This is a genomic window from Pseudomonas sp. NPDC008258, from assembly GCF_042956345.1.
Taxonomy (GTDB): domain Bacteria; phylum Pseudomonadota; class Gammaproteobacteria; order Pseudomonadales; family Pseudomonadaceae; genus Aquipseudomonas.
Genome location: NZ_JBIBGE010000024.1, coordinates 1 through 57,258 on the forward strand (window position 1 = coordinate 1; position 57,258 = coordinate 57,258).

Sequence of the window (57,258 nt, forward strand, 5' to 3'; positions counted from 1 at the left end):
AGCCAGCTGAACCTGGGGCATGTGGTGGACGCAAAGCGCGACAGGCGCGGCGAAGGGTTTGAGCTGCGCAGCGATGCGTGGGGGGCGATTCGGGCGGGGAAGGGCATTTTCATCAGTGCCGATGCGCAAGCCAATGCCCAAGGTGCGGTGCTGGAGATGCAGACCGCGACAGGCCGTTTGCAACAGGCGGGCGAGCAGCTTGAACAACTGTCTGCCGATGCGCAGGCCAGCCAGGCAGAACCCGCGGATGTCCAGGCACAGTTGACGCTGTTGCGTGAACAACTCGATGAGCTCAAGGCCTCTGTATTGCTGCTGAGCGCTCCTGATGGCATCGCCTTGACTAGCGGCAAGCATCTTCAAGTGGCAGCGCAGCAAAACTTGATGCTCAACGCCGGTGGCGAGGCAGCTGTAAGCGTCATCAAGCGCCTGTTCATGGGTGTGGGGCAGGGGCTGAGCCTGTTCGTGCGCAAGCTGGGGATCAAGCTGATTGCCAACCAGGGCCCGGTCACACTCCAGGCACAGAACGACACCCTGGAACTGCTGGCGCGCGACGGGCTGAGCATCACCAGCACGGAAGACGAGATCAGTATCACCGCCAAGAAGAAGATCACCCTCAATGCGGGTGGTAGCTACATCACCCTGGATGCCTGTTGCATCGAGGCAGGGACCGAGGGCGATTGCAACGTCAAGTCGGCGTTTTTCGATTACAGCGGCCCGGCGAGCATGAAGGCCGACCATGCGAACTACCCGAAAAGTCAGAGCATTCAGCCGCTACTGCTGCGTGTTCCCCAGGCGGCGAATGGGTTGGCTACCACCGGAGCCGGTATGCCTTACACCCTGTTGGCCGATGGTGCAGTGCTGCAGGAAGGCGTTCTGGATGAGTCAGGTGCCGTTCGGGTCGCGCATCAGGTGGTTACTCGCCAATACGAGATACGGCTAGCCAATGGCGAGGCCTATCAGATACCGGTGGCCGAGCAATATACAAACCCACAACAAGGCGTTTTGGCCAATCGCGGCATGCGCCGTTACCGCTCGGCGAGTGATGCCGAAATTTTCCCGCACATATCGCTGCGCGATCACTACGCCACTGTGCTGAACCACAAAAAGGACCAACAGCCATGAGCCAGCCCGCAATCACCGTTCCGTTGGTATTGCGTGAAACCAACGAGTGCATCCTCACCGCACCCTGGTTCGTTGGGGAGAGCCAATACCACCCGGTGCCCGCCAGCTATGAGCCGCTGGTCAATGGCGAAGAAACGTTCAGGGCGGTCCACCTGGCCATGGCTCAGGCAAAAAAGTCCATCGACATCATTTGCTGGGGCTTCCAGCCTTCGATGTTTTTCATACGCGATGGTAAAGCCCCGAGCGTTGGTGATTTGCTCTTGAGCAAGGCACGTGAAGGTGTGCAGGTCCGCATACTTGGCTGGGAGATGCCGCTCAATGCTGCAGGTATGGCAGGAGAAGCCAACCTGCCAGGGAAGGGCCCTATAAGCCTGAGAGACCGTGCCTTGCAAAGCTCGACCCAGGCGCAATATGAATTTGATCGTGAATGGTTCGCTGCCTGCAAAGTAGCTGACAACCAAGCGGCCAGTCGTGCTGACGGCAAGCTTCCGGTCTTTGTCAGCCGTGGCTTTTCCTGGCGGGAACGGGCTGAAGTCGCTCACCAGGTGAAGTACCACAGCCTGGACGCAGATGTAAGTGCCCGCATGCGTCATACCTTGCGCCTGACGGCAACCCACCATCAGAAGAGCGTGCTGGTGGACTATGAGCTGGGTGAAAGCGCCGTCGGTTTCGTGATGGGGCACAACATGCTCGATGAGTACTGGGATACCGACCAGCACACGGCGCTCAATCGCGGCGGTTACGACAAACCGGCACCGAACCGTGGCCCGCGTGGTGTGCAACCGCGCCAGGACATCTCCAGCAAGGTCAGCGGCCCCATACTCGAACACCTGCACCACAACTTCGCCAGTGCCTGGCGCAAGGAAACCGGTGAAGACCTGCTGGCCGCCCGACAGGCCATGGCAGTGGCCGAAAAGCTGGATTTTCGTACGGGTACCGGCACACCGATGATCTGCCAGCTACTGCGCACCCAGGCGCAGGAAGGGCGGCGAGAGATCGAGAAGCTGCACTTGCAGGCAGTCAACAATGCCACGCAGTTCATCTACATCGAGAACCAGTATTTCCGCTGGCCACCGCTGGCCGAAGCCATCAAGAAAGCCGCGCTGGATCAAACCACTGCCGGACGCGACCCGGGCGTGCACGGAGCCCTGCACCTCTTCGTCATCACCAACGCCACGGACGACGGCATGGGTGCGGGGACGGTGAACACCCAGCGCATGCTGGCCAGCCTGGGGCGTGCAGACACCATCCCCGGGGTGACCAAGTTACAGCGTATCAATCAGGTGAAAAAAGATGCGCCGCCGCGACCGCAAATCGATGGGCCGAACGACCACCGGGGCCGGCGCGCTGCCGGGGAGTGGCAGGCTGAGCTTGATGAGCAAATAAAGGAAATAGAAGAAAGTACGATCAGGCCTGAGGAGATACCAGGGCTGAAAGTTCATGTGTGTTCGTTAGTTGCACCGGACTCCCCGGCAGGGCAGCCGTGGACACCCGTATATATCCACTCGAAGTTGATGATCGTTAATGATGTGTTTACCACGCATGGGTCGGCGAATATCAACACGCGGAGCATGCAGGTGGACAGTGAGCTGAATATTGCCTACGAGTGGGGAAGTGTGACGCAGGCGTTGCGGCGGCGGTTGTGGGGGCTGCATACGGGCGGGAGTGGAGCTCAGGACAATGCTGCGCAGGCGTTTGCGGCATGGAGACAAATTTTGATAAGAAACTCCAGACTTTCAAGAGAATATAAGGCGCCAGAGTGCAGTCTTGTTGAGTTTTTGTATGAGGGTTGGACATTAAGGAACTTAGATTGAAAAGTTTCTCTTATTTGCTTTTGTCGTTTTCTATGATCGGTTGCGCTTCAGGTGAAGACTCGGTCCGCATAGGGGGAAGTAAAATGCAAGAGCTAGAGGGCGGATCTATTGATTTGAATTTTGAATGTGCTTATGAGAAGTTTCCAGTAATAACCGGAGACGCTGACAGCGTTTTCTTATACGCCCGATGGCTTCAGAAAAATAATCAGCTCAAGAGGGATGCTGAGGTCAATGCACAGATCGAGCGACTCTATCGCATTGCTGCTGAACAAGGCCATTACAAAGCTAATATCAACCTCCAAAATGGTGCGATGCAGGGTCATTTCAAACTGCGAGGAGCTGAGCATTTACGACTGAGTGAGCAATTGATCGATGAGGGGATTGCCACAGGTTATTTGTTTGTTGCCTATTTTCTGCAGCAGGGATCAGCGGGGCTGAAAAATGATCCTGAGATGGCACTACGGTATTTTCGCAAAGCGGCCGACGAGGGAAGTGCGCAAGCGCAGTATCATGTGGCTGGCATCTTGGAGCCGGTAGGCATGGCGCCGACAGTTGCACGGCAGATGTATCGATGTGCTGCTGAGCAATTTCACGGTAGGGCCGCAGCGGTGCTGAGTGTCATTTATCAATTGGCTGGAGATTACTCAGAGGCGCTCAAGGTTCTGCAAATGGGCGTTGCTGCAGGAGACGAAAATGCCCCATTTAGCTTAAGCAATGCATTTCGAGCTCAATCTACAGATCGACTGTATTATTTAGGGCAAGCAGAGGATAAAGAGCGCTCTGATCGCTATGAGAAAATATGGAATGTCCTGGCCAGATATTCTTATGCTGATCCAAAGGTGCCGGAAATCAATGAAATCGTCCCATTGCCACCCGCCGACCTTCCGCCTTGGGATGGCAAACTGCAATGGCTAGAGGAACGTCAAGCCAATGTACCACCGGAAAAACCCAGCGAAGCGCTGATCCATAAGCTGGCCCAGGAAAAACTCCTGGACCCTGCCACAGGCAAACCAATGCCTGGCTCACCCGCGTTCAGCGAGGCCAACTACCCGGTCATGGTCTGCGAGAGCGACCAACCTTGCCCACAAAGCGGTTATTGGAAAGTCATGGTCGACAGTTTGAAAGAAACAGTCCGCCATTTTGATCAAGGCGAAATCATGCCCCGCTACAAAATGATTTGGACAGAGCCGCGCATTTGGCCGTTGCAAGACAAAGTCGTGCAGCGTGAGGAACGTGTTGAATGGGGTTTGCTTGGCTAGGCATACATGCCTGAAGCCAAGCAATCCATAAATGGGGATAGTGGTTATGTGCCAGCCAGACATCGTCTCGCCTTTTGTGCTGCAGCAAGCCCGCAACGTCCGCGAGGTAGGTGTGCATGGTGCCCTGCACCTGTTCAGCATCACCAACGCCACGGACGACGGCATGGGTGCGGGTACGGTGAATACCCAGCGCATGCTGGCCAGCCTGGGGCGTGCAGACACCATCCCCAGGGTGACCAAGTTACAGCGTATCAATCAGGTGAAAAAAGATGCGCCGCCGCGACCGCAAATCGATGGGCCGAACGACCACCGGGGCCGGCGCGCTGCCGGGAAGTGGCAGGCTGAGCTTGATGAGCAAATAAAGGAAATAGAAGAAAGTACGATCATGCCTGAGGAGATACCAGGGCTGAAAGTTCATGTGTGTTCGTTAGTTGCACCGGACTCCCCGGCAGGGCAGCCGTGGACACCCGTATATATCCACTCGAAGTTGATGATCGTTAATGATGTGTTTACCACGCATGGGTCGGCGAATATCAACACGCGGAGCATGCAGGTGGACAGTGAGCTTAATATTGCATACGAGTGGGGAAGTGTGACGCAGGCGTTGCGGCGGCGGTTGTGGGGGTTGCATACGGGCGGGAGTGGGGCTCAGGATAATCCTGAGTTGGCTTTCAAGGCGTGGAAAAAGCTCATGAATCGCAATAAGGAGTTAGAGTTTGCCAAGGAAAAGCCGACGGCGTCACTGGTAGGGTTTTTGTATGGGAAGTCAGTAGCTAAGGATTTAGATTGAATGCGATGCTTACGTCTGTTTTTATCGCTTATGCTAACTGTCTTTAGTTGTGATGGCGCATTTGGCAGTAAAAGGAAGCTCTCTATGGTGGTGAGTGGTGTTCAGGAGAATTTGACGTTTATCTGCAGGCATGAACATTTGCCCCATGCATCGCATGAGTCGGATGTTCTGTTTCGTTATGCGCGATGGCTGCAAAAAAATAATACTTTAAATCGAAGTCCTGAAGTTGATGCAGATGTCGAGCGCTTGTACAGAATAAGTGCGGAGCATGCTAACTACAAAGCAAATATTAATCTTCAGAATGGGGCGGCAAGTGGGCGCTTTAAATTGAACGCTGATGAGCGCTTGCGCCTAAGTGAGGATTTAATTGCGGCGAAAGTTGCAACGGGTTATCTATTTATTGCCATTTTTTTGGAGCAGGGTGCGGCGGGCTTGCAAGCTGATCCAGTGATGGCACTTCGCTATTTTCGCAAGGCTGCCGACAGTGGCAGTGCACAAGCGCAGTATGTTGTGGCAGAAAAACTTGCGCCAGTAGACATGGCACCGAGCGTTGCCCGACAAATGAGGCGTTGTGCGGCCGAACAAGGGCATGGAGACGCTGCAGTTGCTCTGGGCGTACATCTTCAAAACAAAGGAGAATATAGCGAGGCTCTTGAAGTTCTTCAAATGGGGGTTGCGGGGGGGAGCGAACATGCTGCAGGATATTTGGATGACGGGTTTCGAGGGCCAGATTCAAAAAACACCCTTGATTATCTTGGGCAGCAGGAAGATCTAGAGCGCGCTAAACGCTATAACATAATTTGGCGTATTCTAACTCGATATTCCTACGCTGATCCGGTAGTCCCGGAAATAAATGAAATCCTTCCCCTTCCGCCCGCGAAGCTGCCACCTTGGGACGGTAAGTTGCAATGGCTGGAGGAACGTTTAGCCAATGTACCACCGGAAAAACCCAGCGAAGCGCTGATCCATAAGCTGGCCCAGGAAAAACTCCTGGACCCTGCCACAGGCAAACCAATGCCTGGCTCACCCGCGTTCAGCGCGGCCAACTTCCCGGTTATGGTCTGCGAGAGCGACCAACCTTGCCCGCGAACCGGTTACTGGAAAGTGATGGTCGACAGTTTGAAAGAAACAGTTCGCCATTTTGAGCAAGGCGAAATCATGCCCCGCTACAAAATGACTTGGACAGAACCGCGCATTTGGCCGTTGCAAGACAAAGTCGTGCAGCGTGAGGAACGTGTTGAATGGGGTTTGCTTGGCTAGGCATACATGCCTGAAGCCAAGCAATCCATAAATGGGGATAGTGGTCATGTGCCAGCCAGACATCGTCTCGCCTTTTGTGCTGCAGCAAGCCCGCAAGGTCTGCGAGGTAGGTGTGCATGGTGCCCTGCACCTGTTCAGCATCACCAACGCCACGGACGACGGCATGGGTGCGGGGACGGTGAACACCCAGCGCATGCTGGCCAGCCTGGGGCGTGCAGACACCATCCCCGGGGTGACCAAGTTACAGCGTATCAATCAGGTGAAAAAAGATGCGCCGCCGCGCCCGCAAATCGATGGGCCGAACGACCACCGGGGCCGGCGCGCTGCCGGGGAGTGGCAGGCTGAGCTTGATGAGCAAATCAAGGAAATAGAAGAAAGTACGATCATGCCTGAGGAGATACCAGGGCTGAAAGTTCATGTGTGTTCGTTAGTTGCACCGGACTCCCCGGCAGGGCAGCCGTGGACACCCGTATATATCCACTCGAAGTTGATGATCGTTAATGATGTGTTTACCACGCATGGGTCGGCGAATATCAACACGCGGAGCATGCAGGTGGACAGTGAGCTGAATATTGCCTACGAGTGGGGAAGTGTGACGCAGGCGTTGCGGCAGCGGTTGTGGGGGTTGCATGCGGGCGGGAGTGGAGCTCAGGACAATGCTGGCCTGGCCTTTGAAGCTTGGTCTCAGATTGTAGTTGACAATAATTGGCGCCAGAGGACTAACGAGGCGCCAGCTTGTTCGCTTGTCGAGTTCTTTTATGATAAGGCGATCTTGAGGAATCTAGACTGATGCGTGGGTTGTTGTTTGTAGTGCTTATTTTTATTTCGGGCTGTGGTGGCAAAAAGAAGGAGTTCCTCATGGGTGATTTGGAGTCAAGAGATTCTTCGAGTTATGATTTTGACTGTGCTCGCGAGAATATTGTTACGCCACCAGGCGAAGTTGATTCGCTGTTTCTGTACGCGCGTTGGCTTCAAAAAAATAACCAGCTCAAGAGGGAGGGCGGAATAAGTTTAGAGGTCGAGCGATTATACCGGATAGCCGCAGAGCACAGTCACCCGAAAGCGAATATAAACTTGCAAAACGGTAGCATGCTCGGCCAATTGAAACTTCGCGGGGAGGAGCATCTTCGCTTGAGTGAGGAGTTGATCAATGGCGGATACGCAACTGGATATTTGTTTGTGGCTTATTTTCTGCAGCAAGGGTCGGCTGGGCTGAAAAAAGATGAGTCGATGGCGCTCCGATATTTTCGTAAGGCTGCTGATGAAGGTAATCCTGAGGCTCAATACTATGTCGCAAATAAATTTCTTGGCAGCCAGGTTTCACATCACGCATCGATTAAAATGCTTCAGTGTGCTGCTAGGCAAGGACATGGAAAATCTGCCTTGGAACTAGGCACTGGTTATAAAATAATGCAGCAATATCGGCATGCTCTTGAAATGTTTCATTTGGGCGTTGCGGCAGGGGATAGTACTTCGACGTTTGCGCTGATCCAAGGCTTCAGCGGGCCAGCACCCACGAATAAACTAGACTACCTTGAGCTCGCTGAAGATCCAGAGCGTGCCGACCGCTACACAAAAATCTGGAAAGTTTTATCTGGATATTCCTATGCTGACCCCAAAGTACCGGAAATCAATGAAATCGTCCCATTACCACCCGCGAAGCTGCCGCCGTGGGACGGAAAACTGCAATGGCTAGAGGAACGTCTAGCCAATGTACCACCGGAAAAACCCAGCGAAGCGCTGATCCATAAGCTGGCCCAGGAAAAACTCCTGGACCCTGCCACAGGCAAACCAATGCCTGGCTCACCCGCGTTCAGCGAGGCCAACTTCCCGGTCATGGTCTGCGAGAGCGACCAACCTTGTCCGCGAACCGGTTACTGGAAAGTGATGGTCGACAGTTTGAAAGAAACAGTCCGCCATTTTGAGCGAGACGAAATCATGCCCCGCTACAAAATGACTTGGACAGAGCCGCGCATTTGGCCGTTGCACGACAAAGTCGTGCAGCGTGAGGAACGTGTTGAATGGGGCCTGCTCGGTTGAACTTCATCAAGTATCGTAATTAATTATAAAACGAGGTGACAGATGCGTGGAATTATCCGGGTCGGTGACAAGACCAGCGGAGGCGGCACTGTATTGTCCGGCTCCAGCACAATGAGTTTCGGCGGTATCGGTGTGGCGCGGCAGGGGGACCCGGTACTTTGCCCCATTCCTGGACACGGCCGCACAGTGATTAGCGAAGGTCATGCAAGGTTTCGCGATAACGGCTTGCCGGTGGCGTTCAATGGCCACTTGTGTGGCTGTGGTTGCGCATTGATCAGCTCTCTCACGCAAGCAGGCGCGCGCTGATCATGCCCGTTGATCTCGACAAGCTGCCACCACTGGCATCGCGTCCCGCCGCACCCCGACGCGGGTGGTGGTTGGGCTTGCTGATTCTTCTCTGCTTGTTGGGCGCAGCCGGGATGATGATGTTCGCCAGTCAGCCGCTGAGCCAGCAAGCGTTGAATAGCTGGGGGCTGACCGCTGCCGGTGCAGTGGTGAGTTGGTGCGTGCTGCTGGCAGGGCGCACAGTGCACTACCTCGCAATGCAACATGCCGCAGATGGTTGGGACCAGGCCCGGGAGCATGAGCGTACGTGCAAGATGAGTCGGGGGCGGCGGCATGTGCAGGTCCTGGGGACTAGCTTGTACACCGGGCTGCGGGCTGGGGGGCAAACGATGACCGCACAACTGGAGGCACTGCTACGCCAGGAGCAAGCCATCAGAACTCAGCCTTGTTGGTTGGGGGGCCTTGCTCGGCACAGTCGCCTGCCGGTTGAGGAGGGCGACACCTCGGCGAACACGTTGACCCACGCCTTGACGCGTGTGTTGGCAGACCTGTCCGAAACGCTATCGCTGCTTCCTGATGAGCTGCCGTTGGCCGTGCTGCTGGAGGTCGACAGCAGCCTGCCGAAAAGTGATATCGACACGACCTGGCAGCAGGTATGGCATCGATCGGGTATCAGGCAGGCGGCTACAGCGGTAGAGGGCAGCGGGCTCGGGGTGATTGACCACTGGCTCGACCTACGTAGCGCGGATCGATCATTGCTGCTGGTGATTGCCTGCCAAATTGCACCGGACCCGCCTGCTGGCACGGCCGAAGTTGCCGTTGGCCTGTTGCTAGGTAACCCGTGCGGGGTATTCCCCCGTCCTGCTATGGCTTGTGTGCACCGACCGCAGCAAGCGTGTCAGGCAACAGGCGAAAGCTGGGGTGATGCGGTTGCTTTGTCTTTGGTGTGGGCGAACCAACCCCGCGAGGCAGTTGAGCATGCGTGGCGCGCAGGCATCGCTGCGCCGCATGAAACGGCCATGACTACGGTGCTCATGGGGCTACCTGCCGGGCTGAAGCGCAATACCCATAACGTCGACGCCATGCTGGGGCACGCGGGAGCGGCTGCTCCCTGGTCAGCCATGGCTGCGGCTGCCCTGGGCATCACGCAGGGCGCTGGCGTGCATGTCATTTTCAGCGGTGAGCGGGCTACGGACTCGGTGTTCTGGAGCACCGTGCTTTCACCTGCCGTGCCAGAAATCTAGGAGTTAGAGGTGCAATCAAAACAGACGGTAACAGGGTGGGTGGTGTTCAGTATTTTGTTGGTGCTGTCAGCGCTGCTGGTGTTCTGGGGATGGCAGCAACCAGAAGTCTCGGGTGAAGCCGTTGGACAGGCTCGCGGGATCGACACGTGGCTGGTGGTCGCTGGCTCGGCTGCCGGCGTCCTGGCATTGGCAATCATCTATTTGCTTTGTGCTCGCCAGCTCGCTCGGCGGGCATATGCTCACCGCAGTGGCGGTGAACGCCTGCATTCAACTGCGGCCATTCCGATTGATGGCGCTGTCCAACAGGATTCGCTGCTGCAGGACATAGCCAGCTGCATGCGTGAGCATCATGGCTTGCTGTGGCGACGCAAGGTTCAGGTACTGATACTGCTGGGTGATGCGGCGCTAGTCGATGTTCTTGCTCCAGGCCTTAGCAACAAGCGCTGGCTGGTTGGCCAGCGAGAGCTTGTGCTTTGGGGAGGTAGCGCACAAATGGCAATTGGCCGTGAGCTGGTGAACCGCTGGAGCAAGCTGTTCCGCTGGCGCGCCCCTGATGCCGTTGTGTGGGTGATGAACAAGGCGCAACGTGATGATGCCGTGGTCATGAACCAGGGGGCGCGACGCCTTCGCGACCTGGCCATGGAGCTGCGCTGGCAACTGCCACTGCACGTATGGCAGGTGTGCAGCAGCGCGTGGCCGCAGGACTCACGCGAGGTGCAGCCGGTGGGTTGCCTGTTACCGCCCAAGGTAAATGCAGCGCAACTGGAGGCGCGGTTACAGGAACTGGTGCAGCCCTTACGTGAAGCGGGCCTGGCGCAGATGATGGGTGATCGAGGCCATGATTTCCTGTTGCGCCTGTCGCGTGAGCTTGAGCTTGACCGTGAAGGTGTATCGGCGCTGGCAGCTGTGTGGAGCGCGCGTACCGTCTCGTTGCGAGGCTTATGGTTCAGCTTGCCCACGCCGCTAATGGACAGGCCAGGGCTGGACCATCATTGGCTAGCAACCCCTGTGTGGGATGGCGTATTGGGTATGAAACCCGGCAACCCAAACCGCCTTGGCTGGAGCCTGCCACGGCTGACCCACGCCGCATTACTGGGCTTCGCTGCCCTGTGGTGCGCCGGCCTGCTGTTGTCCTTCATCACCAACCGTGCCGAAACCCAGCGCATCGACCAGGCGCTGGCAGCGCTGCAACAACCACACGAAGGCACCGACCCCCTGGCCACCCTGCGTGACCTCAGCCTCGATATCTCCCGCCTGGACTACCGCGCCGAACACGGCGCCCCGTGGTACTACCGGTTCGGCCTGGACCGCACCCGCGCCTTGCGCGATGCCGCCTGGCCGCACTACGTGCAAGCCGTGCAGCAGCAGGTGCGCGACCCGGCCGCCGCCAGCCTGCAAGCGCAGCTCAGCGCGTTGGTGAAGCTGCCACCGGGCAGCGCCGAACGCGCCCAGCGTACCCAGCAAGCCTACACCCAGCTCAAGGCCTACCTGATGCTGGCCCGCCCCGAAAAAAGCGATGCGGATTTCCTGGTCCAGACCCTGGGCAAGAATGAGCCCGGCCTGTGGTCGTTCTACGCCGAACGCCTGCCCGCCAACCCTGGCTGGGCGATCGCGGCCGATGCCAGGCTGATCGCCCAGGTGCGGCAGATCCTGCTCACCCAACTCGGCCAGCGCAACGCTGAAACCAGCCTGTACCAGCAAGCGCTGGACACCGCCGCCAACCATTACCCGGCCCTGGCCCTGCAGCAGATGGTCGGCGATACCGATGCAAGCCCGCTGTTCGCCACCACCGCCAGCGTCCCCGGTGCGTTCACCCGCCAAGCCTGGGAGGGCCAGGTACGTGAGGCCATCGAAACGGCCGCCAAAGCCCGCCGCGAAGAGATCGACTGGGTGCTCAGCGACAACCCCAGTGACATCACCCGCGCGCTCAGCCCCGAGCAACTGCGCGAGCGGCTCACGGCGCGTTACTTCAACGACTACGGCAAGGCCTGGCTGGCGTTTCTCAACAGCCTGCGCTGGCGCAAGGGCGCCACGCTGGATGAGGCGATCAGCCAGTTGACGCTGATGAGCGACAACCGCCAGTCCCCACTGATTGCGCTGATGAACACCCTGGCTTACCAGGGGCAGGCGGGTATCCGTGGCCAGGCCCTGGCAGACACGCTGATCCAGTCTGCGCAGAACCTGATCGGCCAGGATCGGACGGCGGTGAGCGGTCAACCCCTGGCAACCGAATTTGGCCCGCTGGACGGCACCTTCGGCCCGTTGCTGGGCTTGCTGGGCAAGCGCGCAAACGGCCAGCCAGGCGACAGTAGCCTCAGCTTGCAGGCCTTTCTTACCCAGGTCACCAGCGTGCGCCTGAAGCTGCAACAGATTGCCGATGCACCTGACCCGCAAGCCATGACCCAGGCCCTGGCGCAGAGCGTATTCCAGGGCAAACGCGTCGACCTGGTCGAGACCCGGTCCTACGGCAGCCTGATCGCCGCCAGCCTGGGTGCCGAGTGGGGCAGGGCGGCGCAGACGCTGTTCGTGCAGCCGCTGGACCAGGCCTGGCAACGCGTGCTGCAGCCATCCGCGGCTGGCCTTAACCGCGACTGGCAGCGGGCGATCGTCGACGACTGGGACAACGCCTTCGCCGGGCGTTACCCGTTCGCCGTGACCAGCAGCGATGCCTCGCTGCCCATGCTCGGCAAGCTGATCCGCGCCGATACCGGGCGCATCGAACGTTTTCTGCACCAGCAACTCAATGGCCTGCTGCGCAAGGAGGGCCGGCGCTGGGTCGCCGACCCGCGCAACAGCCAGGGCCTGCGCTTCAACCCGGCGTTCCTCAGCGCGGTCAACCAGCTGGGTGAACTGGCGGATGTGCTGTTCACCGAGGGCGACATGGCGGTGAATTTCGAGCTGCGCGGCAAGCCGGTGCGTGATGTGGTGCAGACCACCTTCATACTCAATGGTGAGAAACACCACTACTACAACCAGCGCGAACGCTGGCAACGCTTCACCTGGCCGGGCCAGAGCAACGGGCCTGGCGTGAGCCTGACCTGGACCAGCGTGTTCGACGGCGAGCGGTTGTTCGCCTACAACCAGGGCACCTGGGGGCTGATCCGCCTGCTGGAGCAGGCGCAGCTGACGCCGATGGATGCGGCCGACAGCCAGTACAAGCTGCAGCTCAAGGCCCCCGATGGCCTCAACCTGACCTGGGACCTGCGCACCGAGTTCGGCGCAGGGCCGCTGGCATTGCTCAAGCTTCGGGACTTCACCCTGCCGCAGCAAATTTTCATCGTGGGTTCAGATTGATCGTCACGCAACTCAACCACTCTCCCGGGCAATCAGCTCACACGCCAACAGGTTCAGCCGCTGTACCTCACCTTCACACTCCACCACCCCCAGGTGCTGGAGCACCCGCAGCGCCGCCACTTCGCCAATTTCCCGCGAGGGTGGGCGCAGGGTGGTCAGGCTGGGCAACAGCATGTCGGCAAAGGGGTAATCGCCAAAGCCGACGATGGCCATGTCTTCAGGCAGGCGCAAACCGGCGCGTTGGCCGGCCAGCAGGGCGCCAGCGGCCAGGTTGTCATTGGCGAAGATGATTGCTTCGGGCCGTGGGGCACGGCGGATCAACGCTTCCATGGCCTGCTTGCCCGCCTCGAACGGCGCGCAGTCGGCCGAAGGCACGAATACCCAGGGCTCGAGCCCGGCTTCCTGCAATGCCTCGACGTAGCCATCACGCCGCTCCAGCGCGCTAAGGTCACCGGCTGCACTGTTCTGCACGAATGCGATGCGCCGGTGGCCCTTGCCCAGCAGGTAACGGCAAGCCTGCACACCCACCTGATGATGAAGAAAACCTACCTGCAACGGCGCCCGTTCCGGGCGGTAATCCCAGATTTCCACCACGGGCACGTCTGCGTCGGCCAGCATCTTTTCCGTGGCCGGGCTATGGAAATGGCTGGTCACCACCAAGGCCGCCGGCGACCAGCCAAGAAAGGCCCGCACCGCGCTTTCTTCCTGCGCTTCGCTGAAATAACTGGACGCCAGCAGCAGCTGATAGCCATGCCTGCCGAGGGTATCGCTGAAGGCCTGGATCGTCTGGGCGAAGATCGGCCCGGAGATGTTCGGGATCACCATGCCGACAATGCGCCCGCGCGCCGAGGCAAGCCCCCCGGCGACCAGGTTGGGCACATAGCCCAGCGCCTGCACGGCGGCTTCGATACGCTCGCGCAAAGGCGGCGAAACCTGGTCTGGCTGGTTGAAATAGCGCGACACGCTGATGGCCGAAACCTCAGCAGCCCGTGCTACCTCCGCGAGGGTGACGCGGCCTGCGCCGCGGCGCTTGCGGGGTGGATCCTTGGCCTGGCTCACCGGGCTGCCTCCTGGGGAAATGGCGCGATGTTAGCGCTAACGGGAAGGCGCTTGGCAAATAGCTTAATTGCATATAAGCCTGACTTTTAAGTATTTGACGTGCTAAGCGGGCCCCTCTGATACTTGCTCATGTTAGCGCTAACAAGCGCTGCTGTTGGCAAGCGCCTGCCACTCGCACGAGCGAGACCAGACAACCACAGCAATTCCGTGTCGGCCCCGCCAGAGGGGGCCTGGTCTGGTTTCCCGAGGCAGTGAGCATCATGCATAAAAGCCGTACACCGTTCCCCGCTACGCAACGTCGGCCATTGGCCGCAGCCATCCTTCTGGCCGCTTTCGGCCAAGGCGCCCAGGCAGCCGAACCGGCTGAAGCGGGCGCTCCGCAGGCCACCGCATTGGGCGCTGTGACCGTTACCGCCACGCGTCGCGAAGCCACCTTGCAGGAAGTGCCAGTGGCGGTGTCGGTGATCGATGGCGAGCAGCTGGAGCGCGACAACCGCAACAACGTTGCCAGCATCGTCCAGCAAGTGCCTACGCTCAACTATCGCGCCGGCGCTTCCAACAAGGACACTTCGCTGTTCATCCGTGGCGTGGGTACCATTTCCACCTCGCCGGGCGTCGAGCCAACGGTGGCTACGGTGGTTGACGGCGTGGTGTTCGGCCGGCCGGGCCAGTCGACCCTGGACCTGCTGGACCTGGAGCGCATCGAAGTACTGCGCGGGCCACAGGGTACGCTGTTTGGCAAGAACGCCTCGGCCGGTGTGCTCAACGTGGTCAGCAAGGCCATCTCCGAGCAGACCCAGGGCTATCTGGACTACTCGCATTTTGGTGGTGGCGATGAGAACCGCCTGCGCTTTGGCATAGGCGGGCGCCTGAACGAGCAGTTGAAGGGCTCGTTGAGCACCTTGTGGGGCGACTACGATGGCAATGTCGAGAACGTCGCCAATGGCCACGATGTCAATGGCTATGAACGCAAAGGCGCCCGCGGCAAGCTGGAGTTCGAGCCCAATGAAGACCTGCGCCTGACCCTGATCGCCGACTACATGAAGGGTGAGGACACCTTGCCCAGCGGCGTGATCACCAGCGCCAGCGCTGCATTTGCCAGCCAGTTGCGCCCGGTGACGCCCAGCGCACACAACCGCGACATCAACAGCGACTTCAAGACCCACGTCGAGGACGAGAACCAGGGGCTGTCGGCGCAGCTGGACTGGCAGTTGGGCGACTACACCCTGACCTCGATCAGCGCCTGGCGAGGCTGGGACAACACCCAGTACCAGGACGGTGACCGCCGTGCCTTGCTGCCGGTGACCGCATCCCACGACAAGGGCACGGTGGACTATGACCAGTACAGCCAGGAGTTTCGCCTGACCTCGCCCAAAGGCCAGTTCAACGAGTACGTGCTTGGCGCCTTCTACATGCACGGCACTTCAAACGAGACCTACCAGCGCCTGTCGGTCAACGGTGGCGTCGCCAACAGTGGCCGCGCCGACTATTCCACCACCAACGACAGTGTTGCGCTGTTTGGCGAGAACACCTTCAATTTCACCGACGACTTGCGGGCCATATTCGGCCTGCGCTGGACCCACGACGACCTTGAGTACGACCACCGTCGTGTCTCCACCTCGGCCACTGCCGTGACCGGCATCCAGCCCTCGACCGCAAGTTCCGGCTCGGTGGACGAGGACGGCTGGAGCGGCCGGACCGGCCTGCAATACGACTTCAACGACAACCTGACCGGCTACGTTACCTACTCGCGCGGCTACAAGGGCCCGGCTTACAACGTGTTCTTCAACATGCAGCCGCGTGACACCGAGGCGCTCAAGCCCGAGACCTCCGATGCCTACGAAATCGGCCTGAAAAGCACCGCGCTGGACAACCGCCTGACCGCCAACCTGGCGGTGTTCCACACCGATTACGACAACTACCAGGCCAACTTCTTCGACACCGTGGCCAACCAGGTGGTCACCCGGCTGGTCAACGCCGGCAAGGTCAAGACCCAGGGTGTGGAGCTGGATGCCAGCTTCCAGGCCACCTCGCGCCTGAAGCTGTCGACCGCAGTAGCTTACACCAAGGCTCGCGTCGACCACTTCAACTGCCCTGCGGGTGCGGCAGCCAACTGCAACATCGACGGTGGCCGCCTGCCGTTCACGCCGGACTGGAAGACCTACCTGCGCGCCGATTACGTAATCCCGCTGGACAACGGCCTGGATGTGGAACTGAGCAGCGACTACAGCTGGCAGGACGCCGTGCAGTTCAGCCTTGACCAGAACCCGGACACCGTGCAGGGCGCCTATGGCATCTGGAACGCCAGCATTGCCTTGGCCGATTACAACGATGGCTGGCGCGTGGCGCTGCTGGGCAAGAACCTGGGCGACAAGTCGTATGCGCAGATGCTGGCCAGTGGCGGCGACTACATCTACCGCTCGGTACCGCGCGATGACGGGCGCTACTTCGGCGTGCAACTGCGCAAGGATTTCTGAGTAGCGATACCGGTGACCTGCCCCGGCCTCATCGCCGGCAAGCCAGCTCCCACAGGTACGGCGCACACCTCAAGAATAGCGCGGTCCATGTGGGAGCCGGCTTGCCGGCGATGGGCCGCAAAGCGGCCCTAATCAAGGTTCCAAGGAGAACAACATGCCCCGCCAAATGAGCCTGGGTGCTTTCCTCATGGCCACCGGTCACCACGTGGCCGCCTGGCGCCACCCGGACGTACCGGCCGACCCGTTGGATTTCGCCACCTACAAGCGCACCGCACAAATCGCCGAAGCCGCCTGCTTCGATGCCTTGTTCGTGGCTGACAGCGTAGCCGCACCCAGCGACCCGCTGGCCAGCCACAGCGCCCGCTCGGTGTATTTCGAACCCTTGACCCTGCTGTCGGCGCTCAGTGCGCTCACCGAACGCATCGGCCTGATCGCCACCGCCACAACCAGCTACAACGAGCCGTACCATGTGGCGCGCAAGTTTGCCTCGCTCGATCACCTGTCCGCAGGCCGGGCCGGTTGGAACCTGGTCACCTCCGACGCGGCCGCCGAAGCCGGCAACTTCGGCCGCCAGGCGCACATTGCGCATGCCGAGCGCTATGCCCGCGCCCGAGAATTCCAGCAGGTGGTGCAGGGCCTGTGGGACAGCTGGGCCGATGACGCCTTTGTGCGTGACAAGGCCAGTGGCCGGTTCCACGACCCGCAAGGCGTGCGTGCCCTTGACCATGTCGGCGAGCACTTTCGCGTCAAAGGCCCGCTCAACGTCGCCCGCTCGCCGCAGGGGCGGCCGGTGCTGGTGCAGGCCGGCTCGTCCGAGACCGGGCGTGAACTGGCTGCCCAAAGCGCCGAAGTGGTGTTTACCGCCCAGCCCAGCCTGGCCCGCGCACAGGCCTTCTATGCCGACCTGAAGGGGCGCCTGGCCCGTCATGGGCGAGATGAGCAATCACTGAAAATCATGCCCGGCGTGTTCGTGGTCGTGGGGCAAAGCCAGGCGCAGGCCGAGGACAAGTACGACGCGTTCCAGAGGCTGGTCGACCCCCGTGTCGGGGTTGGCCTGCTTGGGCGCATGCTGGGCAATTTCGACCTGTCCGGTTACCCGCTGGACGGCCCGCTGCCGGAGCTGCCGCCCACCGAGGACGGCCAACGCAGCCGCCAGCAGTTACTGACCGAACTGGCCGGCAATGAGCAACTGACCCTGGCCCAGTTGGGCCGGCGCATTGCCGGGGGGCGAGGGCACTACAGCCTGGTCGGCACGCCGGTGCAGATCGCCGATGAACTGCAAGCCTGGTTCGAAGGCGGCGCTGCCGATGGCTTCAACGTACTGGTGCCGCACCTGCCCCTGGGCCTGGAAGACGTCGCCCTGCATGTGGTGCCCGAGTTGCAGCGGCGTGGCCTGTTCCGCCGTCAGTATCAAGGCCACACCCTGCGCGAACACCTGGGCTTGCAGCGCCCAGCCAACCCTTACTTTGCCAAACGAGGTCAACCATGAGCTACTCCGCTAACCCCGAGCGCTATGCGCGCATGCCTTATCGCCGCGTGGGCCGCAGCGGGCTGGTGCTGCCGGCCTTGTCCCTGGGCCTGTGGCACAATTTTGGCGATGCTACGCCTGTCACCACTCAACGCGCCTTGCTGCACACGGCGTTCGATGCCGGCATCAACCATTTCGACCTGGCCAACAACTACGGCCCGCCTTATGGCAGTGCCGAGACCAACTTCGGCCGGCTGCTGCGTGAAGACCTGCGCAGCTACCGCGACGAGCTGATCATTTCCAGCAAGGCCGGCTGGGATATGTGGCCGGGGCCGTACGGGCAGGGTGGCAGTTCGCGCAAATACCTGATTTCCAGCCTGGACCAGAGCCTGGCGCGGCTGGGCCTGGATTACGTCGATATCTTCTATTCGCATCGCTTCGATGCCGACACGCCACTTGAAGAAACGGCCATTGCGCTGGCCGACATCGTGCGCCAGGGCAAGGCCCTGTACATTGGTATTTCTTCTTATTCTGCGGGGAAAACCGCCGAAATTGCGGCGTTGCTGCAGGCATTGAAGGTGCCGCTACTGATTCACCAGCCGTCGTACAACCTGTTCAACCGCTGGATCGAGCGCGACCTGCTCGATACCACCGACACAGTGGGCGCCGGGGTGATCGTGTTCACGGCGCTGGCCCAGGGGCTGCTGAGCGACAAATACCTGAATGGCATCCCTGCCGATGCTCGGGTCAACCGCGCTGGCGGTGGTTCACTGCTGCCCCAGCATTTGTCAGAAGCCAACATCGCCCGTGCCCGCGCCCTGAACGACATCGCCCGCCAGCGCGGCCAGAGCCTGGCCCAACTGGCGCTGGCCTGGACGCTGCGCGACCCTCGCGTAACGTCTGCCTTGATCGGTGCCAGCCGGCCCGAGCAGATCACCGAGAACGTTGCTGCGCTCGACAACCTGGCGTTCAGTGCCGAAGAGTTGGCCGCCATCGACGAGTACGCCGTGGAAGGTGGGATCAACTTGTGGGAAAAACCCTCGACCGACTGGAAGGAGTGACCGATGCACATGCTACGCCTTGCCATGCTGCTGTTGCTGACCTTTGCCGCAGCCGCCCAGGCCGCAGATCCGGCAACCTTGCGCATTGGTTATCAGAAAGGCTCGATCAGCCTGGTGCTGGCCAAGCAGCATCGTTTGCTGGAGCAACGCTTTGCCGATACCCGCGTGGAATGGATCGAGTTCCCGGCCGGGCCGCAGATGCTCGAAGCGTTGAACATTGGCAGCCTTGATATCGGCTCGACCGGTGATATACCGCCGATCTTCGCCCAGGCTGCCGGCGCCGACCTGTTGTACATCGGCGCCGAACCGCCCAAGCCCCAGGCCGAGGTTATTCTGGTGCCCAAAGACAGCCCGGTCCGCGCAGTGGGTGATCTCAAGGGCAAGCGCATCGCCTTGCAGAAGGGCTCCAGCGCGCACAACCTGCTGTTGCGTGCCTTGGCCAAGGCCGGGCTGAGCATGCGCGATGTGCAGCCGGTGTACCTGGCACCCGCCGATGCCCGAGCGGCGTTCGAGCGGGGTAGTGTGGATGCCTGGGCGATTTGGGACCCGTTCTATTCGGCTATCGACCTGGAGGGTAAGGCTCGTTTGCTGGCTGACGGCCAGGGGCTGGGTTTGATCGGGCCATTCATGCTTGGCGCGCGCCAGTATGTGGAGGCTAATGGTGCATTCGTAGGGCAGTTGCTGGACGAAATCAGCCGGGCCGAGGCGCTTACCCGTAGTGACGAAGCCGGTAGCATCCGGCTGCTGGCGCAGTTCATGGGCTTGCCGGAGGCGGTGGTGCGGCGCAGTTTCAGCCATCGGCCGGCGTCACCGGTACTGCCGGTAACGGATGCGATCGTGGCGGCGCAGCAGCACACCGCCGAGTTGTTCTTCGACAACAAGATACTACCCAAGCGGGTCGACATCGCCGGGGCGGTGTGGCGCCGGGGTTGATTTTACCTGCCCGGCCCCTATCGCCGGCAAGCCAGCTCCCACAGGATTACCACTGACCTCAAGGGTTATACAGTACCTGTGGGAGGACACCCCCAAAATTTGGATTGGTGTCCAACTTCTTGGGGCAGTCCAGGATTACCACTGACCTCAAGGGTTATACAGTACCTGTGGGAGGACACCCCCAAAATTTGGATTGGTGTCCAACTTCTTGGGGGCAGTCCAGGATTACCACTGACCTCAAGGGTTATACAGTACCTGTGGGAGCTGGCTTGCCGGCGATAGGGCCGGACCTGCAAGCCTGTTACCCGCGGGCGAATGCCGCCAGCTTCTCGCCATCCAGCCGGTAGCGCACCCACTCGTCCTGCGCCTCGGCCCCCAGCTTCTGATAGAAGCCGATTGCCGGCTCGTTCCAGTCCAGCACGCTCCATTCCAGGCGCCCGCAATTGTTCGCCACCGCCTCGCGGGCAATGTGCTGAAGCAGTCGTCGCCCGGCGCCATCGCCGCGCTGCTCGGGCGTCACGTACAAGTCTTCCAGGTAGATGCCGTTGCGCCCCAGCCACGTCGAGTAGCTGTAGAAATAAACGGCAAACCCAATCGCCCGACCCTCGCGCTCACAGATCAGGCTGTGCACCGTGCTGCCCTCGTCGAACAGGCTCTTCTCGATATCGGCCAATGTGGCGACCACCTCGTGACGGGCGCGCTCGTAGTCGGCCAACTCGGTAATGAAGGCCAGGATCTGCTCGGCGTCGGTGCGAACGGCAGGGCGAATGGTGAGGCTCATGGTGACGGCTTCCTTGGTCCGGGTTGGCAGTACAGTAATGTGTAACCACATAATTTAATATAACTGTACCGGTCGCAGGAGAGGGCGACTCCGTTAGTGTGACAGCACCTATAACGAAAGTGGAATGCCCGCCATGCTTGCCTCTGCTGACCTGCTGACCGCCTTCGTGCTGTTTGCTTTTGTGTCTTCCATCACCCCTGGGCCCAACAACACCATGTTGCTGGCCTCGGGGGTGAACTTCGGCGTGCGCCGCTCTATCCCTCATGCCTTGGGTATCAGCGTCGGTTTCATGGTGATGGTGCTGGCTGTCGGGCTGGGCCTGGGTGAGGTGTTCAAGGCGTGGCCGGCGCTGTACACGGTGCTGCGTTACACCGGCGCTGCCTACCTGTTGTACCTGGCGTGGAAGATCGCCACGTCCGGGCCGGTCGGCTCGGCTTCGTCCAGCGCCCGCAAACCGCTGGGCTTCTGGGGTGCAGCGGCGTTTCAGTGGGTCAACCCCAAGGCCTGGGTGATGGCGGTGGGGGCGATCACTACCTACACGCCGGCGCAAGGCTACGTGACCAACGTGATCGTCATCGCCGCCTTGTTCGCCTTGGTCAACCTGCCCAGCGTCGGTGTCTGGGTGATGTTTGGCAGCGCCCTGCGCAACCTGCTGCAGAACCCGCGCTGGCTGATGCTGTTCAATGTCCTGATGGCCTTGTTGCTGGTGATTTCACTCTACCCGCTGCTGTTTGTAGAATCGTCGTTTTCCTAGCCCCGCGAGTACCGCAAGCCGATGCAGTTGAATCCCTGGTCACACGAATGCGCCGAAGGTTTCACCCTGCGTGGCTGGCAAACCCCGGCCAGTGGCAAGCCGTTGCTGCATTTTTTGCACGGCAACGGCTTCTGCTGCCTGGCCTACCAGCCGTTGCTGATGCGCCTGGGCGAGCAGTTCGACCTGTGGCTTTGCGATGTCCAGGGGCATGGCGACAGTGACCATGGCGGCGTGTTTCGGGGCTGGAACCGCACTGCCGAGCTGGCAGTGCAAGCCTTCGAGGCCGGGCGTGGCGAGTACGGCGACGTACCCCGGTTTGCGGCAGGGCACAGCTTCGGCGGCGTGCTCACCGGCCTGATGCTGGCCAGTGAGCCGCAACTGTTTGCACGTGCGGTGCTGCTTGACCCGGTACTGTTCAGCCGACGCATGATCGGCGTGATGGGGGCGGCAGCACTGGTTGGCCTGCACCAGCGTCATGCGTTGGCACGCAAGGCCGCCAGCCGGCGCAGCCACTGGCCCGACCGTGAGGCGGCGCTGGCTTCACTGAAAGGGCGGGGCATTTTCAAGGGCTGGACCGATGCGGCGTTGCAAGCCTATGTCGAACATGCCATCGGCGACTGTGGTGACGCCGTAGTGCTCAAGTGCCGGCCCAGCCGGGAAGTGGAAATCTTCAGTACCTTCCCCAAACGCATGTGGGCGAGCCTTGCTGCCATCAGTACCCCAACGCGGGTCTTGTATGGCGAGCAGACCTATCCTTTCGTGCCACATTCGGTGCACCGGCTGACGGCGCTCAACCCGCATGTAAGCGCGCAACAGGTCGCGGGTGGGCATTGTTTCATGCAGGAGGACCCGGCCATGGCTGCGGAACAGGTGATCGGTTTCTTGCAGGGCTGACTGTTCCATCTGTGGAACGATGCATGCCATATCGGCTAGCTACCGCCTGATTGGCAACATTGATAAGGTTATCTCAGCCAAGAGAGGAGCCTTCTCATGAAAAAGATTCTGGGTATCCACCGCAGCCCACATGCCCATTGGGTAGGTGACGGCTTCCCGGTGCGCAGCCTGTTCACCTACGACAACCTGGCCAGCCAGATCAGCCCGTTCCTGTTGCTGGACTACGCCGGCCCCCATGACTTCACCCCGACCACTGCCCGGCGTGGTGTTGGTCAGCACCCGCACCGTGGCTTCGAGACCGTGACCATCGTGTACCAGGGCGAACTGGAGCACCGTGACTCCACAGGCGCTGGCGGCTTGATCGGCCCTGGCGATGTGCAGTGGATGACCGCGGCCAATGGCATCATCCATGAAGAGTTCCACTCCCCGGGCTTTGCCCGCAGTGGCGGTGCGCTGGAAATGGTGCAGCTGTGGGTCAACCTGCCGGCGCGTGACAAACGTGCAGCAGCCGGTTACCAGACATTGCTGGCGCAGGACATTCCGGTGATTGCGCTGGATGGCGAGGGCGGCAGCTTGCGGGTGATTGCCGGTAGCTACCGTGGGCACGCCGGCCCGGCGCGCACGTTTACCGCCATGGATGTGTGGGACCTGCGGCTGAATGCCGGTGCGGCCCTGCAACTGCCAGTGGCCGACGGGCGCAACGCAGCGCTGGTGGTGTTGCGCGGTAACGTGCGGATCAACGGCGAGCGCGACGCCGGGCCATCCAGCCTGGTGCTGCTTGACCGGGGTGGCGAGGACATGGCCATTGAAGCACTGGAAGGTGCCAGTGTGCTGCTGCTCAGTGGCGAGCCTATCGACGAGCCGATTGTCGGGTATGGCCCGTTCGTGATGAACAGCCAGGCAGAGATTGCCGAGTCGTTCGACGACTTCCATGCCGGGCGGTTTGGGCAGATGCAAGATGAGCGGGAAGGTGCGGCGCACTGATCCTGCTTGATCGGTTGTCCTGTGCTGGCGATAGGGGCAGCACAGGCGAAGCATTTGCTGGCATGATGCACCCATGCCCAAGCTCTCCCGACTACACGCCGTGCGCAGGTCATTGCCCACCCCCGGGCACCACACCCTGTGGTTGCGCTACCGCGTGCCTTATCACTGGCCTTCTACCTTGGCCTTTCTCGCCGCACGATGCATCCCCGGTATCGAAGCATACGAAGGCGATACGTATCGTCGCACCCTGATAATCGCCGGCCAGCACGCCGTGTTGCACGCCACGCCATCGCGCAACCTGCTGCGCGTGCGCCTTGAATGCGTTCCGTCAACTGCGCTGCCTGGCCTGATTGCGAGGTTGCGGCGCTTCTTCGACCTCGACGCCGAGCCCGCGCGCATCGAGGCCGAGTTATCCCGCGACCCCTTGATGGCCCGCTTGCTCCATGAACGTCCAGGCCTGCGCGTGCCACAAGGCTGGGACGCCTGTGAGCAAGCCATGCGTACCGTGCTGGGCCAGCAAATCAGCGTGGCCGGCGCCATGACCCTGGCCGGTCGCCTGGTGCAGCGTTACGGCGCGCCGCTACGCATTTGCTCGCCGGGCCTGAGCCATCTGTTTCCGGGGTTGCCGGCGTTGGCGGTAGCGCAGTTCGAGAGCATGGGCATGCCAAGGGCTCGCGCCGCTACCTTGGGCACCTTGGCCAATGCACTGCTTGCCAACCCGGGGCTGCTGCGCACCGGTCAGTTACTGGACGACCTGCTGCGCAACCTGTGCCAACTCAAAGGCATCGGGCCCTGGAGCGCCCAGTACCTGGCCTTGCGCCAGGCCGGCGCGGCAGATGCCCTGCCATTGGGTGACGTGGCGTTGGTCAAGGCGTTGCGCTTGCTGGAGGGCGAGGGCGCGCAACTGGGTGAACGCGCCTTGGCCTGGCGACCGTGGCGCGCCTACGCAGCCCAGCACCTGTGGGCATCGCTGAGCACGAGCAAGACCACTCGTCGTTAAGTGTGCGATTGCGTTCGAACACACGGCCGCTGCTGGCAATCTTCCACTAAGGTGCTAAGGGATTCCCCGCATGATCATTGCCCCGGCGCATGGACGCCTGCCCGGGCATGCGCAATATCAATTGGCGCCCCGCCCGACAAAGGCGTAATCACACACAACAGGCCATCGCACAGAGAGGGTCGTACCATGTCGTTGATAGGAGTTTCGATGCTAGAGATGCGGCAGATGATCGAGCAAGCCTGCTTGCCTGATCGCTGTGAAGTCAGCTGCCTGGATGGCACCAACCTGACCATCCGCCTGGGTCAGGGTCAGCGTCTCGACGAGGGCGTGACCCTGAGCGGGGTCCCGCTGCAAAGCCTTAACAGCTGCCGTGACCTGGTCCACCTGGTCGGTCAACTGCACGCGCTGCGTGACAGCCACCCGGGGGCACTCAGGGCCAGCGCCTGAATGCGCCAACGTACCCCGGCCAGCAGCGCCTGGCCGGGCGTGCGTACTTTGCGTAAGCCGCCCCATCCTGCTATTGAAGTTCCAGCACCAGGTTCAAGCCCCCATCCCCGCATTTGACGTGGTCCCGCACCACACCATGGTAGTTGCGCCCATCCCAGACGAACGCCACGCTGTGCGCCCGGTCAACCTTGTCCGGGAGCGGCGGGCAGATGTGCAGGCGCAGCGCCGGGCGGCCTTGCAGGCTGAGGTCGGCGAGTTGGCATTGGCACTCCACGCTTTGTGCGACAGGGCCGAACAGGGTGTCACGCACGTAATCCAGCTGCAGCGAAGCATTAGGGGCGCGGCCGGGCATTTTCATGGGCGCGCGGCTCCTGCGAAGGGACGCATAGGGCGAGAGGTGCAGGGCATGGCAGGCTCCGGGTGATGGAAGCGGCTTATCATTTGAAGCTTGCCTGACCAAGATGTTCAACGTGTTTCATGCACGTTCATCTTGTTTTCCAACCGTTCGACTGGCTCAGCCACCTGCCTTGCGCAAGGTGAGGTTGATGCGCCGCTCGCCCATGCGCGCATGCACGCCGGGCTTGATCGGCAATACACCATGAAAGCGCAGGCGGTCTTCACCGCCCCAGACCAGCACGTCGCCATGGCTCAATGGTATGCGCTGGGTCTTGTCGCTTCGTTGCAACCCCCCAAGCAGGAACACTGCCGGCAACCCCAGCGACACCGACACGATCGGCTGGCCGAAATCCTGCTCGTCACGGTCCTGGTGCAGGCTCAGGCGGGTGCCGGGCAGATAGTGGTTGGCCAGGCAGGCGTCCGGTACGAAGTCTTCGAACCCGGCCATGGCGGCGGCGCGGGCGGCCAAGGCGAGCAAGACCGGGGGTAGGGCCGGCCAGGGCTTTGCGCTGAGCGGGTCGTGGGGGCTGTAGCGGTAACCGCGCTCATCGCTGACCCAACCCAGTGCGCCGCAGTTGGTCAGGGCAACTGCCATGCGCAGGCCACCCGGCGTGTGCATGTGCCGGAACGGCGCGGCACGCAGCACCGGGCGCAGGGCGTCGAGCAGGGGTTCGATTTCGCCCAGGGCGAACCCGGGCAGCAGCACGGTGTGGCTGGCCAGGCGTTGCGGCTGGGGGCCGAACAGGTCGAGGTCGGACTGGATCATGGGGGTGGAAGTCGGGTTGGGTGCTGAGCATTGTAATGCGCTTGGCAGGTCTGGCCTATTCGCGGGTGAACCCGCTCCCACAGGGACCGCGCAGATGTCAGTCCTGCGGTATGCCTGTGGGAGCGGGCTTGCCCGCGAATGGGCCGGAAAAACAAACGGAAATGGTGCAGGAAAAAAAGGAACCGCGGCACCAGGGAGAGGAGCACCGCGGTTCAAGGGGGAAGGGTTTACTTCTGGGTCACAGTGGCCATGTTTGCGCTGCCCATCTGTGTGATGGTGGCGGTTTGGGCGATACCGCTCTGGTCGACGAACGCCTTGTTACCCTGGCCTCCCTGGGTTACGTAGGCGACGTTGATACTGTCAGTCTGTTTGATGGTGGCTTCGTTGCCGCTACCGTACAGCTGGTTGGTGTAGCTCTGGTTGCCGTAGCCGGACTGGTCCAGCGTGATGGAGTTGCCGGTGCCTTGGCTGTTGCCGTAGGCATAGTTGTCGGTACCGCGCTGGTCGGCGATCAGGATGTTGTCGGTACCGTTCTGCTCGAAATACAGCTCGTTGTTGCTGTCGGCCTGCTTGGTCTGCATCTGGTTGCCGTTGCCCTTCTGGGTCAGCGTGGCCCGCTGGTTGTCACCGTTCTGGGTCAGGTTGACGCCGTTGCCGTTACCGGTCTGGTTGATGGTGGCGTTCTGGTTGGTGCCGAACTGGCCACCCAGCTTGGCGCCTTTCCAGTTGCTGGCGGTGATGGTGTTGCCATTGCCCTTGGTGTTGATGGTGAGGTTGAGGTTTTCACCATTCTGGTAGGTGTAATGCAGGTTGTTGTTGCCGTTCTGGGTAATGGTGGTGGTGGCGTTGTTGGTCTCGAACTGGTCGGACCAGCTGGCGTTGGCGCGGCCCTGTTGCGACAGGCTGACCTTGTTGTCGGCACCGAAGCTCTGGTCGATGTAGCCCTCGTTCAGCTGACCTGTCTGGGTCACCGAGGCCTGGCTGCCGACCTGGGTGTCCTGCCACACTTCCACCGAGTTGCCGCTGCCATACTGGCCGATGCCGATGGTGCCGCCGGTGCCGTCTCGCTGGTCGCCATAGGCCCAGTTGCCTTGGCCATCCTGGTAGACCTGGATATCACCATCGAGGTGGTTCAGGTGCTCGGCGGCGGCGTAGTTGTCCTGGCCGGCCTGGTTGACCGTGCTGCGGTTGTTGCTGCCGCCGAAGGTCTGCTCGATGAAGGCCTCGTTGCGCTGGCCGGATTGCCAGGTGGTAGCCTTGCTGCCTTCCTGGGTGTCCTGCCACACCGTTGATGCGTTGGCGCTGCCTTGCTGGGTTTGCAAGGCTTCGTTGCCCTGGCCCACCGACTGGCTGGCGAAGGCGTCGTTGAGGCTACCACTGGCGTGCTGGGTGATCTGGCTGCCATTCTCGAACAGCTGCTCGGCGTAGCCGGCGTTGTACTGCCCTGTGGCGCTTTGCTTGATATCGCTGGTGCTCTCGGTTTGCACGGCCAGGTGGTTGTGGCCTTTGCCGGTCTGGTTCTGGGTAGCAGAAGCGAAGGACGCCTGGGTCTGGGTGACCTCGGCGATGTTCTCTTTACCGTCCTGGGTCTGGGACGAGGTGCTGTCAGCAGCCATGGCCTGGCCTGCAAGGGCCAGGACGATAGCGGCACTGAGGGGAGCGAGCTTGTACATGGTGGTGCCTCCAGGTCTATCGGTATTGGGTGATCTGAACATGCTGGCCATTGCCGGTCTGGGACACGGAGCTGTTGAGGCCCGAACCGGACTGCACGATGCTGGCGCTGTTGTCGTTGCCGATCTGCTCGATGGCTGCACGGTTGCTGCTGCCGCTTTGGCGGATCGACGCGCTGTTGCCATTTCCCTGTTGGCTGATGCTGGCCATCAGGTCACTACCTTCTTGCAGGATGTACGCTTCCTGCGCGCCACCGGCCTGGATGATGCGGCCCAGCAGGGCCTGGCCATTCTGGTCGAGGGCGGCGCGGTTGCCCGACCCTTGCTGCTCGATCACCGCAGCCTGGCCGGCGCCGACCGGTAACAGGCGGATGATCACCGGGTCACCGAGGTCGTTGCCGGGCGCAAGGTCGGCATTGTCCATCAGGTCGTCGGCCCAACTGGCCTGGCCCGCCAGGGCCAGGCTGAGCAGCAGTGGATACAGGCATTTCATGGCGTTACCCCGCCTTTACTGCACAACCACGTTGACGGTGCGGGTGGTACCCGGGCTGGTGGTGATGGTGGCCGTCGGCGCGGCAGTCGGGATAACCGTGGTGCTGTTGCTCACCGACAGGCGCCAGCGGCCATTCACCGGAACCGTGGCGGTACCCAGTGTTTGCACCCCGGTGGTGGTGGTGACCCGGACGGTGACAACGTTGCCCGTGGTTACCGATGAGGTGCCGCTGAAGTCCCAGTTGTATCGGTTGTTGGAGCGCGCCGTGACGGTGGCTGCCGTGATTGCGAAGGTTTCGGCGGCAGGCCGAGGCGACACGTTGACGGTTACCGTACCTGGGGTGGACAGCGCCCCCAGCGAGTCACGCGCCTGGTAGGTGAAGGTGGTGGTGAAGGCGGCGGTCACCGTGGCCGGTGGCGTGTAGGTCACGGTGGTGCCATCGGTACTGACTGTGCCGCGGCCAGCAGCGGGTTGAGTGACGGCGGCAACGGCCAGCGGCAGGTTGCCTTCCGGGTCGGTGTCGTTGGCCAGCACGTTGATGGTCAATGGCACGCCCAGGGTGGCGACGGTTTCCGGGTTGGCGGTTGGCGCCTGGTTAGGCGCGACGTTGACGGTGACCGTGGCCGGTGTCGACTTCAGGCCCTTGGCGTCCACCGCCCGGTAGCTGAAGGTGGCCACCAGCGGTTGCGTGGCCCCGGCTGGCGGGGTGTAGGTCACCGAGGTGGTCCCGTTGAGCACCACGCCACCCAGGCCAGTGCCGGGCTGGGTGAGGTCACTGATGCTGAGCGGCACATTGCCGTCGGGGTCGCTGTCGTTTTGCAGCAGGTTGAGGGTAATCGGCACACCGACACTGGTGCTGCCGACGTCGGCCTGTGCCAGTGGTGGCTGGTTGGCCGCTTCGGCCGGGGCATTGCCAACCACCAGCACCGGTTCCACGTCGCTGCCGCCGTGGGCAGACTTGACCGTAACGGTGGCTGGCGGTTGCGGCACGTCGTTGACCGTGATGCTTTGCAGGGTGCCGGATTTGGACATGCGGCCGTAACCCTGGGCGAGCATGTCCGGCACGACGACCTCGTCACTGGACCTGGCCTCGATCAGCAGGCGTTTGTTGGCCCAGTCATAGCGTGCGGTGCTGACTTTCACCACGTCGGTCAGCTTGCTGGACAGTGCAGTCGGTTGGGTACCGCCGGCACTGTTGCTGGCCGTGACCACCACCACTGCTGGCGGAACGGCCTGGCTGAGCTGCTGGCTGAAGAACAGGCCGTTGTTGTCTGCCGTGAGGTTGAACTGGCAAGGCGAGGGCGGTGTGCCGATCAGGGCCAGACCATTGCGCATGCACAAGCTGGCCTCTTTCGGCGCCTTGGCGAACACTTCCACGCGGGTGCCGCTGCCGTTGCGTGAATAGGTGGCGCGCTCCAGGGTGACCGGGGTTTGCGCACGCTGGTCCAGCACCTTCCCCGATACCGTGAACAACGCGGTCTCGATGCGCCCGGGCGGGCCGTCGATGCGGATGAAGTTGGTGTTGAACGGGCTGCCGACCACGGCTTCCGGGCGGTTCGGGTCACCAATGAAGGTTTCGGTGGAGCCGGTGTCCGGGTTGACCTCGGTGTAAGGCCCGCCCACCCCGCGCAGCCATGGCCCGAGTGCACCGTTGAGCGCCCCCGTGAAGTTGCCCGGTGCGCCGATGCCGATGTCGCGGGTGATGTTGATCGCCCGCCGCCCTGGCGTGGCGACGTTGACCGTCTCTACACCGTAGGGGTGGGTGATGGTGTAGGTACCGGCGCGCGGCACCGAAACGCGGATGCGGATACGGGCGAAGCTCTGCTGGTCGCCGTCTACCGGGTTTTCGGCCGCAAAGGCCGCTTCCAGCCCTGCAACGTAGGCGTCCAGTTCATAGCCACTGTTGCCTACGGCAGGGATGGTGGCTTCGGCCAGGAACCAGAACATTTCTGGCGGCCAGTTGTCGGGGAACACCAGCGGCAGCGCGTCATCGTAGATGCCGGGCTCTGGCAGCAGGGTGCACATGTACGACGGGGCAGCCGGGGTACCCGGTACCCGGGTGCTGGTGGCACGTGACTGGCACAGTTCCAGGGACTGGTTGAGGCTGTCCTTGTACCACATGGGGTAGCCGCCCGTGGCAAAGGTATAGGGCCCCGGGTCGACTTCAGACAGCGCGGCAAAGGCAGCGCTGGTAACGGTGAGGGAAAAACCGGCGGCGAACAGCGCACGGCGCGACCAAGTGTTCATGCGGCCTCCTTGAAGGCTGAGCCTTTGTCTGTTCATGGCACCAGCACCACGTCTTCGGTGTCGCTACCACCATTGGCACTGGTGACCTGCACCTTGGCCGGCGGGATCGGCGAGAGGGTCATGCTCAACGTTTTCACGGCGCCGGTACCGCCCAGGTTGCCGATCAACGTGCCGTTGCCGGTATGTGCGGTGAGCACTGGCGGGGTGGTTTCGTCGCTGGTGCTTGCCACCAGGGTCAGCTCGCCCGTGGAGAGGCGGTATTGCGCCTGGGTGATGGTGACCAGATCGGTCAGTGGCACGTTGCGCGTGGTCAGGCTGCTGGTCGGGATCGCCACGCTGTTGTCGGCGCTCAGCGTCAGGATTGTGCCAGCTGCCGGGTTGAGGGCCGACTGGGCATACCAGGCGCCGGTGCCGTTGGCCTCGGTGAGGTTCAGGCTGGGCGCCTGGCTGGTCAGGGTGACGGTGGCCGGTGGTGGTGGGGCCATCACGAAGATGTCCTGCTGCGCGCGCAGGTTGCCGTTCTCGGTGTGCCGCGAATACGTACTGCGCTGAGGCATCAGCGGGGTAGGCAGGGCGACGGTCGAGAGCTTGCCGGAAATCGCGAACAGTTCAGTACGCAGGTCGATGCCCCCGGGGCCTTCGATACGTACGAAGTTGGTGTTGAACGGGCTGCCGGTTACCCGTTCTTCCAGGTTCGGGTCACCGATGAAGCGCTCGTTACCTTCGGTGTATGGGCCGTTGACACTGCGCAGGAACGGCCCGACATCGCCCTTGAGCGCGCCGGTGAAGTCGCCTGCGCCGGCAATGCCGATGTCGCGGGTCATGTTGATCGCCCGGCGCCCGGCGGCAGGCACATCGAACACTTCGACGCCGTAGGGGTGGGTGACCACGTAGGTGCCGGCGGTGGGTACATCGACCCGGATACGCACCCGGGCGAAGCTGACCTGGTCACCCTCGACCGGTTCTTCGGCGGCGAAAGCCGCCTCGATCGCGGTACCGTAGCTGAGGTCGATGCCACGTGCGGCGTCGACGATGGCGGCGTCGGCGGTGAACCAGAACGCTTCGTCAGGGAAGTTGGTGGGGAAGACGATGGGTTGGGTATCGTCGAACACACCGGGTGTGGGCAGCAGCGTGCACATGTACGACGGTGCGCCGGGTGCGCCGGCAACCCTGGAGCTGACCGCCTTGGTCAGGCACAGGTCGAGGGTACGACCGTGACTGTCCTGGTACCAGGCTGGGAAGCCGCCGTTGGCGGGGACGTAGGCGCCTGGATCGACAGCGTTCAGGGCAGCCTGCGCCGGGAGCTGGAGCATGCCGGCGAAAATCGCCACAGCCAGCGGGTGGGGTATCGGTCGGTGCATGAGTCTATTCCTCCTGCAAACGGGCCCATGGACTTGGGGCGTCTGGCAGGAGATCGGCAAGAGCTGTGCCATAACTTGAAAATTGCGTTGCAGGCCTTGTGGCACGTGGGATCCAGCTTTCAGTCACGGCGTTTTACACGTTGTTGTGGGTGGGCACCGTTCCCCCAGAGTTGGGGATTGGGGCAGGCCCTCGCGACCCAACAGTTGTGCCAGGCATCAGATACTCCTAATATTGATAACAATTCTTATTTGATGCATGCGTCATGCTTGTCCGCAATGGAGTGCCGTGCCCCGATGCCCCCATCACCCCCACCTTCAGACGTCGGCAGCCTCTACCACCTGCACCACGGCTGGGTCCGCAACCTGTTCCGTCACAAGCTAGGCAATGCCCACGATGCCGCTGAGCTGGCGCATGACGTTTTCCTGCGCTTGCTCAGCAAACCCCGCACCTTTGCCAGTGACGCTGACGCCAAGGCCTTTCTGGGTGCGATGTCACGAAACATGTGCGTAGACTTCTGGCGCCGCCGTCGGGTGGAGCAGGCGTGGCTGGAAGTAATGGCTGAGCGCCCCAAAGCCTTCCAGCCCAGTGAGGAGCACCGGGCTTTGATGCTGGAAACCCTGTTACAGGTGCAGGCCATGCTCGAACAACTGCCCGCGGCCGTGGCCGAGGCGTTCGTCCTGGCCCAGGTGCATGGCCTGGGTTACCGCGCCATCGCCGAACAATTGGGGGTAAGCGAGCGGACCGTGACCAGTTACATGGCGAAGGCCATGCTCCACTGTGCAGTACTTGAGGCTGAACTGGCCGGGTTGAAGGTGCTGTGAGCCCCCAAGCCTTGGACCACCGCGTGTTGCAGCAGGCCGCCGACTGGTATGCGGATCTGGCCGGGCACCCAGGCGACCTGGCGCTGCGAATGGCTTTGGAACAGTGGCTGGTGACGGATGAGGCACATCGTCAGGCCTGGGCTTTCGTCGAGCAGGTCAGCGAGCGCTTTGCACCGTTGCAGCCAGAAGCTGAAAGCGCCAGTACCGTACTGAAGCAGATACGCCATGGTGGTCAATCGCGGCGGGCCATGCTGCGCGGCGCATTGACCGTAAGCGGTATCGGTGTACTTGGATGGTTAGGCTGGCAGGGTGGCCTGCGCCAATCCTGGCTGGCCTGGCAGGCCGACCTGCACACTGCCATCGGCCAGGTCGAGGAGCGCCTGCTTTCCGATGGGACGCGCCTGTGGCTGAACAGTGGAAGCGCCGTCGATGTGCGTTTCGATGCCCGGCACCGCGCGCTTTACCTGTACCGTGGCGAAGTGCTGATCGTTACCGCTGCCGATGCGCGGCCGTTGCAGGTGTATACCCGCCAAGGCAGCCTGCAGCCCTTGGGCACGCGCTTCAGTGTGCTGCAGGATGACGGCCGCACGCAGCTGTCGGTATTTGCCGGCGAAGTTCTGGCACGCTGCGCCGAATCCGGCTTACAGCAGCGCGTTCCGGCGGGCCGGGCGGTCAGCTTCGACAGCCAGCGCTTTACCGAGCAGCACGAGGCCGCGTCGATGCGCGAAAGCTGGCGGGAAGGTGTACTGCTGGCGCGTGATACCGACCTGCGCAGCCTGGTGGCCGAGCTGGCACGTTACCGCCCCGGCTACATGGGCGTCGCACCCGAGGTGGCTGATTTGCGCATCATGGGGTCCTACCCGCTGCACGACACCGACCAAGCCCTGGAAATGCTGGCGCACACGCTCCCGGTACGCATCGAGCGGCGTCTGCCGTGGTGGGTGAGCGTGGAGCCTGTCGACTGAGCCCTGAAAAAGTTTTCCAGGCAGCTTCCGGATTTTCAGCGTCATCCGATTACTCCCGGACCCCACTGCCCAGTGATCCTTCAAGGACTTCTCGATGCTGCCTGTTCACCGTATTCAACCCCTCGCCCTTGCCCTGGCGCTCAGCACGCCGTTCGTTGTCACGTTTACCCGTGTTGCCCAGGCCAGCCAGACCGACCAAGCGCAAGCCTTCAACCTGACCGCCGGCCCACTGGACATGCGCCTGACCGAATTTGCCGCGCAGTCCGGGCTTTACCTGAGTGCCGAGCCGCATCTGCTCAGCGGCAAGCGCAGCCAGGCGTTGCAAGGCCGCTATTCTGCCGAGCAGGCCTTGCAGGTGTTGCTGGCCGGCAGTGGGCTGAACGCTGCGGCCATGGGCAATGGCCGCTACCTGGTACAGCCTGCGGCGGCGCCGGGCACGCTTGAACTGGGCGCTACTACCATTGGTGCCAGCCTGAATGAGCCGGCTACCGAAGGCAGTGGCTCGTACACCACGCCTGTTGCCACCATTGGCAAAGGTGTCAAGCGTATCAAGGACATCCCGCAAGCGGTCAGTGTGCTTACCCGCCAGCGCATGGACGAGCAGAACATCACCAGCGTGGCCGATGCTCTGGCCAACTCGCCGGGCATTACCGTGGTGCCTTCTTTTACCGGCAGCCAGTTCTATTCCCGAGGATTTTTCATCAACAGCTTCCAGTACGACGGTGTGCCACTGGAGCGCCAGCTTTATGCCCGAGGTTCCAGTTTTACCGGGCAAACCGCGATCCTCGATCGTGTGGAGATACTGCGTGGCCCGCAAGGCCTTCTGGAAGGTGGCGGCGACCCATCAGGTGCAGTGAACCTGGTGCGCAAGCGTCCGACGACCGAGGCGCAAACGCACCTCAGTGCTAAAGCCGGCTCGTGGGATCACTACGCCATGCAGGTCGACACCAGCGCGCCGCTGGATGCGCAAGGGCGCCTGCGTGGGCGGTTGGTGATGGACTACGACACCACCCAGTCGTTCGTCGATTATGTGCAGAGCGACAACCAGACCCTGTATGCCGCCCTGGACTACGACCTTACAGACACTACGCTGCTGGGACTGGGCTACAGTCACGAGCGGGTCGATGCCACGCCGTACATGATGGGTATCCCCAACTACAGCAACGGCAGCATGCCCCATGTAGGCCGTTCCACCTATTTGGGCACGCGCTGGGACAACTGGGACAAGACGCAGGACACCTACTACCTCGACCTTACCCAGCGCCTGCCCGGTGACTGGACCCTCAAGGGCAGCCTGGTGACCATTCGCGAGTTCAACGACTTCAAGTACCTGCAGCGGCGGGGGCGCATGGGGCCTGGTTATACCCTGGCGGGCGACGCCTATGCCTTCGACTATTTCTCTGAACACTGGGGCGGTGACCTGAATGCCAGTGGTGATGTAACACTGTTCGGTCGACGCCTTGGGCTCACTGTTGGTGGCAATTACTCGCGACTCAAGAGCAATGACATCTGGGGTGCCCGCTACAACTACGTCACGCCAATCAATATCTTTGACTACACCCCGAGCGCAGTCGAGCCCAGCGACGATTCGATCTATGCCGCCAACCAGTGGCTCGACGGCTACACCTCCACGCAGAAGGGGTTGTATGGCGTTGCCGACTACCAGCTGACCGACCGTTTGCAGTTGATTGTAGGCGGGCGGGTATCCACCTTCCGCACCGTTTTCGATTCCGACGGGCCATGGGGTGTCACCCGAAGCACAGCACAAAAGCATGGCAAGGTCACACCCTATGCCGGGTTGGTGTATGCGCTGGATGAGCAGTGGAATGCCTACGCCAGCTACACCGAAATTTTCAAGCCGCAGACGCAACGCACTGCCCAGGGCAACCTGCTGGATGCCCGCACTGGGCATAGCTACGAAATCGGCCTGAAAGGCGAACTGGCCGATGGCCGTGTCAACACCACGCTGGCGCTGTACCGCATGGAGCAGGACAACATCCCGCTGCCAGATGCCAGTGTCGACTCGAACATTGCCGCACGCTGCGGTGGCACCTGCTACAGGCCGGCGGGCACCGTGCGTAGCCAGGGCCTTGAGGCCGAGATCAGCGGCGAGGTACTGACTGGCCTGCAACTGTCTGCCGCCTACACGCTCAATCTGCTCAAGTACCTGGATGAAGAGCCTGCCGTAGCCGGCAACATCACGGGCAACACCGAAACGCCTAAACACATCTTCCGGGCCTGGGCCAACTACCGGCTGCCTGCCGCTTGGCGACAGGTCACGGTGGGTACTGGGGTGAATGCCCAGAGCCACGCGGCAGGATACGGTTATTACGGGCGCGAGCAGGGCGGTTATGCGGTATGGGACGCCCGCTTGGGATACGACGTGGATGAGCATTTGAGCGTGGCGGTCAACTTCAATAACCTGTTTGATCGGCGCTACTACCGGGCGATCGACTACGACCACAACTTCTTTGGTGACCCGCGCAATGTGTTGCTGAGTGTTGATTACCGGTTGTAAAAGCGGTTCATTGAGGCATTTGGGGTTGCCTGGCAGCCCTGAATGCCTGACTAACAGGCATTATTGCTCAAGCCATTCCACCCCCAAGCCGAGCCAAGTGATGCAGCCCCTCGACCACCTTTCGTTGAACTTGTTCATCGTCGTTTGCGAAGAGGGCACCATCGCCCGCGCCGGCGAGCGCGCGTTCATGGCGCCTTCGGCCGTCAGCAAACGCATTTCGGACATCGAAGCGCGCTTTGGTACCGCCTTGCTCAAACGCAGCAAACGCGGCGTAGAGCCCACCCCGGCGGGGCTGGCCCTGCTGCGACATGCGCGGGAAATGACCCGCGCCATGGAGCGCCTGGACAGCGAACTTAGCGAATACGCCGAAGGTGCACGCGGCCATGTGCGGGTACTGGCGAACGTGTCGTCGATCATGGAGTTCCTGCCTGAAGAACTCTCGGCGTTCATGCTGGAGAACCCGCTGATCCAGGCCGATATCGAAGAACGCTTCAGCCCGGACGTGGTGCGCGGTGTGGCGGAGGGCAATGCGGACCTGGGGATTTGCCGCAAGTCCATGGCGGTGGGCGACCTGGAGTTCGTGCCCTATCGCCAGGACCACCTGGCCGTGGTGGTGGGCGCCGAACATCCCTTGGCCGGGCGCAGCCAGGTTGCCTTTGAAGACACGCTGGACTACGAACACCTGGGCCTGTCGGCGTTCGCCACCTTGAACAGCTTCATGCGCAACAGTGCCGAACAGGCGGGCAGGGAGCTGCGTTTTCGCTCGTATGTGTCGTCGTTTGACGCGGCGTACCGCCTGGTGCAATTCGGCCTGGGCCTGGCGGTGTTCCCGCAGGAGGCCGTGGCCCGCTATGCAGCGCTGTTCGACCTGCGGGTGATTCCGCTGACCGACGACTGGGCGCTGGGCGAATTCGTCATCTGCATGCGCGACAGGCACACGCTGTCGCTGTCTGCGCGGCGCCTGCTCGACCACCTGTTACTGCGCGCACCGGCCTGGCAGGTGGCAGGCTGATCCATCGTGGCTGACGATGGATCAGCCCGTGAAACACGTCTTTTCTGCTTGTCATGCAGCTCTTAGTCTGGCGCAACGCATCAGACAGAGAGACCGTGATGACAACAATAACAATCAACGAAGTCGGCATGCGCGATGGCTTGCAGAGCCTGCAGACGATCATGCCGACGGCGGCCAAGCGCCGCTGGATCGACGCCGCCTACGCCGCTGGCGTGCGCCACATGGAAGTCGCCTCGTTCGTGCCGGCGCGCTTGCTGCCGCAAATGGCCGATGCCCGCGAAGTGGTAGCCCATGCGCTGACATACCCGGACCTGCACGTCACTGTACTGGCGCCGAACCTGCGCGGGGCCCGGGATGCACTGGAGTCCGGCGCCCATCGTATTGTCGCCCCGGTGTCGGTCAGCATGGCGCACAGCCTGGCCAACGTGCGCCGCACGCCGATGGAGATGGTCGAAGAGCTGGGGCGCATGTGCCAGCTGCGTAGCGAAATGGGTCTGCAAGCGGTGCAGGTGATTGCCGGCATGTCAGTGGCCTTTGGCTGCACGCGCCAGGGCGAGGTGCCGCTGGCCGACCTGTGTGCACTGACGCGCCAGGTGATTGAAGCCGGTTGCGACCTTGTCTCGCTGGGCGACACCACTGGCTACGCCAACCCGGGCCAGGTGGCGACGGTGCTGCAGGCCGTGCGGGCGATTGCCGGTGACCGCCTGAGGGCCGCGCACTTTCATGACACCCGTGGCCTGGCCCTGGCCAACAGCCTGGTCGCGGTGCAGCAGGGCATCCGCGAACTGGATGCCTCGCTGGCGGGCCTGGGTGGCTGCCCGTTCGCCCCTGGCGCCTCTGGCAACACCGTCACCGAAGACTTGGTGTTCATGCTGGCAAGCATGGGCTACCACACCGGTATCGACCTGCCTGCGCTGATCGAGTCGCGCCATGTGCTGAGCGAGGCGTTGCCGGGCGAGCCCCTGTACGGCTGCATCGCCCGCGCCGGATTACCGCTGAATTTCGCTACCGCCTGACCCGCCCGAACGAGGAATGAAAAGATGTCCAGACTTCCCTTGGACGGCATCCGTGTCGTCGAGATTTCGCACATGGTCATGGGCCCGACCTGCGGCATGATCCTTGGTGACCTTGGCGCCGAAGTGATCAAGATCGAACCCGTGCGTGGCGACGGCACGCGCCGCCTGCTGGGGGCGGGGGCGGGTTTCTTTCGCACCTTCAACCGCAACAAGCAATGCATCGCCGTCGATGTCGAAACGCCGGAAGGCCGTGAGGCCGTGCTGCAACTGATCGACACCGCCGACGTGTTCATCGAGAACTTCAAACCCGGGCGCATGCACAAGCTGGGCCTGGACTACGCCGCGCTGCGTCAACGCAACCCACGGTTGATCTACGCCTCGCACAAGGGCTTCCTCAGTGGGCCCTATGACAACCGCCTGGCGCTGGACGAAGTGGTGCAGATGATGGCTGGCCTGGCCTACATGACAGGGCCGGTGGGCCGCCCGCTGCGCGCAGGCAGTTCGGTAAACGACATCATGGGTGGCATGTTCGGTGCCATTGGCGTGCTGGCTGCGCTCAACGAGCGCCATACCACCGGCACTGGCCGCGAGGTGCAAAGCGCCCTGTACGAGAACTGCGTGCTACTGGCCGCCCAGCACATGCAGCAATACGTGGTCACCGGCCAGGCCGCAGCACCGATGCCCAACCGCATCAGTGCCTGGGCCATTTATGACGTGTTCACCTTTGCCGGTGGCGAGCAGATGTTCGTTGCCGCAACCGGTGAGGGGCAGTGGCACGCGCTGTGCCAGGTACTGGGGCAGACCGCCTTGCTCGATGACCCGACGCTGGCCAGCAACAACGACCGCGTGTTGCAACGCCCGCGGCTGCTGGCGCACCTGGCCGAGGTGTTCGCCCCCCTGGACGCCGGGCAGCTGGCGTTGCAACTGGAAGCCAACGGCATACCCTTTGCGCCGATCCGCCGCCCGGAAGAACTGTTCGACGACCCGCACCTGCAGCAGAGCGGCGGCATGGCCGACCTGCAACTGGAGGACGGCAGCCACACACCGATGCCGTTGCTGCCCCTGTCGCTGGACGGCCAGCGCCTGCAGCCACGCCGGGCGATTGCGCGGGTTGGCGAGCACACCCGCCAGGTGATGCGCGAGCTGGGTTACAGCGATGAGCACATCGCCCAACTCTGCGCAGCCGGTGTACTGAAAACCGACGATGCGGCTTGAGGAGAGTTGAAATGGCGATTTACCAATACGACACCCTCGTGCCCAGCCTGCACCCGGAAACCTTCGTTGCCGAGGATGCCAGCGTAATTGGCGACGTTACCCTGGAACAAGGCGTCAGTGTATGGCCGCAGGCCGTGCTGCGGGGTGACAACGAACCCATCCGTATCGGCCAGCACAGCAACGTGCAGGAAGGTGCGGTGCTGCACGCCGACCCCGGCTTTGCGCTGACCGTGGGGCGGGGTGTCACCATCGGCCACCAGGCAATGCTGCATGGCTGCACCATCAGTGATGGTGCGTTGATCGGCATCCAGGCGGTGATCCTCAATGGCGCGGTCATTGGCAACAACTGCCTGGTCGGTGCCGGTGCCATCGTTACCGAGGGCAAGGTGTTCCCAGACAATTCGCTGATCCTGGGGGCGCCGGCCAAGGTGGTGCGGGAATTGACGCCGCAAGCCATCGCCGCCATGCAGCGCAACGCCGCGGAGTACGTCGACAAAGGCCAGGCCTTCAAGGAAAAACTGATCCGCATTCGCTGAAAAATCTGCAAGCGGCGCCCACCGAGGCGCTGCTGCTCTCCAATAATTACAACAATGGAGATCCACCATGGTTGCCATGACAGGCGAACTGGCGCGTGAGCGCACCGACAGTCACATCGATGAACTGCTGCTGTACCGCCGCGTGGCCTGGCGCATCATGCCGCTGGCCATCATCTGCTTCCTGTTCTCGTACTTCGACCGCATCAACATCAGTTTTGCCAAAGCCCAGATGCAGCAGGAACTGGGCCTGAGCGATGCCGCCTACGGCCTGGCCGCAAGCATGTTCTTCGTGGGCTACGTGCTGTTCGAGGTGCCCAGCAGCCTGGGCCTGAAGCGCTACGGCGCACCGGCCTGGATCTGCCGGATCATGGTGTCGTGGGGCCTGGCCACGGCCGCGCTGGTGTTTGCCTATACCCAGTACACCCTGTACTTCCTGCGTTTTCTGATCGGCGTGATGGAGGCCGGCTTCGGCCCGGCGATCCTGTTCTACCTGGCCTGCTGGTTCCCCCGCAAGCACCTGGCGAAGATGAATGGTTTGTGGTTCCTGGCGGTGCCGCTGGCCGGCGCGGTGGGTGGCCCGGCAGCTGGCTTCCTGCTGGGGACCATGGACGGTGTGCTGGGCCTTGCCGGCTGGCACTGGTTGTTCCTGATGTCCGGCCTGCCTTGCGTGGTGCTGGGGCTGTTGGTGCTGTGGAAGCTGGACCGTGACATCGACGCAGCCAGATGGTTGAACCGTGAAGAGAAAGACCTGCTGAAGGAAAACCTGGCCCAGGACAAACGCACCGAAAAGCCCATTCTCGGTTCGATCTGGCGGGTACTGCTGACCCGCGAAGTGGCGATCATGGCGTTCATCTACTACGTGGTCAAAACCGCGTCCTATGGCCTCAACTTCTGGATGCCGCACCTGATCAAGTCATCGGGTGTGCAGGACATGCTCTGGGTCGGCGTTCTGTCTGCGTTGCCTTACGCAGTGGCCTGCATCGGCATGGTGTTGCTGACCCGCCGCTCCGACCGTACCGGCGAACGCAAGCGCTACCTGGTGTATTGCCTGCTTGCAGCGGCTGTCGGCTACCTGCTGGCGTGCCTGTTTTCCGACTCGTCGGTGGCAATGATGGCGGCGTTGGTGCTGGCCACCGCAGGCACCTTCATTGCCATCCCGATCTTCTGGACCATCCCGCAATCGACCTTCTCGGGCCTGGCGATTGCTACCGGTACTGCGGCGATCAACTCGGTCGGGCAGCTGAGCGGCATCGTTGCGCCGGTGATGGTGGGCAAAATCAATGACCTTACCGGCAGCACCTCCATGGGCATGCTGTCCATTGCCCCGCTGATCCTGATCGCCTGCCTGGTGGTCATGCGCTACGTGCGCAACCCCAAAAACTGATTGGCGCCGAGCCTTCGCGAACAACAACAAGAACAAGGCACCCCCATGATCAATACATTCCGGCGAGCATCGCTGATGCTCGCGGCGCTTTGCTGCGCCTGGCAAACCGCCCAGGCCGCCTTTGTCGATGACGGCAGTGGCAGCCTGGAACTGCGCAATTTCTATTTCGACCGCGACTTCCACGGTGACAGCGCCACGCAATCCCGGCGTGGGGAATGGGCCCAGGGCTTGATGCTACGCTTGCAGTCTGGCTACACCGGCGGCGTGGTCGGCTTTGGCCTGGACGTGGCAGGCATGCTGGGGGTGAAGCTGGATTCTTCGCCCGACCGCAGCGGCACCGGCCTGCTGCCACGTGGCAGTGACAAAAGCGCCGTGGATAACTACGCCAAGGCCGTCGCTACGTTCAAGGCCAGGCTGGCGCAGAGCGAATTGAAAGTCGGTGGCCTGAGCCCGCAGCTACCGCTGCTGGCGTCCAACAACAGCCGGCTGTTCCCGCAGTGGTTCAACGGCGCGCAGCTGGTCAGCAAGGACCTGGACCGGTTTACCTTTACCCTGCTGCAAGTCGATGCCACCAAGTTGCGAGACTCCACCGACTACGAGCACCTGACGGCCATGGCGCAGCAAGGGGCCTATTCGGCAACGGTCACCAGCGACCGGTTGTACTACGCCGGTGCTGACTATCAAGCCCTGAACAACCTCACCCTCAGCCTACACACCAGTACGCTGCAGGACCTGTTCCGCCGTGATTTTGCCGGGTTCAAGTTCAAGACCCGCCTTGGCCCGGGGGATGTCTTCACCGAGTGGCGCTGGTTCAGCGCACGGGAGCAGGGCCGTGCAATGCTGGGCAAAGTCGACAACCAGGCGCTCAGCACCAACTTCGGGTATAGCGTTCAAGGCCATACGTTCAGCGGTGGTTATCAGAAAGTGCGTGGTGATACGGCGTACGCCTACGTGGGGGGCACCGATACCTGGCTGTTCAGCGAACAGCAGGTCAGCACGTTTGCCCTGGCGAACGAGCGGGCCTGGATGCTGCGGTATGACTACAACTTTGCTGCCTTGGGTATCCCGGGGCTTACCTTCAATGTGCGCTATGTGAAGGGCGATCAGGTGGACCCGCAGCGCATTGCCAGCACCAAAGGCCGGGCGTTGGCAGCGGGTGATGGCGAAGGGCGGGAATGGGAGCGGACCACGGATATCACCTACGTGGTGCAGTCGGGGCCGCTGCGCAATGTATCGCTGCGTTGGCGTAATGCGAGCATGCGTTCGAACTTTGCCGATGCGGCGGATGAGAACCGGGTGATTGTGGGGTATACGGTCGAGTTTTGAGCATTATCCGGTTGGCGTGTGGCAGCCTCCCAGCAAGAAAGCTGCCCAGCATATTGCCATAACCCTTTAATCAAGATCCGCCGCAGCGTGCCGCTCCGGCACCTGGCTGTCTTCATCCCCCCAGGTGCGGTTCACCCGGGTACCGCGTTGCACCGCAGGGCGCAGGGCAATCTCCTCGGCCCAGCGCTGCACATGGGGGTATTCATCCACCGCCAGGAACTCCGCTGCGCCATACAGGTTGCCGCGCACCAACTGGCCATACCACGGCCACACGGCGATATCGGCAATGCTGTACTCGTCGCCGCCCAAATAGCGGCTTTCAGCCAGGCGGCGTTCAAGTACATCCAGCTGGCGCTTGGCTTCCATGGTGAAGCGGTTGATGGCGTATTCGAACTTTTCCGGCGCATAGACATAGAAATGCCCAAAGCCACCGCCCAGGTAAGGTGCCGCGCCCATTTGCCAGAACAACCAGTTCAGGCTTTCGGTACGCGCAGCCGGTGATGCGGGCAACAGTGCTGCGAACTTGTCTGCCAGGTACAGCAGGATCGACCCCGATTCGAACACCCGCACCGGTGGCTCGACACTGCGGTCGAGCAGGGCAGGGATCTTCGAGTTGGGGTTTACCTGCACGAAGCCACTGGAAAACTGGTCGCCCTCGCCAATGCGGATCAGCCAGGCATCGTATTCGGCACCGGTATGGCCCAGGTCGAGCAGCTCTTCAAGGGCAATCGTGACCTTGACGCCATTGGGCGTGGCCAGGGAATACAACTGCAGCGGGTGCTTGCCCAGCGGCAGCTCCTTGTCGTGCGTGGGGCCGGCAACCGGGCGGTTGATGCTGGCGAACTGGCCGCCGGACGCTGCGTCGTTGCGCCAGACCTTGGGTGGCACGTAGGCGGGCTTGCTCATGCATGAATCTCCTTCAATGGCGCAATACAGTCACGTACTAGGGTTTGTACGAAAAGTCGCCGAGCGGCGATCAGGCAAGGCGAAAACAGGCGAGGAACGGCCGGGGTCGCGCCCGACTTTGCTGGTTGCAAATGAGCATTCCGAGCCTGTTTTCAACGCAGCATGATCGTCGCGCAGGCACTTTTCGTACAAAGCCTAACGTGGACCTGCATCTATGCCACGGGTTCGACACCATGCGCAAATGCATAGCGCGCACGCGCACCCTGCATGACGAGGGTTTCATCCAGTTTTCATCCGGTGTGTGCCACGCCGGTTCTATGCTGGGCCATCACTTCGCCCTGCAAGGAACCGCCGGCCGATGACCATTCCACGCTGCGTGTTGGCGCTGGCCCTGCTCGGCGGCCTGCTGGCCCATGCCGAGGCTGCGCCTTGGGTCGCCGGCATGCACCACATGACATTGACCGACCCGGTCGATAGCCGGCCAATGCAAGCGCTGGCGTTTTACCCCGCTACCGGCAAAACCCGCAGCAGCCGCATAGACGGCTACCCCATCGAGGTGGCGGAAGAGGCACCCGTTGCCATGGGGGAGTTCCCGTTGCTGGTGCTGTCCCATGGCAATACCGGCAGCCCGCTGGCCCTGCATTACCTGGCCACCTCGTTGGCGCGCCAGGGCTTCGTGGTGGTGGCGGTCGTGCACCCCGGGGACAACGCCCGCGACCACAGTCGCCTGGGCACCCTGAGTAACCTTTATGGTCGGCCGCTTCAGGTCAGCGCTGCAATAAGCGCCGCCCGTGACGACGGATTGCTCGGGCCTTACCTGAATGATGGCAAGGTGGGCGTGATCGGCTATTCAGCTGGCGGTGAAACGGCGTTGATCCTGTCTGGTGCGCGCCCCGACCTGGACCGCCTGCGTCAGTATTGCCTGGAGCGCCCAAACGACGCCGATGCCTGCAAAACCCACGGTATTCTGATCGCCGACCGCAGCGAGCTGGCGCCACAGGCAGACCCGCGCGTAGGGGCCGTGATGCTGATGGCTCCGCTGAGCCTGTTGTTTGGCCGCCATGCCTTGGCCGGTGTGCAGGTGCCTGCGCTGATCTACAGCGGTGACAGCGATCAGCTGGTGGCCGTGGACCGCAACGCCGAGGCGCTGGCCCACAAGCTGCCGGTCACACCGGATTACCGCCTGTTGGCCGGCGCTGGCCATTTTGTGTTCATGGCCCACTGCGACACCGAGCAATACGCGCGCATGCCGGCGTTGTGCAAAGATGCCGAGGGTGTGGATCGCCGCCATATCCATCATTCGCTGGAACGGGAAACGGCGGCGTTTTTCAGCCAGGCACTGGGCCCGGCGCAACTGGGCGAGCGATCAGCCGAGGCGGGCGCGACGCGACAGCAACAGCGTTAGGCTTACCCCGGCCAGGGCGAGCAGGGCTGCCACGCAGAAGATCGACGCATAGCCCAGGTGCACGGCCACTGCCCCCATCACCGGCCCGGCGATGGCGAGGGCCATGTCGAAGAACACTGCATAGGCGCCCAACCCCGCGCCACGGCTGCTGCTGGGTACCTGCTTGATGGCCTCGACGCCCAGCGCTGGATAAACCAGCGAAAGCCCGAAACCCGTAAGGCCGGCGCCCACCAGCGCCCAGGCCGGCGAAGGCGCCAGCCACAGCAGGCTCAGGCCGAGCACCTCGGTGCCCATGCAGGCGACTGCAACGTTGTAGCCACCAAAGCGGTTGACCGCGTTGACGAACAGCAGCCGCGAAATGATGAAGCACACACCAAATGCACTCAGGCACCAGGCGGCGCCGGCCCAGCCGCGCTCCAGGTAGTACAGGGTGACGAAGGTGGTCAGGGTGCCATAGCCGATCGAGGCCAGGGTGAGGCCCAGGCCGCATGGGGCGACACGACCAAAAGCGGACCAGAATGGCAGGCGCTCGCCGCGCGCCACTACCACGTCAGGCCGTTTGCGCAACACCAGCAGGGCAACAACCGCCAGTACCAGCAACGCCGGCCCGAGCACGCTGAAGTCCAGCCCGTCCACGGCCAGCACGCCCAATGGGGCGCCAATCGCGATGGCACCATAGGAGGCGATACCGTTCCACGAGATCACCCTGGCGGTGTGCTCGGGGCCGACCTGGCTGATGCCCCAACTCAAGGTGGCCACGCCGATCAGCCCCTGGGCGATGCCCAGCAGCAACCGGCCAGTAAGCAACAGCGCCAGGCTGAGCAGCGGCAGCGTCAGGGACCAGGCGGACAGCAAGGTCAATACACCGCAACCGGCAATCCCAAGCAGGCCGAAGCGGATGGCCTGTTTGCCGCCGAGGGTATCTGCGACGCGCCCGGCGAACGGGCGGCTAAGCAGGGTGGCCAGGTATTGCAGGCCAATGGTCACGCCGGCGATCACCGCGCCGAAGCCCAACTGGTCGTGCACATAGCCTGGCAGCACCGCAATCGGCAGGCCGATGCAGAGGAAGGCAATGAAGGTATAGAAAACGATCGACAGAATCTGCAGGGTGATGTGCAGGGTATTGCTGGTGGGGGCGGGTTGTTGCGCGGTCATGGGCTCTTTCGCGGGTGGGCGGTTGGGCGTGGTTCCATGATGGCTGTTACATCAGGGAAATGAAAGCAGGCTAACGAATTATTCGTCGGGCAGTGCTTGTAGTCCCGTAATCATGAAAACAGCAGGGCACCGAAACAGGGCCTGGGCGCGCCCCCGCTTTGTGCGCCAGCCGGCGGTATGCCCGATGCCAGAGCGGCTGCGCTAAAAGTTTCATCTGCCTTCACCTGCGGAGTTGGCCCGCAACCTGCTATATCCAGCCTGCGAATTTGATCGAGTGGTCAGGCCGTGAGCGCAAGCAGCGCCCTGCGCCGGACCCTCTAAACGGCCGATAGGCCACGGATTTCAGGGGCCGCAGGATGTCGCTCGCGGAGCAGATCGAACTACAACAAGACGATGCAGGCTGGAGCGCCCACCTGCAGTTGCGCTTTGTCAGGCGTGACGATGTGACCCGCCTTGGTGCGTGGCGGCATTTCGGACCTCTTTTGGTGCAGCGGCCTTTCTATCCTGAAGGTGCACCGTGCCACGTTTACGTGCTGCACCCGCCGGGCGGCGTTGTCGCCGGCGACCGTCTGGAGCTGGATATCCAGCTGGAACCCGGCAGCCACGCACTGCTGACCATGCCCGGTGCCAGCAAGTTCTACCGCAGCATCGGCCCGACCGCACGGTTGACCCAGCGCTTTCGGCTGGGCGCTGGCAGCACCCTGGAATGGCTGCCGCAAGACAGCATCTTCTTTTCGGGCGCCCGCGCCAGCCTCGACAGCCGTTTTACCCTGGAACCCGGGGCGCGCCTGTTGGCCTGGGAGACCCTGTGCATGGGGCGCCCGGTGATGAACGAGCGTTTCGAGCAGGGCGCGCTGGACAGCCGTTTGCACATCGAACTGCCCGACGAAGTCGGCCTGCATGAACGCCTGCGCATAGAAGGCGGGCGCCTGGACAAGCTCGGCGGCCACCCGTTGCTCGCTACGTTCTGCGCGGCACCGGCCGACCAGGCGGTACTGGAACAGGTTCGCCCATTGCTCGATGAACTGGCCAACCCGGCTGGCGCGACCCTGCTGGGGTCGCTGCTGGTCATCCGTGTACTCGACCATGACAACCAACACTTGCAACGCACCCTGCAACACCTGTGGCACGTGCTGCGTCCGGCCGTCCTCGGCCTGCCTGCGTGCCCTCCACGAATTTGGGCCACTTGAGAGAGCGCCATGGAGCTGACCCCGAGAGAGAAAGACAAACTGCTGCTGTTCACCGCCGCCTTGCTGGCAGAACGGCGCCTGGCGCGTGGCCTGAAGCTCAATTACCCGGAAGCCGTGGCGCTGATCAGTGCCGCTGTGCTGGAAGGCGCCCGCGATGGTCGCACCGTGGCCGAACTGATGAGCCTGGGCCGCGAAGTGCTGACCCGCGAGCAGGTGATGCCCGGCATTGCCGAAATGCTCCACGACGTGCAGGTCGAAGCGACCTTCCCGGATGGCACCAAGCTGGTGACCGTGCATGACCCCATCGTCTGAACCCGCCCAGGAACCCCACATGATCCCAGGTGAAATCCAGGTCGCCGCTGGCGACATCGAACTGAACACTGGCCGTGAAACGGTCAGCGTCAGCGTGGCCAACCACGGCGACCGGCCGGTACAGGTCGGCTCGCACTACCACTTCTACGAAGTCAACGACGCGCTGGTGTTCGACCGCGCGCCTACCTTGGGCTTTCGCCTGGATATTCCGGCTGGCACCGCGGTGCGTTTCGAGCCGGGCCAGGCACGTACCGTGCAATTGGTGGCCTACGCCGGCAAGCGTGAGGTGTATGGCTTCCAGGGCAAGGTGATGGGCGCGCTGGAGGGCAGGGTATGAGCCGTATTTCTCGCCGGGCCTATGCCGACATGTTTGGTCCCACGGTGGGCGACCGCGTGCGGCTGGCCGACACGGCGCTGTGGGTAGAGGTGGAGAAAGACTTCACGATCTATGGCGAAGAGGTGAAGTTCGGCGGCGGCAAGGTGATCCGCGACGGCATGGGGCAAGGCCAGATGCTGGCCGCCGAGGCCATGGACCTGGTGCTGACCAACGCCTTGATCATCGACCACTGGGGTATCGTCAAGGCCGACATCGGCATCAAGCACGGGCGTATTGCGGTGATCGGCAAGGCCGGCAACCCCGATGTGCAACCCGGCGTCAATGTACCGGTGGGCCCGGGCACCGAAGTGATCGCGGCCGAAGGCAAGATCGTTACCGCGGGTGGCGTCGATTCGCATATCCACTTCATTTGCCCGCAGCAGGTAGACGAAGCGCTGAACAGCGGTGTCACCACCTTCATCGGCGGTGGCACCGGGCCGGCCACCGGCACCAATGCCACCACCTGCACCCCCGGGCCCTGGTACCTGGCGCGCATGCTGCAGGCCGCCGACAGCCTGCCGATCAACATTGGTTTGCTGGGCAAGGGTAATGCCTCGCGGCCAGAAGCGTTGCGTGAGCAGATCGCGGCCGGTGCGGTGGGCCTCAAGCTGCATGAGGATTGGGGTTCGACACCGGCAGCCATCGACTGCTGCCTGGGCGTGGCCGAGGAAATGGACATCCAGGTGGCTATCCACACCGACACCCTCAATGAGTCCGGGTGCATTGAAGACACCTTGGCGGCCATCGGTGACCGCACCATCCATACCTTCCACACCGAAGGCGCCGGTGGTGGTCATGCGCCAGACATCATCCGCGCGGCGGGGCAGGCCAACGTGCTGCCGTCTTCGACCAACCCGACCCTGCCGTACACGGTCAACACCGTGGACGAGCACCTGGACATGCTCATGGTCTGCCACCATCTGGACCCGAGCATCGCCGAAGACGTGGCCTTTGCCGAGTCGCGCATCCGTCGCGAAACCATCGCGGCAGAGGACATCCTGCATGACATGGGTGCCTTTGCCATGACGTCCTCCGACTCACAGGCCATGGGCCGCGTGGGTGAAGTGGTGCTGCGCACCTGGCAGGTCGCCCACCAGATGAAACTGCGACGCGGGCCTTTGCCACCTGACACGCAGTACAGCGACAACTTCCGGGTCAAGCGCTACATCGCCAAGTACACCATCAACCCGGCGCTGACGCATGGCATCGGCCACGAAGTCGGCTCGGTGGAGGCGGGCAAGCTGGCGGACCTGGTGCTGTGGTCGCCGGCGTTCTTCGCGGTCAAACCGGCGCTGGTGATCAAGGGCGGAATGATCGTCACCGCGCCGATGGGCGATATCAACGGCTCCATCCCCACGCCGCAGCCGGTGCATTACCGGCCGATGTTCGGTGCCCTCGGCGCGGCGCGGCATGCCACACGCATGACCTTTCTGCCCCAGGCGGCCATGGACCGTGGCCTGGCCGAAGGCCTGAACCTGCGCAGCCTGATTGGCGTGGTCAACGGCTGCCGCCGCGTGCGCAAGCCGGACATGGTCCACAACACCTTGCAACCGCTGATCGAGGTAGATGCGCAGACCTACCAGGTACGCGCAGATGGCGAACTGTTGGTCTGCGAGCCGGCCAGCGAATTGCCGCTGGCCCAGCGTTACTTCCTGTTTTGAAGGAGCACCAATGATTGTCCTGACCCGCCGTATCACCGAGCCTGGCACGCTCACTGAAACCGGCACTGTCACCCTGGATGTGGACAGCCGCATCAAGAGCCGCTTGCGCGTCACCCTGGACGATGGCCGCGAAGCTGGCTTGATGCTTGAGCGCGGCCACCTGCTGCGCGGGGGAGAACTGCTTGCCGATGCCGAGGGCAACCAGCTGATTCGGGTGCTGGCAGCGCCCGAAACAGTCTCCACGGTGCGTTGCGCCGATCCGCACCTGTTGGCACGCGCGGCCTATCACCTGGGTAACCGCCATGTACCCCTGCAGATCGAGCCTGGCCTGCTGCGTTTTCAGCATGACCATGTGCTGGACGACATGCTGCGTGGCCTGGGCCTGACGGTAGAAACCGAGCAGGCACCGTTTGAACCCGAAGCGGGTGCGTACCAGAGTGCGCCGCATGGCCATAGCCATGGCCATGATCACCCGTTCGTACGCCTGCCTGCCCATTCCTGAACTGCCTTGGAGCACCCCATGAAAAAGACGCTTGCCCTGTTTCTGCTGATGCTGGCCGTACCCGCTTTCGCCCACCCGGGTCATGACAGCAACCCACTGCATGACGGCCTGCTGCACCCGCTGACCGGCCTGGACCACCTGTTGATGCTGCTCGGTACCGGGGTGCTCGCGGCCTTGACCCGGCGCAACCTGACGCTGCCTCTGGCCACCTTGTCGGCAATGTTTGGCGGGGCGGTGTGTGGCCACCTGTTCGGTGACGTGCTGGGCATGGAGACCCTGATCGCCCTGTCGGTGCTGGTGGCTGCCGGGGCCGTGTTGCTGCCGAGCCGGCAGTTGCTGCTGGCCATGGCCATGCCCGTGTTTGCCCTGTTCCATGGCTGGGCCCACGGCGTGGAGGCCACGCCTAGCGCGTTCTGGCAGTTCAGCGCCGGCTTTGTCACGGTCAGCGGCCTGCTGCTGGCGGCAGGTTTTGCGGTCGGCTGCCTGTTGCGCCGTCACAGCGGCCTGCAAAAGGCCTTTGGCGGTGGCCTGCTGGCCGGCGCCGCGCTGGTGCTGGCCGGTTGATGAGCAGCGACCTGGCGTTACTGCGCCTGCTGCAGCTGGCCAGCCCCGGCTTGCCGGTGGGTGGTTTCACTTACTCGCAAGGCCTGGAGTGGGCGGTGGAGGCTGGCTGGGTGAAGGGTGTGGACGGCTTCGCTGCCTGGCAGCGCGAGCAGGTCGACGACACCCTGGCTTGCCTCGACTGGCCGGTGTTGGCGCGCCTGTATCACGCGTGTCAGGCCGAGGATGCCGAGGCGTTTGCCCAGTGGAGCCGCTTCTTGCTGGCCAACCGCGAAACCGCCGAGCTACGTCTGGAAGAACAGCAGCGCGGCGCGGCGTTTGCGCGGTTGCTCGACGGCTGGCAACTGGGCCAGTCGCCGGCCTGGCGCGCCAGCCTTGAATTGACCCAATTGGGCGGCATGGCCTGGTTGGCTGCGCACTGGGCCATCCCGCTGCGCCAGCTGGCCCTGGGCCATGGTTTTGCCTGGCTGGAGGGCGCGGTCATGGCTGGGGTCAAGCTGGTGCCGTTCGGCCAGCAGGCCGCCCAGACCTTGCTGCGCGACCTGGGCGCAGGTTTGCCTGCCGCCCTCGATCAGGCACTGGCACTGGGCGATGACCAGCTTGGTGGCGGCCTGCCGTTGCTGGCCATTGCCTCATCGCGTCACGAAACCCAATACACCCGTTTGTTCCGTTCCTGAGGACTGCCTTCATGCAAAGCTATCAACAACCCCTGCGCGTCGGCGTCGGCGGCCCGGTCGGCTCCGGCAAGACTGCACTGCTGGAAGCGCTGTGCAAGGCCATGCGCGATCACTACCAGATTGCCGTGGTCACCAACGACATTTACACCAAGGAAGACCAGCGCATCCTCACCGAGGCTGGCGCACTTGAGCCGGAGCGTATCGTCGGTGTAGAAACCGGTGGCTGTCCGCACACGGCCATTCGTGAAGATGCTTCGATGAACCTGGCTGCCGTTGAGGCGCTGGCACGCAAGTTTGGCAACCTGGAGGTCATCTTCGTCGAAAGCGGCGGTGACAACCTGAGCGCTACGTTCAGCCCGGAGCTGGCCGACCTGACCATCTACGTGATCGACGTGGCCGAGGGCGAGAAGATCCCGCGCAAGGGCGGCCCGGGCATTACCAAGTCGGACTTTCTGGTAATCAACAAAACCGACCTGGCGCCTTATGTGGGGGCTTCGCTGGAAGTGATGGAGCGCGATACCCAGCGCATGCGCCCGCAGCGTCCCTGGACTTTCAGTAACCTGAAGAAGGGCGAAGGGTTGCAGGCGGTGATCGACTTCATTGTCGAGCGCGGCATGCTGGGTGTGCGTGGCTGAAGGAATATCAGGATTGCGCAGGCCCTGGTGGGAACCGCTTCCGCCTTACGCTACTGCTGATTGGCGAACTTCTCGCCGACTGTTCACGCAGAGGTTGGTAGGGCGGAAAGCGGACATCACTGGACAGTCTGTTTCCCACATTCGCAAACGCTGATGGGCGACAGAAATCAGGCCTGCGATCCGATCAGATGACGGTTCCCTTTCAGGAAACCTCACTGCCATGCACTTGAACTACTCGCAAAACCTCCACGGCATCCTGAGCAGGTCGACCCTGCTCGACGAGACCTCCAGCCAGGACTGCAGAATGGTTCTGCACAACGATGTCTTGTACTGCGTCTATCTCAACGGCGACGAGATCAGGATGCTCAGCAGGCGCCCGTCCTCCACCTGGGCTTCGGTCACAGCGATTGCCGGAAAGACCAGCGTCAGCCTGCCCGGTCTGGTGTCCTTCAAGGATGACTTGGTCATGGTCTACGCAGATGCCACGAACATGACTGTTGTGTGCCGTTACAACGAAGCCTCCAGAACCTTTATCACCATGGCGCACATACAAGCACAGCTGTCGCAGACACCGGCGTTCGCGGCGCTCAATGGTATCTTGCACATGTTTTATAAAGTGCAAAATAGTTCCAATATCATGTATGCCACGACATCCGATCTTATTAACTGGAGCCAGATGCCCGTCGTCAAGAACAACGGCAATCAATCCGTCTTGACCTACATGAGCCCGGTTGCCGCAACGTACCAGAACCTGATTCATCTGATCTATCAGGACAAGACAGATAAACGTAACTACATGCTCAAATGCGATGGGGAAAACTGGACAAGCAGCATCAGCCTTATAGACAAGCGATATCCCCATTCTCCCGGCCTTTGCGTACATAACGGACTGCTCAAACTGCTGTTCACTGGCGATGGCAGCAAGCTGGATCAGTACTGCTATGACGGGAACGCGGTGAGCCCGCTGGTGAGCAGCATCAAACTCGATTGCGGCGAAGGAAGCCCTGCATTGGCCGTCCAGCAAGGTGCGCTGGTCGCGGTCTATGCAGGTGCGCATGTCAACCCTGATACTCAATCCTGATCGGGAGCCCAGCCCATGTCGGTTGATAGAGCCATTTACGACTACACGCGCGCCCACCTGCCGCCGTCCACAGACTCAGTCCATTTTGAAATTCAGTTCGAAATCATCGTGACGGATATCGTGGCGCTGCTGCGTCATGCGCCCGATAACGCGCGGCACACTGCGGTCTGGCTTGTCTATTTCGTGTCGACTCACTACATGCACCGCTCGAACGAGGCTTCTCAGCAGCAATACGCACAGATTCTAGAGTCAGTCTTTCGTCGCCTATATAACGACCGTCGCTTCATCGATCACATCAATGCAGTGCATCCTCGGCACAGTTATCCGGTGCTGTTATGTTTTTATCACCTGCACCACGCCTTGATCATGAACGGCTTGCGGGCACCGAGTGGCCCTCTGATCCTCGACCACGGGGACGCTCTCAGAATGCTGCAGTTCGTCGTCGGTGCGGCGCACGGCCCTTGGCACTCCCGCATCTGCCTGCGAGGCGGCATCAGGGACTATTACCACGCCTCTGTTCGCGATGACGGTCAGGACGCGCTGATCGAACTGGGCAGGCTCCCTCTGACTGGCAGGCATCCTGTGAGTGTCGCGACCTGGAACATGCAAGGTTCTTCGGAAACGGCCGAGACGAAATGGCGAAGTTTCGTGCTGCAACTGGCGCGCAGCAATGCGGTGGTAGCCCTGCAGGAAGCAGGCGTAATGCCGTCTTCTTCGTTGCTCGCCGCCCAAACCTGGGTTCCAGACCAGTTCGGTACGACTTTGCGGGTCGATCACTACTTGTGGAACGCCGGAACCGTGTCGCGTCCGGAGCAATACCATATCTTCTATCTGGACGTTCAACGCTTGCGGGTCAATTTGGCACTGGTCGTTTCCGAAGCCAGCGGGCTGGATATCGTACAAGCGGTGGTGATTTCCGATGGCTTGCCAGATGATCAGAATGCTCCGGTATATCGTCCTGCACTAGGTTTGCAGCTACGCCGCCATACGACATCGCAAGAAAACATGACGGTATACTGTTTTCACGCCATTTCCTCAGGTGGGCCCAACGCCCCGCGCATGCTGCGCGAAATAAGTTGGCACACACCCTCGCGCTTTATCGTGTTGGGCGACTTCAACCGTGATCCACGCAACGTTTCGGCCCAGACGCCCAGCGGCCAAGGCAACTGGATCTCACCACCCGACATCGCCCAGCTGGCTTTGCCAGCCGCCGAAACCCATCCCAGCACCGCGCCGCAAACCATGCTGGACTACGCAATCGTCGATGGCACCCCAGCCGAGCCTGGACAGGTCAGTGCCGCAGGCCCGTCGGATCATCGGGCGGTGAGTTTTCAGGTCAGTTTTCCGGATTGAAGCTGGTTTGGCATTCAGTTATGGCAGCAATGAGGCTTGCCGGGCTGCTGTTCATAGCGGTCATGGTGCCGCACCCAGTCCATGGTCCCGCCTTCGTTGCGCCCCAATGGCGCAATGTCCAGGAAGTTGTAGGTATTGACCAGAATGTCCAGCCCGCGGGCATAGGTCGAATAGGTGTGGTAAACGCTGCCGTCCGCGTCGCGATAGAACGCACTCAAGCCCGGCAGCTCGGTTTCACTGCCATCATACGGCTCATAGTTGTACTGCCGCTGGCCTTCGCTGCCGAGACTGACGCCAAAGTCTTCGTTGAAACCGCTGCCGTGTGACGAGTACCAGGGGAACTGCCAGCCCATGCGCCGACGGAACGCCTGGAACTCGGCATACGGCGCCCGCGATACCGCAACAAGTGACACATCGTGGTGAGCCAGGTGCAGGTTGGCACCGTCAAAATGGTCGGCCAGGAACGAGCAACCGGGGCAGCCTTCGCTCCAGCCTTCGGCAAACATGAAGTGGTAGACCAACAGCTGGCTACGGTCCGCGAACAGCTCGGCCAGGCTCAGCTCGCCGTCCGGCCCGTGGAAGCTGTAGTCCTGCTCGACCTTGACCCAAGGCAGTGCACGACGTGCTGCGGACAGCGCATCGCGGTGGTGGGTGAAGGCTTTTTCGTGCAGCCACAGTTGCCGGCGGGCCGCCAGCCACTGGCTACGGGAAACCACCGGGTGCCTGCTTTCGCTTGTGCTCATGGTGCTGTCTCCACGCTAGGGGATTCACACAGTAGTCGAGCACGTTCAGGGCGAATCGACAGGCACCGGTGGCCGGGCGATGAGTGGTAGGCCGCTCAGCCCGAATGGGCGATATGCCCCTCGCTCAGTTCATCTGCGGCCTCTTCCTCGCCGGGCAGCGCGGTGATCACGCTGAAGTCACTGACTTCCACCTTGCCGCCGCCGTAGCCCAGCAAATGGAAGGAGAACGCTTTGCGCTCGGTCGGGTTGTCGAAGCTGAATTCCATTTCCAGTGGCTCATCGGCGGTGACCTTCACTTCAGCAGGCAGGCCCAGCGGCACGTCCTGCTCCAGCTGCTTGGCCTTGAGCTGGATATAGGCGACGCGTTTGGGGTCCAGCGAGCGTACCTTTACCCGCACGCGAGTATGCGAACCTTCCGGCATTTCCAGGTACTGGGCGCCGATCAGGTTGTCGGCCCAGTCATCATGAATGCGCTTGCGCAGCTTGATCGGCGAAGGGCCGCCGAACTGGTAACGCAGGTTGAGCGGGGTTTGCAGCAGGGACTGGTCGAGCACCCCGGCCAGTGCACCGATCTGCTGGCCTAGCAGGCTGTCGCCGGGGCCCAGGTAGCGGGCCTGGTCGGCAATGAAACCCTCACTGGCATAACGCCGACAGCGCTGCTGGAAATCGCACTCGGTGAACACGCCCTGGCCGTTGTGGTAGCGCAGCATGCCGTTGGTGTAGGAGATCATCTCGCGGCCAGTGTCGTAGTCGCGGTACAGCGAGCGGCCACCCAGCGCCATCGGGATGGGCAGCGCAAAGTAGTCGAGCACCGAGGTGGCCAGATCGATATGGCCGTAAGTACCGCGTTTGATGTGCGGCAGTTGCGCCTGCTCTGGCGCCAGGGTGAGGTTGAAGCCCCAGGACGACGCCAGGCGCACGCCGTCGATGCCGTGGGACTCGTCAGAAGTCACCACTACCAGGGTGTCCTTGAGCACGCCCTGGCGCTCGAGGTTGTCGAGGAATGCCCCCAACGCATCGTCCAGGTAGGCGACCGCCGCCTGTTTTGGCGTGTCATAGCGCTCCAGGTACTCGGCCGGTGCCGAGTACGGCTGGTGGGTACCCACGGTGAGCAGGGTCAGCATCCAGGGTTTGTCCTGCTTTTGCAGCTGGCCGACGTAGTCCAGGGCACCTTCGAAGAAGGCGCGGTCATCCTTGCCCCATGGGAAGTCCAGGTAGTTCTTGTTGCGGAACCACTCCAGGCCATGCACCGAGTCGAAGCCGATATGCGGCATGATGCGGTCCTTGGCCATGAAGCGCAGGCCGGCACCTTGCAGGTAGTGGGTGGTAAAGCCGGCCTGGCGCAGCTGCGCCGGCAGGCAGGCCTGGTTGCGTTCGTTCTGGGTCAGCAGCTCCACACCCTTGGGCGTGCCATTGGCCAGCTTGTCGTAGTCACCACACAACATGGCGTACAGGCCGCGAATGGTCTGGTGGGTGTGCAGCACGTAGTCGGGGGTGTTCATGCCGCGCTCGGCCCACTGGCTGACCTTGGGCATGAGGTCTTCGTCAAAGCGGCTGTGCAGGGCCTGGCGGTTGGGCCGCAGGTAGGCCCCGGGGATGCCTTCTACGGTGATGACCAGCAGGTTGCGGGCGCTACCGGGCCCGGCCAGCAAGCGCTGGCCATGCAAGTCGGACTGGGTGAGGCCGCTGCTGGCCAGCGGTGTGAACGGTTGCGTGCGGCCCATCCAGCCTTCGACCTTGCGCTCCAGGCTGCCAACCCCGGCCGACATCAACTGGTGGCTGAGGTTGTATTGCCGCCACTGGTCAGCGTCGCTGGGTACCAGTTGCTGGCTGCCCCAATGGGCAGCGAACAGCAGCACGGGAATGGCCCAGGCCTTGCGCGGCAGCGGTGTGCTGCGTTGCGCCCGGCTGCGCCAGGCGGTGGCCAGCCAGGTCAGCAGGCCAACGCCAAGGGTCAAGGGCAGCCAGGCATGGGCCAGGCCACCGCCAGTCGAATTCTCCATGAATT

Annotated in this window: 50 protein-coding genes and 1 pseudogene (1 of these 51 only partly in view); 39 read left to right on the forward strand and 12 right to left on the reverse strand. The window is 62.1% G+C overall.

What is annotated here, in order from left to right; genetic code table 11:
* The 10 genes and pseudogenes from ACFY9W_RS19155 to ACFY9W_RS19200 all read left to right on the forward strand — a co-directional run.
* The coding region (locus ACFY9W_RS19155; protein WP_391133098.1) for a DUF2345 domain-containing protein at positions 1-1,122 on the forward strand (1,122 nt) is incomplete at its 5' end.
* Positions 1,119-2,936 (forward strand): phosphatidylserine/phosphatidylglycerophosphate/cardiolipin synthase family protein, encoded by a 1,818-nt coding sequence (locus ACFY9W_RS19160; protein WP_391133101.1) that lies wholly within the window; start codon positions 1,119-1,121, stop codon positions 2,934-2,936. The genes ACFY9W_RS19155 and ACFY9W_RS19160, both read left to right, overlap by 4 nt.
* Entirely contained in the window at positions 2,933-4,195 is a 1,263-nt protein-coding gene (locus ACFY9W_RS19165; protein WP_391133104.1) for a DUF6396 domain-containing protein, read from the forward strand. Before ACFY9W_RS19160 ends, ACFY9W_RS19165 begins: the two co-directional genes overlap by 4 nt.
* Before the next feature lie 124 nt (positions 4,196-4,319).
* Positions 4,320-4,985 (forward strand): annotated as a pseudogene (locus ACFY9W_RS19170) (phospholipase); the annotation flags it as partial.
* On the forward strand, positions 4,986-6,245 hold the full coding sequence (locus tag ACFY9W_RS19175) for a DUF6396 domain-containing protein (protein ID WP_391133106.1): 1,260 nt from the start codon (positions 4,986-4,988) through the stop codon (positions 6,243-6,245).
* A 46-nt stretch (positions 6,246-6,291) separates the two neighbouring features.
* Positions 6,292-7,035 carry a hypothetical protein gene (locus tag ACFY9W_RS19180; RefSeq protein WP_391133108.1) on the forward strand — a complete coding sequence of 248 codons (744 nt, stop codon included), beginning with the start codon at positions 6,292-6,294 and terminating at the stop codon, positions 7,033-7,035.
* Entirely contained in the window at positions 7,035-8,285 is a 1,251-nt protein-coding gene (locus ACFY9W_RS19185) for a DUF6396 domain-containing protein (RefSeq protein WP_391133111.1), read from the forward strand. The genes ACFY9W_RS19180 and ACFY9W_RS19185 overlap by 1 nt, the downstream gene beginning before the upstream one ends.
* Positions 8,286-8,327: 42 nt before the next feature.
* Positions 8,328-8,591: a PAAR domain-containing protein gene (locus ACFY9W_RS19190; RefSeq protein WP_391133114.1), complete on the forward strand. Its 264-nt coding sequence runs from the start codon at positions 8,328-8,330 to the stop codon at positions 8,589-8,591.
* A 368-nt stretch (positions 8,592-8,959) separates the two neighbouring features.
* Positions 8,960-9,814, forward strand: coding sequence for a hypothetical protein (locus ACFY9W_RS19195; protein WP_391133117.1), 855 nt, complete (start codon positions 8,960-8,962; stop codon positions 9,812-9,814).
* Between the two features lie 9 nt (positions 9,815-9,823).
* Entirely contained in the window at positions 9,824-13,108 is a 3,285-nt protein-coding gene (locus ACFY9W_RS19200) for an ImcF-related family protein (RefSeq protein ID WP_391133120.1), read from the forward strand.
* 12 nt (positions 13,109-13,120) lie between these two features.
* On the opposite strand, the gene ACFY9W_RS19205 is transcribed toward ACFY9W_RS19200, so the two are convergent.
* Positions 13,121-14,167 (reverse strand): substrate-binding domain-containing protein, encoded by a 1,047-nt coding sequence (locus ACFY9W_RS19205; protein ID WP_391133123.1) that lies wholly within the window; start codon positions 14,165-14,167, stop codon positions 13,121-13,123.
* A gap of 260 nt (positions 14,168-14,427) precedes the next feature.
* Between ACFY9W_RS19205 and ACFY9W_RS19210 the strand changes: the two genes are divergently transcribed.
* The 4 genes from ACFY9W_RS19210 to ACFY9W_RS19225 all read left to right on the forward strand — a co-directional run bounded on the left by ACFY9W_RS19210 (position 14,428) and on the right by ACFY9W_RS19225 (position 20,106).
* A complete protein-coding gene (locus ACFY9W_RS19210) occupies positions 14,428-16,644 on the forward strand; it encodes a TonB-dependent receptor domain-containing protein (RefSeq protein WP_391133126.1) in 2,217 nt (738 codons plus the stop codon).
* A 154-nt stretch (positions 16,645-16,798) separates the two neighbouring features.
* Positions 16,799-18,133, forward strand: coding sequence for an NtaA/DmoA family FMN-dependent monooxygenase (locus ACFY9W_RS19215; RefSeq protein ID WP_391133129.1), 1,335 nt, complete (start codon positions 16,799-16,801; stop codon positions 18,131-18,133).
* The gene (gene mgrA / locus ACFY9W_RS19220) at positions 18,130-19,173 is read left to right on the forward strand and encodes an L-glyceraldehyde 3-phosphate reductase (protein ID WP_391133132.1); all 1,044 of its coding nucleotides are present in this window, start codon (positions 18,130-18,132) and stop codon (positions 19,171-19,173) included. Before ACFY9W_RS19215 ends, mgrA begins: the two co-directional genes overlap by 4 nt.
* A 3-nt stretch (positions 19,174-19,176) precedes the next feature.
* Positions 19,177-20,106 carry an aliphatic sulfonate ABC transporter substrate-binding protein gene (locus ACFY9W_RS19225; RefSeq protein ID WP_391133135.1) on the forward strand — a complete coding sequence of 310 codons (930 nt, stop codon included), beginning with the start codon at positions 19,177-19,179 and terminating at the stop codon, positions 20,104-20,106.
* 301 nt (positions 20,107-20,407) lie between these two features.
* Here ACFY9W_RS19225 and ACFY9W_RS19230 read toward each other — a convergent pair whose 3' ends face one another.
* Positions 20,408-20,887: a GNAT family N-acetyltransferase gene (locus tag ACFY9W_RS19230; protein WP_391133138.1), complete on the reverse strand. Its 480-nt coding sequence runs from the start codon at positions 20,885-20,887 to the stop codon at positions 20,408-20,410.
* 124 nt (positions 20,888-21,011) lie between these two features.
* Between ACFY9W_RS19230 and ACFY9W_RS19235 the strand changes: the two genes are divergently transcribed.
* The 5 genes from ACFY9W_RS19235 (at position 21,012) to ACFY9W_RS19255 (ending at position 24,966) form a co-directional block, all read left to right on the forward strand.
* On the forward strand, positions 21,012-21,641 hold the full coding sequence (locus tag ACFY9W_RS19235; protein WP_391133141.1) for a LysE family transporter: 630 nt from the start codon (positions 21,012-21,014) through the stop codon (positions 21,639-21,641).
* A gap of 21 nt (positions 21,642-21,662) precedes the next feature.
* Positions 21,663-22,535, forward strand: coding sequence for an alpha/beta fold hydrolase (locus ACFY9W_RS19240; RefSeq protein ID WP_391133144.1), 873 nt, complete (start codon positions 21,663-21,665; stop codon positions 22,533-22,535).
* Positions 22,536-22,631: 96 nt separating this feature from the next.
* A complete protein-coding gene (locus tag ACFY9W_RS19245) occupies positions 22,632-23,519 on the forward strand; it encodes a pirin family protein (RefSeq protein WP_391133147.1) in 888 nt (295 codons plus the stop codon).
* Positions 23,520-23,592: 73 nt separating this feature from the next.
* Entirely contained in the window at positions 23,593-24,519 is a 927-nt protein-coding gene (locus tag ACFY9W_RS19250) for an AlkA N-terminal domain-containing protein (RefSeq protein WP_391133150.1), read from the forward strand.
* 186 nt (positions 24,520-24,705) lie between these two features.
* The gene (locus ACFY9W_RS19255) at positions 24,706-24,966 is read left to right on the forward strand and encodes a DUF1652 domain-containing protein (RefSeq protein ID WP_391133153.1); all 261 of its coding nucleotides are present in this window, start codon (positions 24,706-24,708) and stop codon (positions 24,964-24,966) included.
* Between the two features lie 70 nt (positions 24,967-25,036).
* Here the strand turns inward: ACFY9W_RS19255 and ACFY9W_RS19260 are convergent, their stop codons facing one another.
* The 6 genes from ACFY9W_RS19260 to ACFY9W_RS19285 form a co-directional block, all read right to left on the reverse strand.
* Positions 25,037-25,324 (reverse strand): hypothetical protein, encoded by a 288-nt coding sequence (locus ACFY9W_RS19260; protein WP_391133156.1) that lies wholly within the window; start codon positions 25,322-25,324, stop codon positions 25,037-25,039.
* A 156-nt stretch (positions 25,325-25,480) separates the two neighbouring features.
* Entirely contained in the window at positions 25,481-26,128 is a 648-nt protein-coding gene (gene alkB / locus ACFY9W_RS19265) for a DNA oxidative demethylase AlkB (protein WP_391133159.1), read from the reverse strand.
* Positions 26,129-26,355: 227 nt separating this feature from the next.
* Positions 26,356-27,801, reverse strand: coding sequence for a curlin (locus ACFY9W_RS19270; RefSeq protein WP_391133161.1), 1,446 nt, complete (start codon positions 27,799-27,801; stop codon positions 26,356-26,358).
* Between the two features lie 16 nt (positions 27,802-27,817).
* Positions 27,818-28,291 (reverse strand): curlin, encoded by a 474-nt coding sequence (locus tag ACFY9W_RS19275; protein ID WP_391133163.1) that lies wholly within the window; start codon positions 28,289-28,291, stop codon positions 27,818-27,820.
* 15 nt (positions 28,292-28,306) lie between these two features.
* The gene (locus tag ACFY9W_RS19280) at positions 28,307-30,538 is read right to left on the reverse strand and encodes an Ig-like domain-containing protein (protein WP_391133166.1); all 2,232 of its coding nucleotides are present in this window, start codon (positions 30,536-30,538) and stop codon (positions 28,307-28,309) included.
* Positions 30,539-30,570: 32 nt separating this feature from the next.
* Positions 30,571-31,899, reverse strand: a complete 1,329-nt coding sequence (locus ACFY9W_RS19285; protein ID WP_391133169.1) for a hypothetical protein — start codon at positions 31,897-31,899, stop codon at positions 30,571-30,573.
* A 294-nt stretch (positions 31,900-32,193) separates the two neighbouring features.
* On the opposite strand from ACFY9W_RS19285, the gene ACFY9W_RS19290 reads away from it, so the two are divergent.
* From ACFY9W_RS19290 to ACFY9W_RS19330, 9 genes are all read left to right on the forward strand, one after another.
* Positions 32,194-32,721, forward strand: a complete 528-nt coding sequence (locus ACFY9W_RS19290; protein WP_391133172.1) for a sigma-70 family RNA polymerase sigma factor — start codon at positions 32,194-32,196, stop codon at positions 32,719-32,721.
* The gene (locus ACFY9W_RS19295) at positions 32,718-33,686 is read left to right on the forward strand and encodes a FecR domain-containing protein (protein WP_391133175.1); all 969 of its coding nucleotides are present in this window, start codon (positions 32,718-32,720) and stop codon (positions 33,684-33,686) included. The genes ACFY9W_RS19290 and ACFY9W_RS19295 overlap by 4 nt, the downstream gene beginning before the upstream one ends.
* A gap of 94 nt (positions 33,687-33,780) precedes the next feature.
* Positions 33,781-36,204, forward strand: a complete 2,424-nt coding sequence (locus tag ACFY9W_RS19300; protein WP_391133178.1) for a TonB-dependent siderophore receptor — start codon at positions 33,781-33,783, stop codon at positions 36,202-36,204.
* A 100-nt stretch (positions 36,205-36,304) separates the two neighbouring features.
* Positions 36,305-37,216, forward strand: a complete 912-nt coding sequence (locus tag ACFY9W_RS19305) for a LysR substrate-binding domain-containing protein (protein WP_391133181.1) — start codon at positions 36,305-36,307, stop codon at positions 37,214-37,216.
* 98 nt (positions 37,217-37,314) lie between these two features.
* Positions 37,315-38,232: a hydroxymethylglutaryl-CoA lyase gene (locus ACFY9W_RS19310; protein ID WP_391133184.1), complete on the forward strand. Its 918-nt coding sequence runs from the start codon at positions 37,315-37,317 to the stop codon at positions 38,230-38,232.
* Between the two features lie 24 nt (positions 38,233-38,256).
* Positions 38,257-39,447 carry a CoA transferase gene (locus tag ACFY9W_RS19315; protein ID WP_391133187.1) on the forward strand — a complete coding sequence of 397 codons (1,191 nt, stop codon included), beginning with the start codon at positions 38,257-38,259 and terminating at the stop codon, positions 39,445-39,447.
* A gap of 11 nt (positions 39,448-39,458) precedes the next feature.
* The gene (locus ACFY9W_RS19320; RefSeq protein ID WP_391133190.1) at positions 39,459-39,983 is read left to right on the forward strand and encodes a gamma carbonic anhydrase family protein; all 525 of its coding nucleotides are present in this window, start codon (positions 39,459-39,461) and stop codon (positions 39,981-39,983) included.
* A gap of 67 nt (positions 39,984-40,050) precedes the next feature.
* Positions 40,051-41,367: an MFS transporter gene (locus tag ACFY9W_RS19325; RefSeq protein WP_391133193.1), complete on the forward strand. Its 1,317-nt coding sequence runs from the start codon at positions 40,051-40,053 to the stop codon at positions 41,365-41,367.
* A gap of 45 nt (positions 41,368-41,412) precedes the next feature.
* Positions 41,413-42,693: an OprD family outer membrane porin gene (locus tag ACFY9W_RS19330; protein WP_391133196.1), complete on the forward strand. Its 1,281-nt coding sequence runs from the start codon at positions 41,413-41,415 to the stop codon at positions 42,691-42,693.
* Between the two features lie 66 nt (positions 42,694-42,759).
* Here the strand turns inward: ACFY9W_RS19330 and yghU are convergent, their stop codons facing one another.
* Positions 42,760-43,599, reverse strand: a complete 840-nt coding sequence (gene yghU, locus ACFY9W_RS19335) for a glutathione-dependent disulfide-bond oxidoreductase (protein WP_391133199.1) — start codon at positions 43,597-43,599, stop codon at positions 42,760-42,762.
* 358 nt (positions 43,600-43,957) lie between these two features.
* Here yghU and ACFY9W_RS19340 point away from each other — a divergent pair, with 358 nt between their 5' ends.
* The gene (locus tag ACFY9W_RS19340; protein ID WP_391133202.1) at positions 43,958-45,004 is read left to right on the forward strand and encodes an alpha/beta hydrolase family protein; all 1,047 of its coding nucleotides are present in this window, start codon (positions 43,958-43,960) and stop codon (positions 45,002-45,004) included.
* On the opposite strand, the gene ACFY9W_RS19345 is transcribed toward ACFY9W_RS19340, so the two are convergent.
* Positions 44,966-46,159 (reverse strand): MFS transporter, encoded by a 1,194-nt coding sequence (locus ACFY9W_RS19345; protein ID WP_391133205.1) that lies wholly within the window; start codon positions 46,157-46,159, stop codon positions 44,966-44,968. The two genes, ACFY9W_RS19340 and ACFY9W_RS19345, sit on opposite strands and share 39 nt — an antisense overlap.
* Positions 46,160-46,515: 356 nt before the next feature.
* On the opposite strand from ACFY9W_RS19345, the gene ACFY9W_RS19350 reads away from it, so the two are divergent.
* From ACFY9W_RS19350 to ACFY9W_RS19395, 10 genes are all read left to right on the forward strand, one after another.
* A complete protein-coding gene (locus tag ACFY9W_RS19350) occupies positions 46,516-47,349 on the forward strand; it encodes an urease accessory protein UreD (protein ID WP_391133208.1) in 834 nt (277 codons plus the stop codon).
* Positions 47,350-47,358: 9 nt separating this feature from the next.
* On the forward strand, positions 47,359-47,661 hold the full coding sequence (locus ACFY9W_RS19355) for an urease subunit gamma (protein WP_003253929.1): 303 nt from the start codon (positions 47,359-47,361) through the stop codon (positions 47,659-47,661).
* Between the two features lie 19 nt (positions 47,662-47,680).
* Positions 47,681-47,998 (forward strand): urease subunit beta, encoded by a 318-nt coding sequence (locus ACFY9W_RS19360; RefSeq protein WP_391133213.1) that lies wholly within the window; start codon positions 47,681-47,683, stop codon positions 47,996-47,998.
* Positions 47,995-49,698, forward strand: a complete 1,704-nt coding sequence (gene ureC / locus ACFY9W_RS19365; protein WP_391133216.1) for an urease subunit alpha — start codon at positions 47,995-47,997, stop codon at positions 49,696-49,698. Before ACFY9W_RS19360 ends, ureC begins: the two co-directional genes overlap by 4 nt.
* Positions 49,699-49,708: 10 nt before the next feature.
* Complete coding sequence (gene ureE, locus ACFY9W_RS19370; RefSeq protein WP_391133219.1) at positions 49,709-50,200, forward strand: urease accessory protein UreE; 492 nt, start codon at positions 49,709-49,711, stop codon at positions 50,198-50,200.
* Between the two features lie 18 nt (positions 50,201-50,218).
* Complete coding sequence (locus ACFY9W_RS19375) at positions 50,219-50,764, forward strand: HupE/UreJ family protein (protein WP_391133222.1); 546 nt, start codon at positions 50,219-50,221, stop codon at positions 50,762-50,764.
* The gene (locus tag ACFY9W_RS19380; RefSeq protein WP_391133225.1) at positions 50,764-51,438 is read left to right on the forward strand and encodes an urease accessory UreF family protein; all 675 of its coding nucleotides are present in this window, start codon (positions 50,764-50,766) and stop codon (positions 51,436-51,438) included. The genes ACFY9W_RS19375 and ACFY9W_RS19380 overlap by 1 nt, the downstream gene beginning before the upstream one ends.
* 11 nt (positions 51,439-51,449) lie before the next feature.
* A complete protein-coding gene (gene ureG, locus ACFY9W_RS19385) occupies positions 51,450-52,073 on the forward strand; it encodes an urease accessory protein UreG (RefSeq protein ID WP_010953755.1) in 624 nt (207 codons plus the stop codon).
* A 220-nt stretch (positions 52,074-52,293) separates the two neighbouring features.
* On the forward strand, positions 52,294-53,154 hold the full coding sequence (locus ACFY9W_RS19390) for a hypothetical protein (protein WP_391133229.1): 861 nt from the start codon (positions 52,294-52,296) through the stop codon (positions 53,152-53,154).
* A 15-nt stretch (positions 53,155-53,169) separates the two neighbouring features.
* Positions 53,170-54,507 carry an endonuclease/exonuclease/phosphatase family protein gene (locus tag ACFY9W_RS19395; protein WP_391133232.1) on the forward strand — a complete coding sequence of 446 codons (1,338 nt, stop codon included), beginning with the start codon at positions 53,170-53,172 and terminating at the stop codon, positions 54,505-54,507.
* 14 nt (positions 54,508-54,521) lie between these two features.
* On the opposite strand, the gene ACFY9W_RS19400 is transcribed toward ACFY9W_RS19395, so the two are convergent.
* Both ACFY9W_RS19400 and ACFY9W_RS19405 read right to left on the reverse strand, forming a co-directional pair.
* A complete protein-coding gene (locus ACFY9W_RS19400; protein ID WP_391133235.1) occupies positions 54,522-55,250 on the reverse strand; it encodes a DUF899 family protein in 729 nt (242 codons plus the stop codon).
* Between the two features lie 95 nt (positions 55,251-55,345).
* Positions 55,346-57,258, reverse strand: partial view of a sulfatase-like hydrolase/transferase gene (locus tag ACFY9W_RS19405; protein ID WP_391133237.1) — the 3' portion only. 289 nt of this gene lie beyond the right edge of the window; 1,913 of the gene's 2,202 nt are visible here — the last part of the coding sequence; its start codon lies off the right edge, out of view; the stop codon is at positions 55,346-55,348.

What these genes read in the sequence shown, in the direction of transcription:
- ACFY9W_RS19225 (WP_391133135.1), top strand. Translation starts at nt 19,177, where the DNA reads ATGCACATGCTACGCCTTGCCATGCTGCTGTTGCTGACCTTTGCCGCA.
- ACFY9W_RS19350 (WP_391133208.1), top strand. Translation starts at nt 46,516, where the DNA reads ATGTCGCTCGCGGAGCAGATCGAACTACAACAAGACGATGCAGGCTGG.
- ACFY9W_RS19340 (WP_391133202.1), top strand. Translation starts at nt 43,958, where the DNA reads ATGACCATTCCACGCTGCGTGTTGGCGCTGGCCCTGCTCGGCGGCCTG.
- ACFY9W_RS19315 (WP_391133187.1), top strand. Translation starts at nt 38,257, where the DNA reads ATGTCCAGACTTCCCTTGGACGGCATCCGTGTCGTCGAGATTTCGCAC.
- ACFY9W_RS19260 (WP_391133156.1), bottom strand. Translation starts at nt 25,324, where the DNA reads ATGAAAATGCCCGGCCGCGCCCCTAATGCTTCGCTGCAGCTGGATTAC.
- ACFY9W_RS19240 (WP_391133144.1), top strand. Translation starts at nt 21,663, where the DNA reads ATGCAGTTGAATCCCTGGTCACACGAATGCGCCGAAGGTTTCACCCTG.
- ureC (WP_391133216.1), top strand. Translation starts at nt 47,995, where the DNA reads ATGAGCCGTATTTCTCGCCGGGCCTATGCCGACATGTTTGGTCCCACG.
- ACFY9W_RS19375 (WP_391133222.1), top strand. Translation starts at nt 50,219, where the DNA reads ATGAAAAAGACGCTTGCCCTGTTTCTGCTGATGCTGGCCGTACCCGCT.
- ACFY9W_RS19195 (WP_391133117.1), top strand. Translation starts at nt 8,960, where the DNA reads ATGACCGCACAACTGGAGGCACTGCTACGCCAGGAGCAAGCCATCAGA.
- ACFY9W_RS19330 (WP_391133196.1), top strand. Translation starts at nt 41,413, where the DNA reads ATGATCAATACATTCCGGCGAGCATCGCTGATGCTCGCGGCGCTTTGC.
- ACFY9W_RS19390 (WP_391133229.1), top strand. Translation starts at nt 52,294, where the DNA reads ATGCACTTGAACTACTCGCAAAACCTCCACGGCATCCTGAGCAGGTCG.
- ACFY9W_RS19395 (WP_391133232.1), top strand. Translation starts at nt 53,170, where the DNA reads ATGTCGGTTGATAGAGCCATTTACGACTACACGCGCGCCCACCTGCCG.
- alkB (WP_391133159.1), bottom strand. Translation starts at nt 26,128, where the DNA reads ATGATCCAGTCCGACCTCGACCTGTTCGGCCCCCAGCCGCAACGCCTG.
- ACFY9W_RS19360 (WP_391133213.1), top strand. Translation starts at nt 47,681, where the DNA reads ATGATCCCAGGTGAAATCCAGGTCGCCGCTGGCGACATCGAACTGAAC.
- ACFY9W_RS19230 (WP_391133138.1), bottom strand. Translation starts at nt 20,887, where the DNA reads ATGAGCCTCACCATTCGCCCTGCCGTTCGCACCGACGCCGAGCAGATC.
- ACFY9W_RS19300 (WP_391133178.1), top strand. Translation starts at nt 33,781, where the DNA reads ATGCTGCCTGTTCACCGTATTCAACCCCTCGCCCTTGCCCTGGCGCTC.
- ACFY9W_RS19320 (WP_391133190.1), top strand. Translation starts at nt 39,459, where the DNA reads ATGGCGATTTACCAATACGACACCCTCGTGCCCAGCCTGCACCCGGAA.
- ACFY9W_RS19175 (WP_391133106.1), top strand. Translation starts at nt 4,986, where the DNA reads ATGCGATGCTTACGTCTGTTTTTATCGCTTATGCTAACTGTCTTTAGT.
- ureG (WP_010953755.1), top strand. Translation starts at nt 51,450, where the DNA reads ATGCAAAGCTATCAACAACCCCTGCGCGTCGGCGTCGGCGGCCCGGTC.
- ACFY9W_RS19180 (WP_391133108.1), top strand. Translation starts at nt 6,292, where the DNA reads ATGTGCCAGCCAGACATCGTCTCGCCTTTTGTGCTGCAGCAAGCCCGC.
- ACFY9W_RS19380 (WP_391133225.1), top strand. Translation starts at nt 50,764, where the DNA reads ATGAGCAGCGACCTGGCGTTACTGCGCCTGCTGCAGCTGGCCAGCCCC.
- ACFY9W_RS19190 (WP_391133114.1), top strand. Translation starts at nt 8,328, where the DNA reads ATGCGTGGAATTATCCGGGTCGGTGACAAGACCAGCGGAGGCGGCACT.
- ACFY9W_RS19400 (WP_391133235.1), bottom strand. Translation starts at nt 55,250, where the DNA reads ATGAGCACAAGCGAAAGCAGGCACCCGGTGGTTTCCCGTAGCCAGTGG.
- ACFY9W_RS19325 (WP_391133193.1), top strand. Translation starts at nt 40,051, where the DNA reads ATGGTTGCCATGACAGGCGAACTGGCGCGTGAGCGCACCGACAGTCAC.
- ACFY9W_RS19305 (WP_391133181.1), top strand. Translation starts at nt 36,305, where the DNA reads ATGCAGCCCCTCGACCACCTTTCGTTGAACTTGTTCATCGTCGTTTGC.
- ACFY9W_RS19235 (WP_391133141.1), top strand. Translation starts at nt 21,012, where the DNA reads ATGCCCGCCATGCTTGCCTCTGCTGACCTGCTGACCGCCTTCGTGCTG.
- mgrA (WP_391133132.1), top strand. Translation starts at nt 18,130, where the DNA reads ATGAGCTACTCCGCTAACCCCGAGCGCTATGCGCGCATGCCTTATCGC.
- ACFY9W_RS19250 (WP_391133150.1), top strand. Translation starts at nt 23,593, where the DNA reads ATGCCCAAGCTCTCCCGACTACACGCCGTGCGCAGGTCATTGCCCACC.
- ACFY9W_RS19310 (WP_391133184.1), top strand. Translation starts at nt 37,315, where the DNA reads ATGACAACAATAACAATCAACGAAGTCGGCATGCGCGATGGCTTGCAG.
- ACFY9W_RS19280 (WP_391133166.1), bottom strand. Translation starts at nt 30,538, where the DNA reads ATGAACACTTGGTCGCGCCGTGCGCTGTTCGCCGCCGGTTTTTCCCTC.
- ACFY9W_RS19355 (WP_003253929.1), top strand. Translation starts at nt 47,359, where the DNA reads ATGGAGCTGACCCCGAGAGAGAAAGACAAACTGCTGCTGTTCACCGCC.
- ACFY9W_RS19255 (WP_391133153.1), top strand. Translation starts at nt 24,706, where the DNA reads ATGTCGTTGATAGGAGTTTCGATGCTAGAGATGCGGCAGATGATCGAG.
- ACFY9W_RS19210 (WP_391133126.1), top strand. Translation starts at nt 14,428, where the DNA reads ATGCATAAAAGCCGTACACCGTTCCCCGCTACGCAACGTCGGCCATTG.
- ACFY9W_RS19215 (WP_391133129.1), top strand. Translation starts at nt 16,799, where the DNA reads ATGCCCCGCCAAATGAGCCTGGGTGCTTTCCTCATGGCCACCGGTCAC.
- ACFY9W_RS19345 (WP_391133205.1), bottom strand. Translation starts at nt 46,159, where the DNA reads ATGACCGCGCAACAACCCGCCCCCACCAGCAATACCCTGCACATCACC.
- ACFY9W_RS19285 (WP_391133169.1), bottom strand. Translation starts at nt 31,899, where the DNA reads ATGCACCGACCGATACCCCACCCGCTGGCTGTGGCGATTTTCGCCGGC.
- ACFY9W_RS19290 (WP_391133172.1), top strand. Translation starts at nt 32,194, where the DNA reads ATGCCCCCATCACCCCCACCTTCAGACGTCGGCAGCCTCTACCACCTG.
- ureE (WP_391133219.1), top strand. Translation starts at nt 49,709, where the DNA reads ATGATTGTCCTGACCCGCCGTATCACCGAGCCTGGCACGCTCACTGAA.
- ACFY9W_RS19160 (WP_391133101.1), top strand. Translation starts at nt 1,119, where the DNA reads ATGAGCCAGCCCGCAATCACCGTTCCGTTGGTATTGCGTGAAACCAAC.
- ACFY9W_RS19275 (WP_391133163.1), bottom strand. Translation starts at nt 28,291, where the DNA reads ATGAAATGCCTGTATCCACTGCTGCTCAGCCTGGCCCTGGCGGGCCAG.
- yghU (WP_391133199.1), bottom strand. Translation starts at nt 43,599, where the DNA reads ATGAGCAAGCCCGCCTACGTGCCACCCAAGGTCTGGCGCAACGACGCA.
- ACFY9W_RS19245 (WP_391133147.1), top strand. Translation starts at nt 22,632, where the DNA reads ATGAAAAAGATTCTGGGTATCCACCGCAGCCCACATGCCCATTGGGTA.
- ACFY9W_RS19270 (WP_391133161.1), bottom strand. Translation starts at nt 27,801, where the DNA reads ATGTACAAGCTCGCTCCCCTCAGTGCCGCTATCGTCCTGGCCCTTGCA.
- ACFY9W_RS19185 (WP_391133111.1), top strand. Translation starts at nt 7,035, where the DNA reads ATGCGTGGGTTGTTGTTTGTAGTGCTTATTTTTATTTCGGGCTGTGGT.